The sequence below is a fragment of the Fructilactobacillus hinvesii genome (assembly GCF_024029435.1).
In the GTDB taxonomy this organism is placed as follows: Bacteria; Bacillota; Bacilli; order Lactobacillales; family Lactobacillaceae; genus Fructilactobacillus; species Fructilactobacillus hinvesii.
Window position 1 is genome coordinate 287,145 of sequence record NZ_CP097118.1, and the last position, 56,791, is coordinate 343,935.

Annotated in this window: 58 protein-coding genes, 1 pseudogene and 2 riboswitches (2 of these 61 only partly in view); of the genes and pseudogenes, 35 read left to right on the top strand and 24 right to left on the bottom strand. The window is 43.7% G+C overall.

The window, feature by feature from the left end:
- The 8 genes from citG to cls all read left to right on the top strand — a co-directional run.
- Positions 1 to 172, top strand: the 3' portion of a protein-coding gene (gene citG, locus M3M39_RS01355; RefSeq protein ID WP_252797445.1) for a triphosphoribosyl-dephospho-CoA synthase CitG. It extends 716 nt beyond the left edge of the window; 172 of the gene's 888 nt are visible here — the last part of the coding sequence; the start codon falls outside the window, past its left edge; the stop codon is at positions 170 to 172.
- A gap of 165 nt (positions 173 to 337) precedes the next feature.
- On the top strand, positions 338 to 1,579 hold the full coding sequence (locus M3M39_RS01360; protein WP_252797927.1) for an aminotransferase class V-fold PLP-dependent enzyme: 1,242 nt from the start codon (positions 338 to 340) through the stop codon (positions 1,577 to 1,579).
- Entirely contained in the window at positions 1,557 to 2,000 is a 444-nt protein-coding gene (gene sufU, locus M3M39_RS01365; protein ID WP_252797446.1) for a Fe-S cluster assembly sulfur transfer protein SufU, read from the top strand. The genes M3M39_RS01360 and sufU overlap by 23 nt, the downstream gene beginning before the upstream one ends.
- A gap of 10 nt (positions 2,001 to 2,010) precedes the next feature.
- Positions 2,011 to 2,898 carry an alpha/beta hydrolase gene (locus M3M39_RS01370; protein WP_252797447.1) on the top strand — a complete coding sequence of 296 codons (888 nt, stop codon included), beginning with the start codon at positions 2,011 to 2,013 and terminating at the stop codon, positions 2,896 to 2,898.
- A gap of 42 nt (positions 2,899 to 2,940) precedes the next feature.
- Positions 2,941 to 3,588 (top strand): signal peptidase I, encoded by a 648-nt coding sequence (lepB, locus tag M3M39_RS01375; RefSeq protein WP_252797448.1) that lies wholly within the window; start codon positions 2,941 to 2,943, stop codon positions 3,586 to 3,588.
- A 102-nt stretch (positions 3,589 to 3,690) separates the two neighbouring features.
- A complete protein-coding gene (locus M3M39_RS01380) occupies positions 3,691 to 5,013 on the top strand; it encodes a C1 family peptidase (RefSeq protein ID WP_252797449.1) in 1,323 nt (440 codons plus the stop codon).
- 137 nt (positions 5,014 to 5,150) lie between these two features.
- A complete protein-coding gene (locus M3M39_RS01385; RefSeq protein WP_252797450.1) occupies positions 5,151 to 5,483 on the top strand; it encodes a glycerophosphodiester phosphodiesterase family protein in 333 nt (110 codons plus the stop codon).
- Positions 5,484 to 5,721: 238 nt separating this feature from the next.
- Positions 5,722 to 7,191, top strand: a complete 1,470-nt coding sequence (cls, locus tag M3M39_RS01390) for a cardiolipin synthase (RefSeq protein WP_252797451.1) — start codon at positions 5,722 to 5,724, stop codon at positions 7,189 to 7,191.
- A gap of 148 nt (positions 7,192 to 7,339) precedes the next feature.
- Here the strand turns inward: cls and M3M39_RS01395 are convergent.
- Positions 7,340 to 7,900 (bottom strand): annotated as a pseudogene (locus M3M39_RS01395) (DNA-3-methyladenine glycosylase I).
- A gap of 140 nt (positions 7,901 to 8,040) precedes the next feature.
- Between M3M39_RS01395 and M3M39_RS01400 the strand changes: the two are divergent.
- From M3M39_RS01400 to M3M39_RS01425, 6 genes are all read left to right on the top strand, one after another.
- Positions 8,041 to 8,772, top strand: a complete 732-nt coding sequence (locus M3M39_RS01400) for an amino acid ABC transporter ATP-binding protein (protein WP_252797929.1) — start codon at positions 8,041 to 8,043, stop codon at positions 8,770 to 8,772.
- 17 nt (positions 8,773 to 8,789) lie between these two features.
- Entirely contained in the window at positions 8,790 to 9,653 is an 864-nt protein-coding gene (locus tag M3M39_RS01405) for a transporter substrate-binding domain-containing protein (RefSeq protein ID WP_252797452.1), read from the top strand.
- Entirely contained in the window at positions 9,650 to 10,297 is a 648-nt protein-coding gene (locus M3M39_RS01410; RefSeq protein WP_252797453.1) for an amino acid ABC transporter permease, read from the top strand. The genes M3M39_RS01405 and M3M39_RS01410 overlap by 4 nt, the downstream gene beginning before the upstream one ends.
- Positions 10,297 to 10,947, top strand: a complete 651-nt coding sequence (locus M3M39_RS01415) for an amino acid ABC transporter permease (protein ID WP_252797454.1) — start codon at positions 10,297 to 10,299, stop codon at positions 10,945 to 10,947. The genes M3M39_RS01410 and M3M39_RS01415 overlap by 1 nt, the downstream gene beginning before the upstream one ends.
- Before the next feature lie 148 nt (positions 10,948 to 11,095).
- Entirely contained in the window at positions 11,096 to 11,491 is a 396-nt protein-coding gene (locus M3M39_RS01420; protein WP_252797455.1) for a YbgA family protein, read from the top strand.
- Positions 11,475 to 11,834 carry a TIGR02328 family protein gene (locus tag M3M39_RS01425; protein ID WP_252797931.1) on the top strand — a complete coding sequence of 120 codons (360 nt, stop codon included), beginning with the start codon at positions 11,475 to 11,477 and terminating at the stop codon, positions 11,832 to 11,834. Before M3M39_RS01420 ends, M3M39_RS01425 begins: the two co-directional genes overlap by 17 nt.
- A gap of 41 nt (positions 11,835 to 11,875) precedes the next feature.
- Here the strand turns inward: M3M39_RS01425 and M3M39_RS01430 are convergent, their stop codons facing one another.
- Positions 11,876 to 13,063: a D-alanyl-D-alanine carboxypeptidase family protein gene (locus M3M39_RS01430; protein WP_252797456.1), complete on the bottom strand. Its 1,188-nt coding sequence runs from the start codon at positions 13,061 to 13,063 to the stop codon at positions 11,876 to 11,878.
- A 134-nt stretch (positions 13,064 to 13,197) separates the two neighbouring features.
- Entirely contained in the window at positions 13,198 to 14,508 is a 1,311-nt protein-coding gene (locus M3M39_RS01435; protein WP_252797457.1) for an NCS2 family permease, read from the bottom strand.
- Positions 14,509 to 14,693: 185 nt separating this feature from the next.
- On the opposite strand from M3M39_RS01435, the gene M3M39_RS01440 reads away from it, so the two are divergent.
- Genes M3M39_RS01440 through addA form a run of 3 tightly spaced genes read left to right on the top strand, consistent with a single transcriptional unit; the run spans position 14,694 to position 22,529 of the window.
- Entirely contained in the window at positions 14,694 to 15,260 is a 567-nt protein-coding gene (locus M3M39_RS01440) for an SDR family oxidoreductase (protein WP_252797458.1), read from the top strand.
- Positions 15,257 to 18,811, top strand: a complete 3,555-nt coding sequence (locus tag M3M39_RS01445) for a PD-(D/E)XK nuclease family protein (protein ID WP_252797459.1) — start codon at positions 15,257 to 15,259, stop codon at positions 18,809 to 18,811. Before M3M39_RS01440 ends, M3M39_RS01445 begins: the two co-directional genes overlap by 4 nt.
- Positions 18,804 to 22,529: a helicase-exonuclease AddAB subunit AddA gene (addA, locus tag M3M39_RS01450; RefSeq protein ID WP_252797460.1), complete on the top strand. Its 3,726-nt coding sequence runs from the start codon at positions 18,804 to 18,806 to the stop codon at positions 22,527 to 22,529. Before M3M39_RS01445 ends, addA begins: the two co-directional genes overlap by 8 nt.
- Before the next feature lie 52 nt (positions 22,530 to 22,581).
- Here the strand turns inward: addA and M3M39_RS01455 are convergent, their stop codons facing one another.
- Positions 22,582 to 23,964, bottom strand: a complete 1,383-nt coding sequence (locus M3M39_RS01455) for a sugar porter family MFS transporter (protein ID WP_252797461.1) — start codon at positions 23,962 to 23,964, stop codon at positions 22,582 to 22,584.
- A gap of 92 nt (positions 23,965 to 24,056) precedes the next feature.
- On the opposite strand from M3M39_RS01455, the gene M3M39_RS01460 reads away from it, so the two are divergent.
- A complete protein-coding gene (locus tag M3M39_RS01460; protein WP_252797462.1) occupies positions 24,057 to 25,472 on the top strand; it encodes an MFS transporter in 1,416 nt (471 codons plus the stop codon).
- 63 nt (positions 25,473 to 25,535) lie between these two features.
- Here the strand turns inward: M3M39_RS01460 and M3M39_RS01465 are convergent, their stop codons facing one another.
- A complete protein-coding gene (locus tag M3M39_RS01465) occupies positions 25,536 to 25,805 on the bottom strand; it encodes a hypothetical protein (RefSeq protein WP_252797463.1) in 270 nt (89 codons plus the stop codon).
- 395 nt (positions 25,806 to 26,200) lie between these two features.
- Here M3M39_RS01465 and M3M39_RS01470 point away from each other — a divergent pair, with 395 nt between their 5' ends.
- The gene (locus M3M39_RS01470) at positions 26,201 to 27,571 is read left to right on the top strand and encodes a purine-cytosine permease family protein (RefSeq protein WP_252797464.1); all 1,371 of its coding nucleotides are present in this window, start codon (positions 26,201 to 26,203) and stop codon (positions 27,569 to 27,571) included.
- 25 nt (positions 27,572 to 27,596) lie between these two features.
- Positions 27,597 to 27,685: riboswitch (TPP riboswitch) on the top strand.
- A 73-nt stretch (positions 27,686 to 27,758) separates the two neighbouring features.
- Entirely contained in the window at positions 27,759 to 28,355 is a 597-nt protein-coding gene (locus tag M3M39_RS01475) for an ECF transporter S component (protein WP_252797465.1), read from the top strand.
- A gap of 88 nt (positions 28,356 to 28,443) precedes the next feature.
- Here M3M39_RS01475 and M3M39_RS01480 read toward each other — a convergent pair whose 3' ends face one another.
- The 3 genes from M3M39_RS01480 to M3M39_RS01490 all read right to left on the bottom strand — a co-directional run bounded on the left by M3M39_RS01480 (position 28,444) and on the right by M3M39_RS01490 (position 29,860).
- Positions 28,444 to 29,031, bottom strand: a complete 588-nt coding sequence (locus M3M39_RS01480; protein ID WP_252797466.1) for a hypothetical protein — start codon at positions 29,029 to 29,031, stop codon at positions 28,444 to 28,446.
- A gap of 120 nt (positions 29,032 to 29,151) precedes the next feature.
- Entirely contained in the window at positions 29,152 to 29,562 is a 411-nt protein-coding gene (locus M3M39_RS01485; RefSeq protein ID WP_252797467.1) for an ImmA/IrrE family metallo-endopeptidase, read from the bottom strand.
- The gene (locus M3M39_RS01490) at positions 29,543 to 29,860 is read right to left on the bottom strand and encodes a helix-turn-helix domain-containing protein (RefSeq protein WP_252797468.1); all 318 of its coding nucleotides are present in this window, start codon (positions 29,858 to 29,860) and stop codon (positions 29,543 to 29,545) included. The genes M3M39_RS01485 and M3M39_RS01490 overlap by 20 nt, the downstream gene beginning before the upstream one ends.
- Before the next feature lie 332 nt (positions 29,861 to 30,192).
- On the opposite strand from M3M39_RS01490, the gene M3M39_RS01495 reads away from it, so the two are divergent.
- The 4 genes from M3M39_RS01495 (at position 30,193) to M3M39_RS01510 (ending at position 34,412) form a co-directional block, all read left to right on the top strand.
- The gene (locus tag M3M39_RS01495) at positions 30,193 to 31,545 is read left to right on the top strand and encodes a peptidoglycan amidohydrolase family protein (protein WP_252797469.1); all 1,353 of its coding nucleotides are present in this window, start codon (positions 30,193 to 30,195) and stop codon (positions 31,543 to 31,545) included.
- 674 nt (positions 31,546 to 32,219) lie between these two features.
- Complete coding sequence (locus M3M39_RS01500; RefSeq protein ID WP_252797470.1) at positions 32,220 to 32,768, top strand: GNAT family N-acetyltransferase; 549 nt, start codon at positions 32,220 to 32,222, stop codon at positions 32,766 to 32,768.
- A 104-nt stretch (positions 32,769 to 32,872) separates the two neighbouring features.
- A complete protein-coding gene (locus tag M3M39_RS01505; protein ID WP_252797471.1) occupies positions 32,873 to 33,040 on the top strand; it encodes a hypothetical protein in 168 nt (55 codons plus the stop codon).
- A gap of 271 nt (positions 33,041 to 33,311) precedes the next feature.
- A complete protein-coding gene (locus M3M39_RS01510) occupies positions 33,312 to 34,412 on the top strand; it encodes a DUF6271 family protein (RefSeq protein ID WP_252797472.1) in 1,101 nt (366 codons plus the stop codon).
- Between the two features lie 898 nt (positions 34,413 to 35,310).
- On the opposite strand, the gene M3M39_RS01515 is transcribed toward M3M39_RS01510, so the two are convergent.
- The 3 genes from M3M39_RS01515 to M3M39_RS01525 form a co-directional block, all read right to left on the bottom strand.
- Positions 35,311 to 35,898, bottom strand: a complete 588-nt coding sequence (locus M3M39_RS01515) for a hypothetical protein (protein ID WP_252797473.1) — start codon at positions 35,896 to 35,898, stop codon at positions 35,311 to 35,313.
- A 173-nt stretch (positions 35,899 to 36,071) separates the two neighbouring features.
- Positions 36,072 to 36,590: an SA1002 family membrane protein gene (locus tag M3M39_RS01520; RefSeq protein WP_252797474.1), complete on the bottom strand. Its 519-nt coding sequence runs from the start codon at positions 36,588 to 36,590 to the stop codon at positions 36,072 to 36,074.
- A gap of 373 nt (positions 36,591 to 36,963) precedes the next feature.
- A complete protein-coding gene (locus tag M3M39_RS01525) occupies positions 36,964 to 37,455 on the bottom strand; it encodes a MarR family winged helix-turn-helix transcriptional regulator (RefSeq protein WP_252797475.1) in 492 nt (163 codons plus the stop codon).
- Between the two features lie 162 nt (positions 37,456 to 37,617).
- Between M3M39_RS01525 and M3M39_RS01530 the strand changes: the two genes are divergently transcribed.
- Positions 37,618 to 38,553, top strand: coding sequence for an ATP-binding cassette domain-containing protein (locus M3M39_RS01530; protein ID WP_252797476.1), 936 nt, complete (start codon positions 37,618 to 37,620; stop codon positions 38,551 to 38,553).
- Positions 38,554 to 38,573: 20 nt separating this feature from the next.
- Positions 38,574 to 39,350, top strand: coding sequence for an ABC transporter permease (locus M3M39_RS01535; RefSeq protein WP_252797933.1), 777 nt, complete (start codon positions 38,574 to 38,576; stop codon positions 39,348 to 39,350).
- Here M3M39_RS01535 and M3M39_RS01540 read toward each other — a convergent pair.
- The gene (locus tag M3M39_RS01540; RefSeq protein WP_274705493.1) at positions 39,235 to 39,627 is read right to left on the bottom strand and encodes a transposase; all 393 of its coding nucleotides are present in this window, start codon (positions 39,625 to 39,627) and stop codon (positions 39,235 to 39,237) included. The genes M3M39_RS01535 and M3M39_RS01540 overlap by 116 nt on opposite strands.
- Before the next feature lie 767 nt (positions 39,628 to 40,394).
- Here M3M39_RS01540 and M3M39_RS01545 point away from each other — a divergent pair.
- On the top strand, positions 40,395 to 41,339 hold the full coding sequence (locus M3M39_RS01545) for an alpha/beta hydrolase (protein WP_252797478.1): 945 nt from the start codon (positions 40,395 to 40,397) through the stop codon (positions 41,337 to 41,339).
- A 210-nt stretch (positions 41,340 to 41,549) separates the two neighbouring features.
- On the opposite strand, the gene M3M39_RS01550 is transcribed toward M3M39_RS01545, so the two are convergent.
- Entirely contained in the window at positions 41,550 to 41,747 is a 198-nt protein-coding gene (locus M3M39_RS01550; RefSeq protein WP_252797479.1) for a hypothetical protein, read from the bottom strand.
- A gap of 253 nt (positions 41,748 to 42,000) precedes the next feature.
- Positions 42,001 to 42,216 (bottom strand): hypothetical protein, encoded by a 216-nt coding sequence (locus tag M3M39_RS01555; RefSeq protein WP_252797480.1) that lies wholly within the window; start codon positions 42,214 to 42,216, stop codon positions 42,001 to 42,003.
- Between the two features lie 185 nt (positions 42,217 to 42,401).
- Between M3M39_RS01555 and M3M39_RS01560 the strand changes: the two genes are divergently transcribed.
- Entirely contained in the window at positions 42,402 to 42,722 is a 321-nt protein-coding gene (locus M3M39_RS01560) for a helix-turn-helix domain-containing protein (protein WP_252797481.1), read from the top strand.
- 62 nt (positions 42,723 to 42,784) lie between these two features.
- Here the strand turns inward: M3M39_RS01560 and M3M39_RS01565 are convergent, their stop codons facing one another.
- Complete coding sequence (locus M3M39_RS01565; protein ID WP_252797482.1) at positions 42,785 to 43,813, bottom strand: zinc-binding alcohol dehydrogenase family protein; 1,029 nt, start codon at positions 43,811 to 43,813, stop codon at positions 42,785 to 42,787.
- 153 nt (positions 43,814 to 43,966) lie between these two features.
- Between M3M39_RS01565 and M3M39_RS01570 the strand changes: the two genes are divergently transcribed.
- The gene (locus M3M39_RS01570) at positions 43,967 to 44,416 is read left to right on the top strand and encodes a GNAT family N-acetyltransferase (protein ID WP_252797483.1); all 450 of its coding nucleotides are present in this window, start codon (positions 43,967 to 43,969) and stop codon (positions 44,414 to 44,416) included.
- A gap of 73 nt (positions 44,417 to 44,489) precedes the next feature.
- The gene (locus tag M3M39_RS01575; RefSeq protein ID WP_252797484.1) at positions 44,490 to 45,194 is read left to right on the top strand and encodes a hypothetical protein; all 705 of its coding nucleotides are present in this window, start codon (positions 44,490 to 44,492) and stop codon (positions 45,192 to 45,194) included.
- A 70-nt stretch (positions 45,195 to 45,264) separates the two neighbouring features.
- Here the strand turns inward: M3M39_RS01575 and M3M39_RS01580 are convergent, their stop codons facing one another.
- Together M3M39_RS01580 and menB are read right to left on the bottom strand one after the other, a co-directional pair.
- Positions 45,265 to 46,704, bottom strand: coding sequence for an o-succinylbenzoate--CoA ligase (locus tag M3M39_RS01580; RefSeq protein ID WP_252797485.1), 1,440 nt, complete (start codon positions 46,702 to 46,704; stop codon positions 45,265 to 45,267).
- A gap of 14 nt (positions 46,705 to 46,718) precedes the next feature.
- On the bottom strand, positions 46,719 to 47,540 hold the full coding sequence (gene menB / locus M3M39_RS01585) for a 1,4-dihydroxy-2-naphthoyl-CoA synthase (protein ID WP_252797486.1): 822 nt from the start codon (positions 47,538 to 47,540) through the stop codon (positions 46,719 to 46,721).
- Between the two features lie 61 nt (positions 47,541 to 47,601).
- Here menB and M3M39_RS01590 point away from each other — a divergent pair, with 61 nt between their 5' ends.
- Positions 47,602 to 47,973 carry a PaaI family thioesterase gene (locus M3M39_RS01590; RefSeq protein ID WP_252797487.1) on the top strand — a complete coding sequence of 124 codons (372 nt, stop codon included), beginning with the start codon at positions 47,602 to 47,604 and terminating at the stop codon, positions 47,971 to 47,973.
- 60 nt (positions 47,974 to 48,033) lie between these two features.
- On the opposite strand, the gene M3M39_RS01595 is transcribed toward M3M39_RS01590, so the two are convergent.
- Genes M3M39_RS01595 through M3M39_RS01605 form a run of 3 tightly spaced genes read right to left on the bottom strand, consistent with a single transcriptional unit; the run spans position 48,034 to position 50,546 of the window.
- Positions 48,034 to 48,471 carry a hypothetical protein gene (locus M3M39_RS01595; protein ID WP_252797488.1) on the bottom strand — a complete coding sequence of 146 codons (438 nt, stop codon included), beginning with the start codon at positions 48,469 to 48,471 and terminating at the stop codon, positions 48,034 to 48,036.
- Positions 48,472 to 48,486: 15 nt separating this feature from the next.
- Positions 48,487 to 49,143 carry an energy-coupling factor transporter transmembrane component T family protein gene (locus M3M39_RS01600; RefSeq protein ID WP_252797489.1) on the bottom strand — a complete coding sequence of 219 codons (657 nt, stop codon included), beginning with the start codon at positions 49,141 to 49,143 and terminating at the stop codon, positions 48,487 to 48,489.
- Entirely contained in the window at positions 49,143 to 50,546 is a 1,404-nt protein-coding gene (locus tag M3M39_RS01605; RefSeq protein WP_252797490.1) for an ABC transporter ATP-binding protein, read from the bottom strand. Before M3M39_RS01605 ends, M3M39_RS01600 begins: the two co-directional genes overlap by 1 nt.
- Before the next feature lie 56 nt (positions 50,547 to 50,602).
- Positions 50,603 to 50,696: riboswitch (TPP riboswitch) on the bottom strand.
- Positions 50,697 to 50,866: 170 nt separating this feature from the next.
- Here M3M39_RS01605 and M3M39_RS01610 point away from each other — a divergent pair.
- Positions 50,867 to 51,412, top strand: a complete 546-nt coding sequence (locus M3M39_RS01610) for a biotin transporter BioY (protein WP_252797491.1) — start codon at positions 50,867 to 50,869, stop codon at positions 51,410 to 51,412.
- Between the two features lie 41 nt (positions 51,413 to 51,453).
- Here M3M39_RS01610 and recA read toward each other — a convergent pair whose 3' ends face one another.
- Positions 51,454 to 52,572, bottom strand: a complete 1,119-nt coding sequence (gene recA, locus M3M39_RS01615) for a recombinase RecA (RefSeq protein ID WP_252797492.1) — start codon at positions 52,570 to 52,572, stop codon at positions 51,454 to 51,456.
- Positions 52,573 to 52,811: 239 nt separating this feature from the next.
- Here recA and M3M39_RS01620 point away from each other — a divergent pair, with 239 nt between their 5' ends.
- Genes M3M39_RS01620 through M3M39_RS01630 form a run of 3 tightly spaced genes read left to right on the top strand, consistent with a single transcriptional unit; the run spans position 52,812 to position 55,281 of the window.
- Positions 52,812 to 54,257: an APC family permease gene (locus M3M39_RS01620; protein WP_252797493.1), complete on the top strand. Its 1,446-nt coding sequence runs from the start codon at positions 52,812 to 52,814 to the stop codon at positions 54,255 to 54,257.
- 3 nt (positions 54,258 to 54,260) lie between these two features.
- Complete coding sequence (locus M3M39_RS01625; protein ID WP_252797494.1) at positions 54,261 to 54,968, top strand: AzlC family ABC transporter permease; 708 nt, start codon at positions 54,261 to 54,263, stop codon at positions 54,966 to 54,968.
- Complete coding sequence (locus tag M3M39_RS01630) at positions 54,955 to 55,281, top strand: AzlD domain-containing protein (protein WP_252797495.1); 327 nt, start codon at positions 54,955 to 54,957, stop codon at positions 55,279 to 55,281. The genes M3M39_RS01625 and M3M39_RS01630 overlap by 14 nt, the downstream gene beginning before the upstream one ends.
- A gap of 64 nt (positions 55,282 to 55,345) precedes the next feature.
- Here M3M39_RS01630 and M3M39_RS01635 read toward each other — a convergent pair whose 3' ends face one another.
- From M3M39_RS01635 to M3M39_RS01645, 3 genes are all read right to left on the bottom strand, one after another.
- Positions 55,346 to 55,525 (bottom strand): hypothetical protein, encoded by a 180-nt coding sequence (locus M3M39_RS01635; protein ID WP_252797496.1) that lies wholly within the window; start codon positions 55,523 to 55,525, stop codon positions 55,346 to 55,348.
- Positions 55,526 to 55,537: 12 nt separating this feature from the next.
- Positions 55,538 to 56,062 carry a GNAT family N-acetyltransferase gene (locus M3M39_RS01640; RefSeq protein WP_252797497.1) on the bottom strand — a complete coding sequence of 175 codons (525 nt, stop codon included), beginning with the start codon at positions 56,060 to 56,062 and terminating at the stop codon, positions 55,538 to 55,540.
- Between the two features lie 78 nt (positions 56,063 to 56,140).
- Positions 56,141 to 56,791, bottom strand: the 3' portion of a protein-coding gene (locus tag M3M39_RS01645; RefSeq protein WP_252797498.1) for a thiolase family protein. Its footprint extends 531 nt past the window's final position; 651 of the gene's 1,182 nt are visible here — the last part of the coding sequence; its start codon lies off the right edge, out of view — the gene reads right to left on this strand; the stop codon is at positions 56,141 to 56,143.

The window sequence follows — 56,791 nt, forward strand, 5'->3', positions numbered from 1 at the left end:
GCAGGCGCAGGCCCAGCAATTGTTACATGTGAAACAAACCACTGGCCAGTTGGACTTTTCCGCGTTAGAGCAAATGACAGATCAATTTGCACAGCGCCGGTTGAGCCTGGGCGGTTCGGCTGACTTGTTAATTTTAACGATTTTTGTGGCGCGCTTAGCCCACCGATTTTAGCGGACTTCCCGGAAGAAACAACGTACCGGGAGCAGCAAAGCCTGCTGGAGATTAAGTAATCCCCAGTGGGCTTTTATTTGTTCTTTATTTTAAACTAGGAAATGAGTTAAAATAAGCATCATTATAACTGCAGTAGTGCTGTTTGATGGCACAAAAGGAGCCGTGATGCTAGTGAAGGACTATAAACAAGATTTTCCGTTTCTAATTCATGCCCGCCAGACCGATGGGCGGGTTTATCTTGATAATGCCGCCACTACTCAGAAACCACGGGTAGTTTTAGATGAACTATTAAAATTTTATGAAACAAGTAACGCAAACGTTCACCGGGGCGTGGGGAGCATTTCATGCCAGGCCACAGAATGGTACGAAGCAGCGCGTAAGCAAGTAGCTGATTTTATCAATGCCCCTGCTGCTAGTAACATTGTTTTTACCCGGTCCGCTACGGAAAGTTTAAATTGGATTGCATTTGGCTATGCTGTACCTGAGTTACAGACCGGCGACGAAATTTTGATTAGCATTGCCGAACACCATAGTAATCTAGTTCCTTGGCAACAGGTGGCCCAGCGTACGGGGGCAACCCTAATCTATGTAGATGTAACTCCGAATGGTCAATTTGATCTGGAGGATTTTAGGGCCAAAATCTCTCCTAAAACTAAAATTGTTTCCGTTCAACAAGTTTCAAATGTGCTTGGGAACGTTAATCCGATTAAAAAGATTGGGGCACTGACACATCGGTTTCATGCAACTTTGATCGTGGATGGAGCGCAATCAGTTCCGCATCTTCCGGTTGATGTGCAGGATTTAGATGCTGATTTCTTAGTTTTTTCGGGACATAAAGTGTATGGTCCCACTGGAATAGGGGTTTTGTACGGCAAACCGGATCAGCTCGCCCGAATGCAACCGACCCAATTTGGGGGCGAAATGATTGATTACGTGCATAGAGAAGGAGCGGCGTTTCAACCAGCTCCTTTAAAATTTGAAGCTGGAACGCCCAACGTTGCCGGCGCGATTGGCTTAAAAGCAGCATTAATCTACTTACAAAAACAAGGGCTAGATCAATTACTAGCTAGAGAACAGGCCTTAATGAACCGCGCCCTTACTGGCTTAAACCGGATTACAGGAGTTGAAATTTATGGTTCAGCACACCCAGAGGAACACTTGGGGGTAATTGCGTTTAATCTCCATGGAATTCATCCGCATGATGCTGCCACCGGATTTGATTTAGAAGGCATTGAGTTGCGCGCTGGTCATCATTGTGCCGAGCCACTAATGGATGATTTAGGAGTCGCAGCAACCCTAAGAATGAGTTTGGCGTTTTATAATGATAATGCGGACATTGACCGTTTTTTAACGGCCGTTCAACACGTGAAGGAGTTTTTTGCAAATGGGACTAGCGAAGCTGAATAGTTTGTATCGACAAGTAGTGTTAGATTACGGACAACATCCACATCACTTTGGGGAGCTTGAGACAGCTAACTACCAAGCAACGTTACGCAATCCTAGTTGTGGTGATGAAATTAAGGTAGCGATGGAGATTACCGACCACCAAATTAAGGCAATCCGCTTTAGCGGGAAGGGTTGTACCATTTCCATGGCTTCTACTAGTATGCTGACGGATCTGCTGCAGGGGCAGGATGTTTCTGTAGCAACCAACGTTATTTCAGCTTTCAAACGGCAATTGACGGTAGAAAAGCCTGATCCAGCCGAACAAGCACAACTTGGTGATGCTTGGTTATTGCGGAGTGTGCGCGAATTTCCAACTCGGGTTCGTTGCGCAACGTTAGGTTGGCACGTGGCAGAAAGCATTTTACAAACAGCGCAAGATTAGGAGGATTTTAATGGTTAAATTTATCGAACGCGAGACGCATTTTGTTCCCGCGCAAACGGATGGAATTAAACAGGAACGAGACCTTCCGTACGCTGATGGAGATCGGAATCGACTGGATTTATACTGGCCGGATCAAAGTAGCCAGAAAGCACCCGTCATCATTGATATTCACGGTGGAGGTATGTACTTTGGGGCGAAGAGTTCGCAAAAACTAGCGGGAGCGCTCGAGCTACGCAAGCGGGGCTATGCGATTGTGAGCCCTAACTACTCGTTAAGCTACATGGCCCCGTTTCCCCAACCAGTGTACGAAATTAAAGCCGTAATTCGGTGGGTGAAGGCGCATGCGGCTGAGTATCATTTAGATCCAGAGAACGTCTTTTTAATGGGAGAATCCTCGGGGGCGCAACTAGCAATGCTCGCCGCTGCTTCTAGTGGGGCTGGTAAATTGCAAAGCTCGGTAGGCGGTAATTTTCACGTGAGTGACCGGGTCAACGGCGTAATTGCCTCCTATGGACCGTATAATCTAGCTTTGATGCAGGCTCAGTTTGCGATTTTAAAGCAGAAGCCCAAGTTTACAGAAACGGGGGCTGCTGACTCCTTTGAAGGCGTGATGCTAGGCTTTCACCGGCCGGCTGACGTTCCGGAGTTAAATGCCTTAGCCAATCCAGCCACTTTTCTTAATCGACAAATGGTACCGGTTTTAATGTACGCAGGGACGGGTGACCGGGTGGTTCCGTACGTGCAAACCATTAACTTAGCTGCGCAAATTACCACGGTTATTGGGACGGAAAACGTGGAAGTCCATATCCTAGACGGAGTTCCTCATGGTCCGGCTGGTTTCTTAAATGACAAAGTGACCCAGCAAAAGGAGAACTTTTTAAAACGAAATCGCCATTAAATGCTAAAATAGAAGTAGTGCGATTAAATAAGGAGTGGAGTAATGAAGACAATTAAAGGAATTTTAAGTTGGGTAATTCCCATTGTACTGGGATTACTGATTGCCCTGGTGATTAAGCAAACCTTCTTTACCGTGGCGAAGGTCAGTGGTCCATCTATGGACCCAAACCTGCACGATCGGCAAACCATTATGGTGTGGCGACAGGCTAAACCTAAACGTGGGAGTGTGATTGTATTTAATGCCACGGGAGTGGACCCGACGGCAGCCGCTAACGACGGCGCCATTAAACGGGTTCTCGGTTCAGCTGGAACTGACTACGTGAAGCGGGTGATTGCCGTTCCTGGTGACACGGTTGCTTTTAAAAACAACAAGCTGTACGTGAATGACCAGGAGGTTAAGCAATCCTACATCAGTAAGGAACAACAAAGTCAAGGAACTGAGTACGCTAATCAAACTGGCAACTGGGACTTGCATTCCCTTTCCACTCAGGGAACAAACTGGGTGAAGGATAAGGGTGCGATGAAGGTGCCAGCGGGGAAGTATTTCGTCCTCGGGGATAACCGGAAGGTATCAAACGATAGTCGCTACTGGGGTTTTGTTCCTAAGGATAAAATCATTGGGGTTGTGCAGACCTTACCATTTGGGAGCACCCCTACTGAACGAAACAACATTAATCACCAAGCTAAATAACTTCAGAAACAACCTACTAAATGTGGGTTGTTTTTTGTTTAGGATTGCTTTTTACCGGTGAAATTCGTACAATGGCTACTAAACGAAAGGAAGCGAAGTTCCATGGATTTTGCAGCACCACTGACAGATAAAAAATTACGAGAATTACAGGCCCAGTTTGAAGCCTGGCCGAATCACCAAGTAGTGATGAACGCAATTAATAGTAACGGGATTAACCAGACGGCGAAGAATGCAACGGTTTTACGACAGTTAAATCGGACGTTTTCGGATGAAGTGCAGACCGGCAAGGTTTCTAATCAGAAGCAAAGTGGCCGTTGTTGGCTCTTTTCCATTTTAAACACGCTGCGGCACCGTTTTGCAGCTCAATACAACGTGAAGGACTTCGAATTATCCCAAAGTTATCTTTTCTTTTGGGATAAGATTGAACGAGCTAACATGTTTTATGCCCGGATGATTGCCTTAGCAGATCGGCCTTTATCTGATCGCGAGGTCTCTTTTTACCTTGATTCTCCAGATGACGATGGGGGTCAGTGGGCAATGGCCGCTGCCTTAGTTGCAAAGTACGGGGTTGTTCCACGTGAAACATTCCCTGAAAATGCCGTAACGGAAAGTACGGGAGAATTTGCGGATCTCTTGAATCGGAAACTGCGTAAGGACGGTTTAGCCTTACGGAAGTTGATTCACGATGGTGCTAGTGATGACGAAATTATGGGCGCTAAGGACCGCTTTTTAACTGAAGTGTACCAAATTACCGCCAGCGCAATTGGAGTACCCCCAGAACGGTTTGACCTTGAATATCGAGATGACGACAATCACTATCACTTAGATCAGGGCTTAACGCCCCAAGCATTCTATCAAAAGTACATTGGCGTTGATTTAAACGACTACGTGGTGCTCAGCAATGCGCCTGACAAGGATTACTACCAAATCTACACCTTACCCAGCCAGGATAACGTGATTAACGGGCTTCCAATTCAATTCTTGAACCTTCCGATGGAGGAACTGAAGCAGGCGGCCATTCACCAGCTCCAGGATCAAGAAACGGTCTGGTTTGGAAACGACGTCTTAAAACAGGCTGATCGAAAAGCTGGCTTACTCGACAGTGATTTGTACCTACAGGACAAACTCTTGGACGTAGATACGCGGATGAGTAAGCAGGAACGGTTCGAGACTCATGAAGCAGAAGTGAGCCACGCTATGACGCTAACCGGAGTGGATCTGATTAACGGCGCCCCCCAGAAGTGGAAAGTTGAAAACAGCTGGGGTGACAAAGTGGGCAAGGATGGCTACTTTGTTATGGGCGATAACTGGATGAATGACTACGTTTATGAAGTGGTCGTCGAACGAAAGTACCTGACGGAAAAGCAACAGGCAGCGCTGAAAGCAGCGCCAATTGTGTTGCCACCATGGGATTCGTTGGCATAATCAAAATTAATTTAAAAGAACCGGACTTAGGGGATGTTTACTAAGTTCGGTTTTTGGTTTGGACGTTTATCCAACCTTTACATTCACTTGTCAAAATCAATTGGGGAAGGTGAACTTAGAAACGGAAAGGATTTAAAATGGGAAAAATTATTTATGCCCACCGATTTCAAGTCGTCCGGATTCCTACCGTTGAACAATTGGTTCAAACCCTTAACCAGCACCAGTTGAATGTGAATTTTGAATTAAAAGGGACTACGGATCCGCACGCGCAGGAATTGGTTAGTAAACTAGTGACAAAGTTACAAGCGCAAATTAAGCAGATTGATACGAAGCTCCAAGTTATTATTTCTAGTTTTAATCCGTGTTTATTAATTATGATGCAGCGACTAGCTCCGCAGTTAACGTACGCGCTGTTATTGGATCAACATAGTTATTTGCCGAATTGGGAACTTACCGTACAATTTTTATAATCGAATTGGTCGTTTGTATCTTCGGAATGATTTGCATTGGCTTGTAACAGCTTTTGGCGCGTCGGCAAGTAGTCGCCCAGTAATTAAACCAGTTTCAAGAGATCACAGTAGTGGTCTCTTTTTTGTTTGCAATGGACGGGTCTAAATGTAAAATTAATTGCTTGCAATTAAAAAATGGGTCCCATCCGCCCTCTAAATCGGGTATGATAGAGGCAAGCTAAGAAGGAGGAAAGTTTGCATGACATTAATCTTAGAAATTTTAGGGATCATTGTATTAATAAACACGATTGCTGCCATTATTACGGTGTTTCGCCAACCCCGTAACATTGCGGCTACTTGGGCCTGGTTCTTGGTCCTCGTCTTTATTCCCGTGATTGGATTCTTCATCTACGCCTTTTTTGGTCGTCGGTTGCCCAAAAATCGGATGTTGCGGTTATCTGGTAGTACCAAAAAACAGGTGAGCAGTTTAATTCACAAACAAAAATGGCAGTTGGGCAAGTTTACTGCCACAGAAAATACTAATTATCAAATTTTGAACCGTGCCACTGGAATCATCGAGATGTTTATGAATACTGCCACTGCGCCGTTACTCGGTAATAACAAGGTCGATGTTTATACTAACGGAAACGATTTTACGGAGCAGTTATTTACTGATATTAAAAACGCGCACAGTTCGATTCACATCGAGTTTTACACCTTTTATGCCGATAAGATTGGGACGAAAACCCTGGATTTGTTGACGGAAAAGGCTAAGGCAGGGGTCGACGTTCGGGTGATTTACGATGCCTGGGGTTCAATGGGAACCAATGAAAAATTCTTCCGGCCGTTAATTGATGCTGGTGGCAAAGCCTTACCATTCCTGCATAACCGCTTTAATTTAATCGATATGCGGGTTAACTTCCGGGATCACCACAAGGTGGTAACGATTGACGGTGAGTACGGTTACATCGGTGGAATGAACATCGGGGACCAGTACATGGGTTGGAAAAAGAAGTTCGGGAATTGGTATGACTGTATGATGCGGGTTCACGGTTTAGGAGTCCAGGGACTCCAATCCCGGTTCATCTTGGATTGGAATGCCACGGCTCCAAACGATAAGATTGATCCAAACGAAACGGAAGCCATCAAAAAGTACTATCCAAAGATTCATACGGACGGAAATGCTGTCATGCAAATTGTCGCTAGTGACCCAATCTCTTCGATGGAACAAATTAAGATGGGGTACATTAAATTGATTGGAATGGCCCACCATTCGATTAAAATCATGACCCCTTATTTAATTCCGGATGAATCAGTCTTAGATGCTTTGAAAATTGCGGTAAAATCGGGGGTTAAAGTCGAAATTATGACACCATCGATGCCGGATCACGCCTTTGTGTACCGGGCTACCCAATACTACACGGAACAACTAACTAAGCTCGGGATTAAGGTTTATGCCTATAACAACGGATTCTTACACTCCAAGACAATGGTGATTGATGACGAATTAGTTTCCATCGGCTCGGCGAACCTGGATTACCGGAGTTTTGAACTGAACTTTGAATGCAATGCGTTTGTCTATGACAAGGACCTGGCCAACCGGATGGAAGCCATCTACCAGTCGGCAATTGCAGAAAGTACCCTGCAAACGCAACAGATTTTTGCGCAAGAATCACGGTGGTTAAATTTCAAGCAGTACTTTAGTCGGCTCCTATCACCACTGCTCTAAGCAGGAAAGGAGATGAGCACCGTGCAAACACATCGGGCAAAACGACGTTGGCACTGGTTCGCTGGATTAGTGGCGGGACTGCTTGTCTTATGTCACCGGCGGTCGTGCCAATAAAAAACCTGCTCCAGTTTAAGAGCAGGTAAAAAGGTTATTTAAACGGACACTGATTTTCGTGGTCATTAATCATGCCCGCTGCCTGAAAGAACGAGTAACAAACGACCGGACCGGTAAACTGAAAACCGCGCTGCTTGAGTTCGTGACTAACGTGGTCGGTTAAAGGAATGGTTTTTGGGACGGCACTAGGAGTTGGAACGTCGTGAATAATGGGTTCGTGATGAACGAAATCCCAGAGCAAGTCGCTGAAATTCGTTCCGGCCTCTTCTAGCTTAACAATTGCCTGGGCGTTCTTAATTACAGCGGTCAGCTTGCGCTGGTTTCTAATGATGGCAGCGTTTTGTAAGAGCTTCGGCAGCTCCGGCTCCATTGTTGCCACCTGGTGGTAATCAAAGTGGTGAAAAGCGTCCGCAAACGCCGTTCGTTTTTTGAGCACCGTGGCCCAACTGAGACCAGCCTGCATGAGTTCCAAGGACAATAACTAAAAGAGTTGTTGTGAATTGAATTCTGGTTTTCCCCACTCTTGATCATGGTAGGTTACGAGTTGTTGGTTAGTTGATTGGGCCCAGTGGCAACGAGAAGAAGGATTTGACATAGATAACTCCTGTACAAAAAATTGAATTTAAATGTCACATTAAGTGACATGAAGTATAGGTGAATGACGGATAAAAGCCTATTTTAAAAGTAGTCAGCTCCCTGGCTAATGGAAACAAGGAGGATGAACAAGTGAAATCAATGATTAAATTTACGGACGTGCAAAAATACTACGGTTCTTTTCACGCCTTACATGACATTAACTTAGAAATCAAGGACGGAGAAACCGTGGTTTTAATTGGACCATCTGGTTCTGGGAAATCAACCTTGTTGCGGACCATTAATGGCTTAGAAACGGTGGAATCCGGTCAATTAATCGTGGACGGACAAGATGTGGCTAGTAGCGCTACAAACCTGAACAAGCTGCGGACGAACGTGGGAATGGTGTTTCAACACTTTAACCTCTACAATAACAAAACGATCTTAGAAAACATTACGTTAGCACCAAAGATCGTGTTAAAACGGAGCGATCAAGAAAATCGGGAAGTAGCAGAAAGACTGTTGGAACGAGTCGGGTTAGCAGATCAAATTAACAAGTACCCATCCCAATTATCCGGAGGGCAACAACAACGGATTGCAATTGCGCGCTCACTAGCCATGAATCCGTTAGCAATTCTGTTTGATGAACCAACCTCAGCCTTAGACCCTGAAATGGTCGGGAGTGTGCTGGACGTTATGAAAGAAATTGCGGCTAACAAGCAGTATACCACCCTCGTGGTAACCCACGAAATGGACTTTGCCCGGGCCGTTGCCGATCGGGTAATTTTCATGGCCGACGGGCGAATTTTAGAGGATGCGCCAACCGACAAGTTCTTCGACCATCCGGAAACGGAACGGGCGCGGAAGTTCTTGTCACAAGTGGAACATCACTAGGAAATGAGGTGCAGTGAATGAGTAAATTACACGAACGACGAGTGGGCCTCGTAGCGGCCATTGTCCTCGTGGTGATTTTAGTCTTGGCCATTGTCCTCGGCTTAAATCACCAAAGGAGTCAGGCTCGTGAAAACGATAGTTTACAAACCGTGAAAACGACGCACGTAATGCGGTGGGGAGTTAAGTCAGATACCCGTTTATTTGGATTAATTAGTCCTAAAACGGGTCAGAGTGAAGGTTTTGACGTAGATATTGCCCGCGCGATTACGGCACAAATTGCCAAGCAAACAGGGACCAAGATCAAACCGGAATTTACGCCGGTGACCACGTCCTCAAAGATTCAGCTGTTAAAGAATAATCAGGTGGACGCCGTAGCAGCTTCCATGACGATCACGCCGGAACGAGCTAAAGTGGTTGATTTTTCTAAGCCATACTTCCCTGCGGGGCAATCTTTGCTTGTGAAAAAGGGCTCACCGATTACGAACATTAAAGATTTGAATCGTCCAGATGCAACCATCATCGGGGTGATGGGCACCACTGCTTTACAAACCACCAAGCAGTTTGCACCCAAAGCCAAGGTAATTGCGATGCCTGATAACTCCCAGGCTTTCAGTGCCCTGCAATCAGGGCAAGGGGATGCCATGACGACTGATAACGCCATCTTGTATGGGTTCTCTTCTCAGAGTCCCAGCGTGCAAGTAGTCGGGGGAACCTTTACTAACCAACCATATGGATTGGCAGTTGATAAGGGACAAACCCGGTTACAACACGAAGTCGACCAAGCGTTGGTTACCATTCGCGAAAACGGAACGTACGAACGCTTGATCAAAAAGTGGTTTGGTAACATTCCCGGCTTAGATTGGAGGGAACTACTGAAATGATAATTAAAATCTTTACTGATAACTGGCAAACGATTTTAACCGGATTCGGCTACACGATTGGAGCTTCAATCCTCGGGTTAATCGGTTCGCTGGTCTTAGGCACGGTGTTTGCGCTGATGGAAATGACGCCCCAACCGGTGGTTCGTGGTATCGGAAAAGCGTTGGTGGAATTCTTTCGGAACATCCCCCTGCTAGTAATTACGTTGTTTTTCTACGTAGTGGTTTCACATGTCTTTAAAATCAACGGATTTTGGGCGGGAACGATTGCCCTGGCACTCTATACGTCGGCCTTTATTGCTGAATGTATCCGGGGTGGAGTAAACTCCGTGGATCCTGGTCAGATGGAAGGAGCCCGGGCGATGGGATTAAACTACACCCAAGCCATGATGCACGTGGTACTTCCACAGGGATTCAAACTTGCGTTACCTTCCTTAGGAAACCAGTTCATTAACTTGATTAAAAACTCCTCCATTCTTTCTTTTGTGGCGGGGTTAGATTTAATGTACCAAGCTAACGTGATTTCTGGAACCAACCTCGATCCATTTAACACGTACATCGTAATTGGAATTTTCTATCTCCTTCTGACCGGACCACTGTCCGTTGTGATGACGAAACTCGAAAATAAGTTAGGGGGGAGTAACTAATGATTTTATCTGCTTTTAGTGCTACCAACCTCCACTACCTGTTGGGTGGACTAGGAATCACAATTGGGGTTTCCATGATTTCGATCATCATCAGTTTTATTTTTGGAACCTTATTCGGAGTGGTTCTGTACGAAGAAGTACCGTACTTCTCGCGGACGTTACAGTTGATTGTTAACACGATTCGGAACCTGCCGTTACTGTTGCTGATCTTCTTTACCTACTTTGCTTTACCAAAGCTGGGGGTAGAATTAAACGCCTTTACGGCCACGGTTGTGGCGATGTCCGTCTTTGAATCCACGATGATCTCTCAAATCATTCGGGGGGGACTTCTTTCGGTCGGAAAGGGGCAATCAGAAGGAGCGCTCTCTACGGGAATGAATAAGTGGGAGGCATTGTGGTACATTTTGCTACCACAGGGATTGAAAAATTCGATTCCTCCGTTGATTTCGCAGTTTATCTCGCTGGTGAAGGATACGTCACTAGCCACGGCCATTGTGTTAACGGAAATGACGTTTCGGAGTCAGGTTATTTATGGACAGAATCCAAACTACATGATTCCGATGTTTGCACTGATTACAGCTTTGTACTTCATTGTGAACTACAGTCTATCGTTACTATCCAAATGGTTTGAACGCCGCCTATCATTATAAAAACTAGCTTTTAGTTAGAAATTTTGTTATGATGGTAGTGAGGATTAACAAGCTTATCTTAACTTCTAAGTTGGTATCTTACTAAAATATTGAAAACCGGGCATCCCCTCATGGGGTTCCCGGTTTTGTTTTTAGATGGGAGGGTGCAATGGAACAGTGGCAAGCAGAGTGGGCGTACCAAAAATACTGGGTGATGGCCCGGTCACAACATTTGTACAATGCCTGGCGGCGGTTGGCGCGCAATAATCAGTGGGATGAGGATAAAGCGGTGATTGCCCACGAGCTGTTACTGACCGCAGGGGAACTGACTCCGACCGTAAAGACGCTCAGAAACACGTATCAGCACGTCTGGGGCTATTTCAAGCGGATGGCAACCCCAACAGAAAAGGCCGAGTTTCAGGCAGCTCTCGCGGAAGTGACACCAGCTCATGATTCCGTGGGTCCATTGTTACTGCGGCTCGCCTACCAGTACCAAGTTGATTACTTGTTGCAGAGTCGCTTACTGCAAGAATGGGAGGATGATGACCATGCGCCTGTGGCATGAAGCTTTGATTCAGAAACTACCAAGACAACAGTTACTGGGCCAACACCGTGAGTGTGCCGCATTACGGGGTAACGGCTGGGGACGTAAGCACGCGACCGTGAACTACGTCTTTAATCACTCACCGTACAAATTATTTCAGTTTCACATGTTGGTGATGGACGAGATGGAACGACGCGGGTATCATCCAGATTCCCACTGGCGTCAGCCCGAATACCGGGGCAAAACCTGTCCAGCGTATCAGGAATTAACGCCCTGTGAATTAACCCATCCGATTTACCCAGAGCACGATGCGACTTATTTACGGCTGTGTGAGCGCTTGCTGGCGGAACGAACGGGGAAATAAAAAATGCAGGCAGAAAATAATTTTTCTGCCTGCATTTTTAGCTAGTTCAGTTTGTCATTCCAATAAACGGTTGGTTTCTTAATTGTTTCAACGTGTGCCTGGGGCTCATCAATGGTGTACAGTTGTTGCACCCGTTGGTTCTTTTTAAAGGATATCGGTTGCTTTCGCTGGAGCACTTCTGTTAACGCATTTACGCTTTCTTGAAAGCGGGGGAAGCGACTGATGTAGCTACCGGCCCCGTCCACGACGACAATGAATTCATGACCGTCGGGCGTTTGCATGAGAGCCGAGATTCCCCCTCCATATTTGGGACTGGACCCGGTTTTGAAGTTCTTAAAACTAAGGTTCAGTGGGTTATTTAAGTGGGGTTTCACTCCCTTTTGAAACCGCGATAACTCTGTTTCGAGGGCTTTGGAGTCATGGGGCATGGGTTGGTAGACAAAATCAAGCTCGTGATAATCTTCGTGGAGCTCCGGACCCATTTGGAGGTTTCGGTAGGCAATTTTGGCAATTTGCGTCACACTGGCCATGTTTTCGGCATCTGGATGTTGTTGTTTTACTTCATAGTCACCGGCGTTTTTGTTCAACTGGCCGGCCGCGTTAAGCCACTTCGAGCCGTTGAGATTCAATTCTTGGGCCCACTTGGTCAGGGCCTGTTGTTGGGTCAGGTTCTTTGGTTTCATAAAGTCTGCGAGGGCAAAAGCCGCATCGTTAGCAGACAATGTGTACATGGCGTTAAAAAGGGTCCGAACCGGTAATTTTTCCCCTTCGTGCACGTCTAGATGGGCATAAACGTTGGAATCTTTATGGGACCAATCGGACTGTTTGGTAATGGGGACCTCAGTATTCCAGGTAATCCGTTTGGTTTTGATGGCTTTTAAAACGGCGTAGGCCGTGAGCATTTTACTTTCAGATGCGATTCCAACTTGTTGGTGAGCGTTTTTGGTTCCAAGGACTTGGCCCGTTTGGGCATCAATCACCATCGCCTGTTGGGCCTTGGTGTTCGTTAAGTGCAGGGGTTTGGCTAGTTTTACGGTATCCGTGTGTTTTTTGCTGGAAACGGTTTTCACTGGGTGGGTAGCCTGGCTTTCATGGTGAAAATGAACGATCATTCCTACGGCTCCGCTCCCAATGATGATTAGCAATAAGCCGATGATAATCCAGCTTCTAGTTCCCCCCAAGGGAGCACGACGCTGCTTTGCCCGATGCGGTTGAGATTGGTTGTCCATGGTAAGATTCACGCTTTCCAAAAAGATTTAGCCCAACGGAGGCCATTACCTCTATTATAGCAATTTGAAAGTGAGTTTTCGACCAACACAAAAGCCATTCCAAACGAAGTCGAAATGGCTAGTTAATTGCGATGCTAGTTTTTTAAAATAATAAAGAAAATCAGGAAGACAATCGCTAAGGCGTACATCATCCAACCCACTTCCTTGCCTCGTTTAGCGGCAATCATGGTAATTGGGTAGGCAATGAAACCTAAGGCAATTCCGTCCGAAATACTGTAGGTTAACGGCATGCCGACCGCAATTAGAAAGGCCGGAGCAGCGAGCTCAAACTTACTCCAATCGACTTGAGCCAGAGATTTAGCCATCAGGACCCCAACGATAATTAACGCTGGAGCAGTAATTTGACTGGTAATCACAGCTAGCAATGGGGAGAAGAACATCGCAAAGATGAACAGGATTCCCGTTACAATGGCGGTAAATCCAGACCGACCCCCCACGGCGATTCCGGCAGAGGATTCCACGTAAACACTCATTGGAGAAGTTCCCAGTAAGGATCCAACTAACATGGTGGTTGAATCGGCGGCTAGGGCTCTACCAACCCGCGGCATCTGGTTGTTGCGCATGTAACCGGCTTGTTCTGCTAATCCAATCAAGGTTCCCGCCGTATCAAAGAAGGTAACCAGCAGGAAGGTCAGCACCACGACGAAGAGTTGGGGGGTATTGATCTTATCAATGTTAAACAGACTGACTAAGAAAGTTGATTTGATGCTAGGTACCCCGGCGACTAAGGCCGTTGGTAACTTGATTAATCCGGTAAGCATTCCGATGGCGGAAGAAATTACCATCCCGACGAAGATGGCGCCCGGCACGTTCGCGCTCATTAAGAAGAGGGTGATGATTAACCCGGCGACCGTCAGCAGGGTCAATGGATCCGTGAGGGACCCCAGGCTCACCAACGTACTCTTGTTGGCAACCACGATTCCACCGTCGTGAAATCCAATGAAGGCGATGAAAAGCCCGATTCCGCCTCCAATCGCTGCCTTTAGATCGACAGGAATCGCATTAATAATTTTTTCCCGTAGCTTTAAAGCGGTTAAAATAATGAAGAGAATGGAGGCAATGAAGACCCCACTCATGGCCGTTTGCCACGGTACCTTCATCCCGATACAAACGGAGTACGCGAAGAAGGCATTCACTCCGAGTCCGGCCGATAAGGCGAACGGATAGTTAGCGATAACTCCCATTAACACACACCCAAAGGCGGTGGCGAGAGCAGTCGCGGTGAAAACGGCCCCCTTGTTCATCCCGGCGGCGCCAAGCACTTGCGGGTTCACAAAGAGGATGTAGACCATTGAAACAAAGGTGGTCACTCCAGCCAGGGTTTCCGTCCGGAAATTAGTTCCTAGCTCCTGGAAGTGAAAAAACGACGCGATTTTATTTCCCATAAAAATCTCCCTTACGTCTAATGTTCGTGATTTAATTATAATAGTACTTTCTAATCATACAACGGCGGTCTAAATAATTCAAACCCGAACTTTAAACTTTCTTAAAAATTAGCTCCAAGGAAGTTCTTGCTAATCAGTGAAGCGGGAGATGCTAAAATAGAAGGAACTAAGAACGAGGTGAAACAATGACAAAAGCAATTTTAGTGGTGGGGGCGGGACCCCTGACCACGCAAGTAGAACAACAATTTAACCAAGCACAGCTAAACGTGATTACTAAACAAACGCAGCTAACGGACCCAACCCTTCCCGCAGCTGTTCCCGACCAATTAGCGGCTGTGGTCATTACGGCTGGACCTCAGGATGTGGATCTTGTGGTCGATGCAATTGTAACGGCCTTGCAGCAGCAACGGGTTAGCGTGGAACGTTGGATTCTGGTTTCTGCAGCCGGAATTGACGATGAAGTCGAAGGCCAGCTGGAGTACCCGGGCGTTTCTGACGTGGCAGAATACCTTCGCGAACAACGCTATGCGATTAAAATCATTGATGAAACTGAGCTTTCCTACACAATTATTCGACCGGGAACGTTGGTAGCGCAGCAGCAGGGAGTTGCCCAGTTTTTTAACGAGGGCCAACCGGTTCCAGCTGGGGTTGTTTCATATGAAACAATTGCAAATGTAATTGCAGCCGCCGTGGCTGGTAAGTATCAAAACCAGTCGATTGCGGTGATTGAAACAGAAAGGGAGTCAGTATGAGTTTACAGTTTATTCTGGGGCCAGCCAGTGCTGATCACCAGGGGCAGATTCTGCAGGCGATGCAGCAATCAGCCGCCCGTCATCCTGAAGAACAATACTTTCAAGTTGTGCCAAATAACGTCAAGTTTGAAGCGGAACTCGGAACCCTAAAGCGTTTGAACCTGGAACAACGAGCCACCTACGCTCAAAATCAAATTCAAACCTTTTCCTTTTCCCGGTTAATTTGGTACTTTTTACGGGACCAACCAGCCTATCAGGTGCCGCAGTTGTCTCCGGTAGCAATCAACATGATTATTTTCCAAATTATTACTGAGCACGAAGCTGATCTAACCATCTACCGGGGAGAAGGCAAACAGGCTGGCTTCATTCAGCAGGTGGCAGAACAACTAATGGAGCTGCAGCAGGGCAACCTGAGTCCAGATGATTTGCACCAGTTGCAAAACAACACAACCGGAGAACTCCGCAATAAACTGCACGACTTAGAGCTCATTTACCGGGCCTTTTTGCAGGAAACGGATGGCAAGTATCTGTATCAAGCGGCCACTCTAGAACTACTAAATGAATACCTCTTACGAATGCCAGCCCAGCAATTAGAGCAGTTGCACTTTTACTTTACCGGCTTTAGCGAGTTAACGGCGCAGGAACTGCAGTTGGTCCACACTTTGATTAGAAGGGCCCACGTGGTAGTGGATTTAACGCTGGATCAACCCGCCCGAGAGGAGGCGCCCAGTCCAGAAGCGTTCTTTGCGCAACCCGGACGTTTATATTACCGGTTGTACCAGTATGCCCAGGCTCACAGCCGGATTCTGCCCGACCAGTATGCGCCAGCGCGGTCTTTGCAACCGGGACTAAACCAATTAGAAGAGTACTGGATTAGCAGTAGTGAGTTGGAACGGAAACTTCCAGAAGCACCTGCCACGAATCCTAACGTGCATGTCTTACAAGCGGCGACGTCCTTTGACGAGTTGATGAACATATCGACCAAGATTCGCCAACTAGTTGCCACCGGGAAGTATCGGTACGGTGATTTCTTGGTGGTGGCCAGAAACCTGAGTGATTACGAAAACATCATTGATCCGATCTTTTCGATGCAACAAATTCCTTACTTTACGGATATCCAAAAGCAGATGGAAAATCACCCGTTGGTAGTGCTATTACAGGCTCTTTTTGCAATCTATCAGCCAAACCGAGCCCGCAACTACCGTTACGAAGACGTGATGAAGCTTTTGAAAACGGAGTTGCTGATTCCTAAACAGGATGAAAAACACTTTGAAAGTTTGGACGATTTTCGCTGGCAATTGGCCCTGTGTGAAAACCTGGTCCTTAAAAACGGCTACTACGGGAAAAAATGGACGCAACAAGCGGACTGGAAGTATACGACCGTCGTGGATGAAACCACGGGGGTCGTCGTAGACAAGAACCAGGCCTTTTCACAAGCAATCAATCAGATTCGCCACTTTGTAAAAGATAACCTCCCACCGTTTTACCGGCGGCTGACTAAAGCGCAGACCGGTCGGGAAGCCGCTCAAATTCTGTATCAATTTTTGGTGAACCATGGGGTGCCAGACCGGTTACAAGCGTGGCAGCAGCAGGCTACTGAAGCTGGAAACCTGCAGGAAGCCGGCCAATCGGAACAGGTGTGGAATGAATTTTGCCACATTCTAGATGACTACGTGAACGTCTTGGGTGACCAGGAATTTGTTCAAGACGATTTCTTAGCGCTCTTACAAGCCGGGTTTGTGGGGGCCACCTACTCCCAGATCCCGTCGACCTTGGATCAGGTGACGATTTCAGAAATGGGGCGGTATCACCTTCGAGATAAGCGTATTACGATTGTGGTGGGTGCTGATGACCACAACTTACCGGTGCGGGTTGAACGCCAAAGTCTACTGAGCGATGGGGATCGGGATCAACTAGGGGAGCAGTTGGCTACGGATCAATTTTTGGCAACCACTAGCGAAACCCAGATGGTGGCAGAACCCTACGAAGACTATCTGACCTTTATGACGCCCCAGGATCAGTTGTATTTTTCATATCACGTTGGCAATGGGACCGATGATCAGTTACTAAAGCAGTCCCCCTACGTGCAGCGGATTCAGTCATTCTTTGGTCTGACTACAGAAGCATTTCACGCCCAGCCGGATTCCACTGACCTTGATGTGCAGCCGTACCTTGGTTCCCCCCGGGCAACTTTGAAGTATTTAATTCCAGCAGCGCTCGCTAGTAAGAAACAGCGGCAGCCGTTGAATCCCAGTTGGGGCACCATTAAAAAGACGTTAGAACAAACAGCTGATTCCACTTTGCGGCGCCTGACGCGTAATCTGATGAGTAGTTTGGACTATCGCAATGAACCCGCCCCATTAAAACCAGAGATTGTCACTAGCCTGTATGGTCAACGGATTCTGACCTCAATTTCGAAACTCGAGGAGTTTTATTCCAATCCGTACGAATACTTCTTGGAATATGGGTTACGACTGAAAGAACGGGATGAATTCGAGATTAATTCGGCTGAGACGGGGACCTTTTATCATGATGCCCTCGACCAACTGATGAAGGTGGTTAACCAGCAAAAACTAGAATTAGGGGAGCTGGATGATCAGCAAATCAAAGAGTTGGTCACGGAGGTGACAACCAAATTGATTGAGGCTGATCAGACGCAACGCTACGAGATTCTGCAGAGTTCGGAGCGGATGAACTACCTAAAGGGGCAGTTGATTCAGACGGTTAATGAGATGGCGCAGACCATGCGTAATCAAGCGCGACACGTGCACATGCGGCCCCGGCAAACCGAGGTGTCCTTTGGTCCCGGCCAGCACTACCAAGAGTTGCAATTTGATTTAGGTAACGATCAGCAGGTCGGTGTGCAGGGCCGGATTGATCGAATTGACGGCATGGATATTGATGGAACGGACTATCTAAACATCGTGGACTATAAATCGAGTGACCATGAGATTAATTTTGCTCAGGTCTACGATGGAACCGCCATGCAGATGATGACTTACATGGATGCGGTGCTAAAGAACCTGAAGGCCATTAGTGAGACCGAGCAAGCCCAGTTACTGGGGGCTTTGTACCTACGGATTTTTGATCCGGTGTTGAAATCGAAAGATTTGAAAAACTGGCAGGATGCGCAAGAAATTCAACGTCGCCTGCTAAAAGAACATAAGTACAATGGTATTTTAGTGGCTGATCAAGACGTCTTAAATGCCTTAGGAGATCACGAGGTGGGGGACGTCTATCCGTTTAAATTTAAGAATGATGGTGATTTCTACAAAGATAGTAAAGTCATTTCTAAGGCCGATTTGGAGCGGGTAATTCACCATACAGAACGGTTGATTCAAACGGCAGGAAAGAGAATTTTTGCTGGGGATACGCGGTTATGGCCGGCCCGGTTCCAAGCCAGATCCAACGTTACGAATTCGGCGTACCAAGCCGTGATGCAGTTTGATCCGTTACTAACGGAGAATAACTATCGTGAGGTGGAAAATCTCAGCATGGATGCAGTACTGGAAAAACTACGAGCAGAACAGAAAGGAGACCAGCATGAGTGAAACCCAGTGGACCCCAGGCCAATTAGCCGCGATTCAGAATGATTCCGCTGGAAACATTCTGGTATCAGCTTCAGCTGGATCTGGGAAGACCAGCGTGTTAACCCAGCGGGTGATGCGGAAAATCAAGGCCGGCGTTGACGTGGATCAGTTACTGATTGTGACCTTTACGAATGCTGCGGCCCAGGAAATGCGGGAACGAATTCACGGGGCCTTGCAAATGGAACTGAATCACACGCAGGATCAAGCGGCGAAACAACATCTAGTTCGTCAACTGCGCAAGCTGACCACGGCGCACATTGAAACCATGGATGCCTTTTGTTTGTGGCTAGTAAAGCGATATTACTACGTCATTAACTTGGATCCTGACTTTCGGATTTTAACGAACAGGAGTGAGCGCACCCTACTACAAACGGATGTTTGGAGTGATGTCCGCGAAGAATTGTACGGAAACGACCGGGATCACCGGTTTGCCCAGTTAACGCGGAACTTCTCCAACGATCGCAGTGACGACGGTTTGACCGATTTGGTGTTGCGCCTGTACGAAATAGCGAACGTCAATCAGGATCCAGACCAGTGGATTGACCGGCTAGGGGATTTTTACCAGAGCGATGGATCCCTGACTGATAGTCATCTGTACCGAGACTATTTACTGCCGGATTTACAAAATCAATTCGCCCAAATCTTAGCTACGTACCGGCAGGTTCGTGAATTAGCGCAACGAGCTGGACTTGTGAAGGTTGAGACGTTTGTGACGGCGGAGCAGGAACAAATCTCGACAATCAGTGAGCAACTGGATTCCTGTAGTTGGGATCAGCTCCGGACGCTTTTTACCCAGCAAAAATTCAAGCGGTTCCCGAACGTTAGCAAAAAAGACCTTGATGAGGAGCAACTAGCGGTAAAAGAGCAATGTAAAAATTTGCGAAATGAGGCTAAAAAGCAATTGGAAGCCATGGGCAAAAATTATTTTTGGACCGACGAAGCGAGTCTACAGACGCTCAATGACGATGCATCTCTACTCGTAAAGAAGTTGATTGCGGTCGTAAAGCAATTTGCGACGCAGTATGCCACGGTGAAACGCCAACGGCATGCCTATGATTTTACGGACATCGAGCACTTCGCGTTTCAAATCTTAACCGATCAGTCCGAAGCGGGGGTTTCCCTGCGGACGCAGCTCCAGCAGCAGTTTAACGAAATCATGGTTGATGAATACCAGGACAATAATCACCTGCAGGATGCCATTTTAGGCACAATTAAGAATCCCGAGCACCCGAACCTTTTCATGGTGGGGGACGTGAAGCAGTCAATTTATCGCTTCCGATTGGCCGATCCGCAGATGTTTATGGATAAATACCATACTTACCCGGATAAAGCTAATCCGAACCAGTTGATCACGTTGCCCGATAACTTCCGGTCGGTAGCCAACGTGGATTATTTTACGAACCTCATCTTTGAACAGATCATGGACCGTTCCTTTGGGGAAGTTGACTACACCGGTGATGCCCAGCTGCAATTTGGGGCGCGGGATTATCCGGATGATTTAGACACCACAACGGAATTAATGTTGTTGGCTGATGACCAGGGCGATCACAAACAACAAGACCAATTAACCAACGACCAACTCCAGATTGAGCTGATTGCGAACAAGATTGAGACGATGATGAACGCTGGCTTTCAGATTTACGATCGCAAGTTGGGCCAAAAACGTCCCTTGCAGTATGGCGACATTGCGTTGCTGTCCTCGACCAAGCGGAATAACTTTGAGATTGCCAGCATCTTTGCCGAACATCAAATTCCGTTGAACAGTGATGGAGCCGAAAGCTACTTTAAGACGGCAGAAATTCAAATGATGCTGTCGTTACTGCAAATCATTGATAATCCCGCGCAAGACATTCCGCTGGCCGCAGTGTTACGATCACCGTTAGTGGGATTGGACGAAAATGAATTAGCCTACATCCGGATTACGAAAAAAACGGGGAACTATTACCAAGCCGTCTTGGACTTTCGCAAAGATTACCAGGAACAAACCCAGACGGAGTTTGGCAATCGAGTGTTGAGCAAGGTTGACCAGTTTTTGGAACAACTAAAGAACCTGCGTGATTACGCTACTAAGCATAGTTTGGCGGAATTAATTTGGGAAATTTACAACCAAACCGGATTCTTAGACTACGTGGGTGGAATGCCAGCTGGAAAGAAACGGCAGGCCAATCTGCACGCGCTCTACCAACGTGCTGAAGAGTATGAACGCAACGGATTTCAGGGTTTGTTTGCTTTTGTCCAATTCATCAAACGATTGCAAAAGGATGATAACGACCTTGCGGAAGCTAGTGTCGACGTGGATCCAAACTCCGTGACCGTCAAAACGATTCACGGGAGTAAGGGGCTCGAATATCCGGTGGTCTTTGTGATTGATGTCCACCACCAATCCAATCAAAGTGAGTTTAAAGATCCGTTTGTGGTTGATGATCAGATGGGACTGGGAATTAAGTATTACTATCCCGACCGCCACGAGCAGGTGAACACGTTGCAGTACTTGGCGATTACCAATTCGTTAAAACAAAAGGCGCAAGCCGAAGAAATGCGGAAACTTTACGTGGCTTTAACCCGGGCCAAGCAGAAGTTAATTATCACCGGGATTGTCAAGGGAACGACTAAGCAGACGGCTGAAGCAAGTACGTTTCAAAGCTGGTCGCAGGCGGGGCAAAGCCCGAATTTGGTGATTAACCAGGCCACCCGGAGTAGTGCTAAGAACTTCTTGACTTGGATCGGGATGTCCTTGGTACGCCATCCGCAGTTTCAAGCGTTACTGGATGACGACCTTACCCTATCGGAGCTCCAGTCTGATCCAAGTAAATTTACGGTGGAATTTGTCCAGCCCACGGAGTTACAAGCAACCACGAAAACGACAGAGTCCACCACTGCCACAGAATTTACCGGGCAAGCCACTGATCCAGCGGAAATTAAACGGTTGCTGGAATTTCAGTATCCGTTTGCAGATGCCGCGCAAACGACGGCGTACCAATCGGTATCAGAAATTAAACGCCAGTTTGACGATCCAGATAACATTCAATTAGGGAGCGTCGCTGATACTGGCCGTCAGATTTTGCAACGCACGCGGTATCAGAGTGAGCAGTTTGCCCAACCGCAGTTCATGCAAACGGTGGCTAAGCCCACGCCCCAAGAGGTGGGAACTGCTACCCACTTGGTCCTGCAGAAACTCGATGTAACCAAACCCGTTACAGAGGAGCGGGTCGAAGCGTTAATTAAGAAGCTAGTGGCGGGCCAGCTCTTAACTGTAGCGGTGGCAGAGCAGATTAACCGAAAAGCCGTCGTAGCGTTCTATCAGACGGACGTTGGACAACGGATTCTGCAATTCCCCGATCGGTTGCAGCGGGAGGTTCCCTTCTCGCTGATTATTAAGGCGCAACGGCTCTTTTCGGAATTTCACAATGATCCGAACCAACAGATTCTGGTCCACGGAATTATCGATGGGTATCTTGATGATCCCGAACAGGGACCCATCCTGTTTGATTACAAAACGAGCTTTGTGAATCCGGCTCATCCAGATGACTCCATTGAGCAAATTAAGGAACAGTACACCGGTCAGGTGAACCTCTATGCCCTAGCCCTGCAGGATATTTTGCACGAACCGGTCAAGCAGAAGTACCTGTACCTGCTTGCCAACCAGCAGTTGGTTGCAATTCCAACTAACGAAAAATAGACTAAAAAAGAAGGCTAACTCCAAATGGAGCTGACCTTCTTTGTTATTTAAATTAGGCTTTTTTCTGTTTGGCGTTGTAACGACTCACGAGTTCGCTTTCAATTTCTTCCAAGGATTTGTTGCGCGTTTCTGGAACAAAGTAGTAAACGAAGCCCCAAGAAAGAAAGGCAAAGACGGCGAAGATCGCAAATGGTCCCCCGACGTTGTTGTGAAAGAGCGCCAAAATGGTTAAGAAGAACTGGGACACGATGAAGTTCGCGATCCAGTTGGCGGCCGAACCGATGGCCGTTCCGATTCCTCGAACTGAAAGCGGGAAGATTTCCCCAATCAATAACCAGGCAATTGGGCCCCAGGAAATGGCGAACCCAAAGATGTACACGGCAATTAAGATGATGGTGGGAATGGCAGCCGCACTAATGCTGAGCGTGAAGTTAAGAATGGCTAACAAGCTCAAGGAAACGCCCATCACAATTGAACCAAACATTAAAATGGTTTTCCGGTTGACCTTGTCCATGATGAGGTAGGCCAAAATGGTCACGACAAAGTTCACAATCCCGATGCCGACGGAAATCCAGATGGCTCCAGAGGCCGGGAAGTTAAATCCCTTCATGAAAACCTGAGGAAGGAAATAAATGACGGCGTTAATCCCGACTAGTTGTTGAAAGAGCATGATCCCAATGGCGACAATCAAAGAAGGACGCGCAATGGTAAAGAGTTCTTTTAATCCGCCTTTTTCTTGGTGAGAAACGGATTGGATTTCTGCAATTTCTGCGTCTGGATCGTCTTTGGTGCCAGCGCGTAACTGGTCTAAAACGGCCCGGGCTTCAGTGACCTTTCCTTTTTCAACCAGGTACCGGGGTGATTCGGGCAGCAAAATGCCACCGATAAAGAGTAATAGGGCGGGAATCAATGCTGATCCGAGCATCCATCGCCAGTCTCTAATCCCCAACAAGTTGTGGCCGAGAAAGGCCAGGTTAGAAACGTAGGCCAATAAAATCCCAAGGGTCACCATTAATTGAAACATGGTTCCTAATGAGCCCCGGTGCCCCTTGTCGGCTAATTCAGCTAAGTAAGCAGGAGTGAGGGCAGAGGCCCCTCCCACCGCTAAGCCCAGGATAATCCGAGCGATAACCATAGGGACAAACCCAGTGGCTACGGCAGATAAGCCGGATCCCACTAAAAAGAGGATAGAAGCGAGGATTAATAATTTCTTGCGCCCAAACCGGTCAGATAAGGATCCAATTGATAACGCTCCAATGGCGGATCCAATCAGCACGGAGGAAGTAATAAAGCCCGTTTGTTCCGTGTTAAGGTGGAAGTTGGCTTCGATTAGCGGAGAAGCTCCGGAGATAATTCCGGTATCAAATCCAAAGAGGAGGCCTCCGAGGGCTCCGAAGATAAAAATAAAAGCAATGCTTAAACGTGGTTTTTTCACGATGATCCCTTCTTTCAGGTGATTAATTTGAAACTATGTATTTTTTACGAACTTAATTGTAACCGCTTACAAAGAACTTGGCAATGCTTTTTGTGAAAAAACTTCACTATATTGTGAAAGCTGAACAAAAACTGGATTTGAATCCCGGAATTGATGCCGGTACAATGAAGATTAATATCATTGAGAAAGGAAGTGGCAGCGTGCCAAAAGTACAACCATTACCACGGTTAAAGTTGCGACAGTTGTTTTGGCTGAGTTTCGGCTTATTGGGAGCCCAGATGTCATTAGGACTGGAAAACTCACAACTGGGGCGGCTCTTTCAAACGTTTGGAGCTAGTCCGCAAATGTTGGCCTTCTTATTCCTGATTCCACCGATTACGGGGATGATTACCCAACCGGTGCTCGGTCAATTTTCCGATGCCACCTGGCTCCCCAAGCTAGGGCGGCGCATTCCCTACCTAATTGGCGGAACCATTATTGCTGATTTAACCCTAGTGTTACTGCCCAATGCTGGTGATTGGGGCTTGCCGATCCCAATTGTGTTAGGGTTAGGCGCGGGATTAGTTCTGTTGTACATTATTGCTGCCAATGCCTGCGTGGCTCCGTTTAAAATCCTGATTGGAGACATGGTAAACAGCAAGCAAAAGGGGCAGGTCACGTCACTGCAAAGCATCATGGTGAACGTTGGGAGTATCCTGGCGGCGATTACCCCATGGTTACTCTCGGAATTGGGAGTGCGGAACGTAGCTCAGCCGGGGGCAGCTCCGTTAACGATGAAATTGGTCTTCTATCTAGCCGCTGTCATTTTAACCATTTGTACGATTCTGACGGTTCTCAATGTGCGCGAATATACGCCGGAAGAATTAGTCCGTTATCAAGGACCGCCGGCAAAGACCAAACCAAGCTACTGGCAGCTAATTAAAGGAGCGCCTTCAATTTTCTGGACGATTGCGTTGGTTCAGGGACTGTGTTTTGTGGCCTTTGCCCTGCTGTGGACGTATGGAGCGGGAACGATTGCTGCGAACGTTTATCACACGACTGATCCAGCCAGTGCGGCTTATCAACAAGGAGGTAATCTCTTTGGGGTTCTGTCTGGGGTTTACGCTCTGGCAGCTTCGGTGTTAGCAATTGGATTAGGACGCGTGCCACGGCGCTACCAGGTGCATGCGCTAGGCATTTCTTTGGCGATTGGCGCCATCGGGTTTGTGGGAATTGGACTTTTGCATTCCGTTTGGGGGATGGTCATAGCCTTCATCTTAATTGGAGTGGGCTGGGCTGGCATCATTATCTATCCCTTGGCATTTGTGATGGATGCTGTACCAGCGCAAAATGCCGGGGTCTACCAGGGATTGTTTAACGCGCAGGTGTGTGTTCCCCAAATTGTGGCTTCGCTATTGAGCGTGGTGATCCTCCCGATGATTGGGAATTCCCTACCAACGTTAATGTTAATCGGAAGTCTGTTCTGGATTGCTGGAACGCTTGCTGTGGGCTTAGTGAAGTTAAAGTGAATGATGCTTAACCAAATAAAAATCCGCTAACCAAACGAGGCTAGCGGATTTTTTTAATCTGTTTTATTGGTGCTCGTGAACCGTTTTGGGTTCTTTAAAGAAGCACACATATTCGAAGTAGGCTAATAAGAGGCCTGAAACTAAGGCGCCCCAAATGCCGGCCATGTAGTACAGACCAAGCACGGCGGTGATTCCCACGGCACTAACCGTTAGAATCAAAGACCAACGTTGGGTGGCGGATAATTCTTGGGTGTGACCCATGAAACTAATTCCTAAGACACCGGCACTCACAAAGCCCACGATTCCAATCAGAGCATGTAATAAGATAACCATTGCGATTCTCCTTTCTGCAATTTCCTACTCTTATTTTACCATGATTCCGCTTACACATGGGAACTTGTGAAAGATTTTTATGAATTCGAGGAGTTAAAGTGCGGTATTCTACGACCTTGGTACCAGCGTTAATCTCAGTCACGTATTCTTGATGAATTGAGATTAACAACGTCGGTAAGAGGGGATTATAGCGGGAACGAATGGTAGTGGGCATGGACGGAACTCCTCCTGTAGCTTGAAATTTAATTCTGATTATAAACTAAGGCTGAGTTAATTCACAATCTGGCTGGAATTACTGGTAGAGCTATCGTTTCCGGGTTATCTCTGCTATACTAAGAAAGACGATTATTGATATAAAACAGACACAAAATGTTAATATTTTGGAGGAAACTATATTGAATAATAGCAAATACGCGTTTCGAGTTATTCCGGAAAACGAACGGAATATGAATTACTGGGATATGTTTGCGACCTGGTTTGGGGCGAACGCGAACAATGGAACCTGGTTTCTTGGTGGGGTCGTGGCCGCCTGTGGCTTGATTGGTGGGACAATGGCAACGTTGATTGCCGGGGTACTAGCCTACATCTTCTTGAGCCTGTTAGGGTACGTTGGTTACCAAACGGGAGCCACAACCACAGTGCTGTCCCGGGGTTCGTTCGGGATTCGTGGCAGTATCATTCCGTCGCTAATTAACATTACCTTGTTTTTAGGATGGACGGCCGTAAACACCTTCATTGCCGCCACGTCATTAGCCTTCATTTTCCATAGCCTCTTCAAATGGCCGTTGTTTGGCCAGCCTGGTGGGAATCTCGGCATGATTGTCGGGATCGGAATCATGAGCATTCTGCACATTTTAAGCATTGTTTCCGGGCAACGGTCCGTGCAGTTGGTGGAACGAATCGGGGTCATTCTTGTAATCATCTTTGTGATTTTGGAAACGATTGTGGTGTTTAAGAACGTTTCCTTGACCGACCTGCTGCATTACCGGATTCCAGCGGCCCAAAAGATGCCATTGGGATTAGGGATTGATACAATTGCCGCAGCTAGTCTAGGTTGGGTGACCGGTGCCGCCGACTTTACCCGGTTCACGCGGAAGAAACGCGTAGCCATTAGCGCACCATTCTGGGGTGCTTTGCTTGGCCTGTTGAGTTTCACGCTGATTGGGATTTGTACCACGATTAGTGTGGCCCTAACGTCTGGTAGTTACGATCCGAATAACTCCGACCCAAGTATCATTGCTAACAAGTTAGGACTCGGATTCATCGCCATGATCGTGATTGTCTTGACCAGCATGACGGCCAATGCGGTTAATATTCAGGCCGGAGCCTCGGCCTTGAACAACGTCTTTCACAAGGTCAGCTTTAACAAGTCGTTAGTGATTATTACAATTGCTTCGATGCTCTTAACCTTCGTACCGTTACTAAATGGAAGTTTTCTGGCCTCTTTCACGTCATTCTTGGACTACACGGGGATGTTACTGGGACCAATTATCGCCATCATGTGCGTTGATTACTTCCTGTTAAACCGCAAAAACTATACGTCACAAACGTTGGCTAATCCACAAGGACAGCTTTGGTACCAAGGTGGGTACAATGTGATTGCGATTGTGACGCTGGTCTTAGGGGTAATCCTGTACCTGGTCTTGAAGAACATGCCGGTCATTAAAGAAACGGTCGGAGCAACGTTCATTTCGATGATTTTCTCCGCTGTGGTTTACTACGGTTTGTCTCGAGTTTGGGGATTAGAAAAAAGTTCTAATCATTAAGTGAAAATATGGTATAATTAGTCCAAATAAAAAGTTGGGGTGCCACGAGCTGAGATTAAACCCATTGAACCTGATGTAGTTAGGACTATCGCAGGGAACGATTATCGCGTTTGAAAAGCCGATTGTTACTAGTGCAATCATGAATTCGTTTTTCAAAGCACTTAGCCGTGGTTGAGTGCTTTTTATTATGGTGAAATTACAAACGGAGGATGAAATCATGAAGCATTGGTTAGCAGATTGGCATTTGAAAAACATTATCTTAGTAACGTTGATTGGAATCATCACAGGACTGATTTTCTGGATTATGGATCCCATTTACACGGCGGTAACAGCGGTGTTGACACCACTCGGATTAGCTCCATTTGCAGGTTCGATTCTATTGGGATTTTGGACGATGGCTGGACCACTGGCGTTGTTGGTCGTTCGGATTCCAGGATCTGGACTGCTAGCTGAACTATTAGGTTCCGTGGTAGAAATGCTGCTTGGTGGAATCTGGGGTGCGTCTACTTTGATCTCTGGACTAATCCAAGGAGTGAGTTCTGAACTCGGTTTTGCGGTCACCGGTTACAAAAATTACGGCTGGTTGAGCGTGACGTTGACCTCGATTACTACCACAGTGATTACGTTTGGGTATCAGCTAGTTAGACACGATTATGCCGGCTTTAGCGTTGGCTTAATTGCGGCATTGTTTGTAGTTGCATTAGTATCCGTTTTCCTCTTCAGTGGGGTGCTATCGTTATTGATTGCGCGGATGCTGGAACGAGCTCATTTGCTGGAAAAATAAATCGATTTATGAATGATAATAGTTTTATTTAAATTATATTAAAAGGGATTTATTCATATTGAATAAACCCCTTTTAATAACTCATTAATTATGATCTTAAACTATAAGTACCATCTTGCATAACATCGTAAATACCAATTGTTCCGCTACCGCCTTGGGCATGAATGGATTTAGAAATCACTTGAATTTCATACATGTTGTTATCTGTTGATAATAATTCATAAATATAATCAGGATTATTCCCTAACCCGTTTCTTAGGATATTAATAGCAGCTTCGGGAGTAGTGACAGTGTTACCAATTCCGTTTTGTTCATTTTTTAATGACCGGGGGTCTTGGCTAGATGTGGTATTACTTGAGTTATTATTTGCGTCATTGTTACCGTTTTTTTGTTCATTTTTGGAGTTATCGTTATTACTATTATTTTTAGAATCATCAGAAGTAGAATTGGTAGTTTGATTTTGATCATTTTGATCTTTAGATTGATTAGAATTATTCTTAGTGTCCTTGTTTGATTTCTGTTCGTTTTTCTTTTCTTTAGTTTTCTTTTGCTTAGCTTGCTTGTGCTCAGTTTTGGTCTGAGAATCAACTGATTTACTTTTAGTGTTATTACAGGCAGATAAACTAATTAATAGGGTTAGTGCGATAGGAATTATGACTATACCTTTTTTTTTCATGATTTTCTCCTTTTGATTAGTGATTAATATAGTTTTAACATAGTTTGTTAATTTTATAGAATGTTAAACAATAAAATTTTAATATAACTAGAATATTATATAATTTATTACATAAAAGGATCACTGGAATTTATTTTTCATTTCTGTAATACAAATATCTCGTAAAGAACTGGGAATTGCAAATAGCTGCATAAACTCGTCCACGTTAATTTGATCCAGTTCTTTATCTTCTACATAAAATGGGATTAATAAGTCAATGGCTCCAATGTTAGCTTTTTGCTCATAATGCGGTTTAAGTACCGTTGAAAAGTTTAACTGAGCGTCATTCGTATCGCATTGAACTACATGACTAATTTCATGGGCAATAATGAGGGGTAATTGCCGCTGATTAGGCTCATTTGCATTAATCACAATCGATCGTGTGGGAATGTCAGCGAATGACTTTGTTTCTGGCATCAACTTATCGGTGTAAACCACCCCAATATCATGATTTAACGCGTAGTTAAACAGGCTATTTATGATTTCTTGCATCTCTGAGCCTCCTTAAAATTTCCAGAACTGTTTGTTTATCTTCTTCTGGAACTGGTTTTCCTCCAAACATCATAATGGTTTCTAAATCGTCTAAATCAGCGGTAGGTCGTTCTCCGTTCCCCAAGAGATAATCAGTGGAAACGTTAAAGTAATTGGCTACTTTCTTTAATTTTTGAGAATTAGCGTTATCAACCCACTTCTGTAAGGTTCCATTAGGAAAACCAAGTTGATGTTCTAATTCGCGAATGGAAATATTTTTGTTTTTGGCTAATTCCTTAATCCGTTGATAGATCGACATTTACAGCACTTTCCCTTCAGTTGTATAGAATATTTTTCTATTTATTGGTTGACATTTAGAAAATGAGTATATATAGTGTTCCTTGTAATCTAATTGATTACGGAGAACAAATAACTCCAACAGACGTGTTGGCTTTTTATTTGTCACCATTGTAGACTATTCATCTACAATAAGCAACGTAATTATAGATTATATAGCTTAATTAGTACTAATTAATTAAATCAAAAGGAGTGATTACATGAACTTATTAAAATTTATTAATTTGATTTTAAAAATTATAAAGCACACACAAAAAAGTAAAAAAGGTAAATTAAAACAGCGGAGGAAAAATAATGAAAACAGGGATTAAAGGAATTAATTTAATTAAAGAAATTGAAGGATTAAGATTACATGCATACTATGACTTAGGTGGTGTACTTACAATTGGATATGGTCATACAAACAATACTGCTTCTGCGGGAACATATCCTGTTTATCCAGGAGAAACTATTACTGAGGATCAAGCAATACTGATTCTAAAAGCGGATTTAGTTACCTATGAAAGTGCTGTTAATAATGCGGTTACTAGAAAAATTACTCAAAATCAATTTGATGCATTAGTATCATTTACTTATAACCTAGGTGCCGGAACACTATATAGTAGTGATTTATTAAAGTATGTAAATGAAGGAAATTTTAATGCTGCTGCTAATGAATTTCAATATTATTGTCATGGAAATGGGAAGGTTATTCCTGGTTTAGTACGGAGACGATCCGCTGAAAAAGCTTTATTTTTAGATAATTCATCAGATAATTATTCTTCACAAACTATTTATAAAAATAAGGCTATTGATAAAATGATTAATTGGATGAAAGAGCGATTAGGAAAAGTTACCTATAGTATGACTTATAGAAATGGTCCTAACTCTTATGACTGTTCTAGTGCGGTTTATCATGCTTTAGTCGCAGGAGGTTTCCTACCTGTGGGATCTAATGGCAATACTGATTCTGAATTCGGAGCCTTAGAAAGAAATGGGTGGTCTATCGTTTCTAAAAGCCAAGATGGAAGGGTTCATCCCCTAAGAGGAGATATTTTTATCTGGGGAGTCCGTGGTGCCTCTACAGGAGCATTTGGACATACAGGAATTTTCTATGATGATAATGACAACATTATTCACTGCAACTATGGCTATAATGGTATTACCATTAATAACTATGATAATATTTGGAACTATAACGATAATCCTGAAGCCACCATTTATCGTTATACGGGAAATAATAATATCCCACAACATAGTAATGATGTAACTCCTGCATCTGGAACTTACACATTCAAGCAAACAACTAATATTCGGACTTCCCCCAGTCTTAGTTCGACGATTGTTGGTCAATATACAGCTGGTGAAAGCGTTATATATAACGGTAAATTAAATGTTAATGGATATACGTGGTTAAGATATATTTCATATAGTGGAAGAACTTTATATGTTGCCTCATTGAATGGTAATATTAGTTCCTCCAATTCTGGGACTTATGTTTTTAATCAAACGACAAACATTCGGACGGCGCCTAATACTAGTTCTGAGATTGTAGGTCAATTTCAAGCTGGAGATACAGTTAATTATAATAATATTATTCACTCCGGTGGATATAGCTGGTTACAATATGTTTCTTATAGTGGTAAAACTTTATATGCTGTTAAATAACGATTAAAAGCATGTTGACAGTAAAATAAATAAAAACATCTTCGATAGGTATTATTAATTTAATTCACTAAATCGAAGGTGTTTTTATTTTAGCAACTAATATAACACTATAAAGCTAAACTATTGCTCGTCATTATTTTAAAGGAGATATAATTAATAGTTAATTTTTTAGTGTTGGTGATTAAGTAATTTATTCAGTACTATTCCACATAAAAATTATTAAGTAGCTCACACATATAGCGAAATACAAAGATAAATATTTAGCTAAAATTATCTGTGACGTGCAAAACTTTGTAGCATTGTTGTGAAAATGTTTGGATGTAACCAAGTTGATTGCGTTACAAAAGTTTCAGATTAATGTTTAAATCTAGAGCACCACCTGATTAGGTAGGCCATTATTTTTTAGATTCATTTATACAATATTTTATAAATTATGAATATTAATTACATTACAATTGGCTTTTGCATCAGAAAAATGATTGAGAACGTTTATTATAAAACTTAGATAAACTAAAAGAAAAAATTAAATTAATCTTTTAAGAAGTAATCACAGTCTCGCATAATATTGTCCAAGCATGCTGCTTCAACTTTGGTTACAAATTAGTGGTCACGGTCGCTTTATTTTGTTTTTTGATTTATGGTTGTTTCAATCATGAAATCAGGGAGGGATTAAAGTGCCAGGAACCCAAAAATTAACTTCTGAGCGTTTAATTTTAAGACCACTACAAGCAAATGATGTATCTATGATGTTTCATAATTGGGCGAGTGATCCACGGGTCACTAAATACCTAACGTGGCCAGCGCACGAATCCATTGAAATTACGAAAAAGAGTTTGAAAATTAAGAAATCGTTGTATCAGCAGCCGGATTACTATGATTGGGGCATTGTCTTAAAAGAAAATGATGAATTAATTGGAACCATTTCCGTCGTAAATCAAGATCCAAATATTAAGTTGATGGAGCTTGGTTTTTGCATTGGGTATGATTGGTGGGGGAACGGCTATACTCCTGAAGCTTTAAAGTTAGTGATTGACTATTTATTTCATCATAGTGATGTTAATCGAATTGAGATTGTTCATGATTGTAGAAACGTGAACTCTGGCAAGGTCATTAAGAAATGTGGATTGACTTACGAAGGAACCTTACGACAACGAGGAATGAATAGCTCGGGTATCTGTGATGAAGCGATGTATTCGTTGTTGCGTGAGGATTATTTTAAATGATAATCATACTTACTAATTGTTGTTGTGTTTAATTATAACAATTGTTAATCTGATTTAATAAAGTATGTTCTTAATTGAGAAAAATTAATTTTAGTTATTTAATTATGCTACTTTTAGCAGTCGGGTTTGGTAATTTTATTTTTGCTATTTCAAAAAATATACTAGTTAACTATAGTATTTGGACTCCAAGAATTTTAGGAGCATTAGCCGCTGGACTTTTTTCAGTCATTTTTGTTTATGCCTCTAAATATGTAAGTAAGCGTCAAAATTAAAATATAATAGGTTTTTTACTAAAGGAGTAAGTCTAATTAGTGACTACTCCTTTTTATTATGTCTTTACTTTATTTAATCTCCCTTAAAATTAATAAAAATGATAAAATATGTAAAACTTAAATACTGAAGAGGAGAAACCCGATGGCTGCAGAAAAACATCTTTATATAATCCCCACCAATCGTGAAGCTGGTGCTAGCGTCACGAGCCTGATTGATTAAATTAAAATTACATTTGCGCAGGGTAAATTAAGTCCAGATCAACTGGTTTTGGTGGTCCTTGATTCCGGGAATGAACACGATTTCTCCATTAATCATCAGCACTTAATTGCAGCTGTTGCTGATGCTTCGATTAATCCCTATCACGTCAAGGCGGATTATTTTGACCAGCTGTTACAAAAGACAGTAAATCCAGCTGCTGTTGATCTAATCGTGGGTGAAGAATTTTCCTACGGTAAGATGGTAAATAAGATTTCAATCATTGCTAATCTACTAGGAACACGGTATGTCCACCGGAGAGATTCGGATGTTTACTTGCAAAGGGATCATTCCGTAACGCCATTGTTAGCTGAATTAGCAGGTTTTGCGCTGGATGATAAGGTAAAACTGGTCGGGAGTAGTTACGTGGGCGCCTGGGGAATTGATTATTCAGATGTAGAAGATGACCAGGAAACTCTGCGAAAATTATTTTCATTATCGAAACCCAATTATACAACCGCTCAACTAGACGACTATATTAAAAATAAATATGTAGCTGGTTCGAAAGAATTTTTTAACGGAAGATTAACTTTTTCCGAAAGTAAGGCAAATTACATTGATGCCGGGAACTTTGCCCTCAAAGACATCTTTTTAAGTGTCCCGGTTTCTCCTGCCACCGTAACTTCAGGGACGGACTACTTATATCACAATGCCTTGGGAAAATCTGATTGGAAAATGTTGTATCATAACGATCGCGTGGTTCATAAGTACAATGAAGACCGATATGAGCGGATTAATCACATTTTATACGGTGATTCAAAATTACTGTCGCGGTTGATGACAACCGTTACCAAACGTGCTCTGCAGGGCAAGGCCTTATCTGATGATTTTAAAGAGATGGCGACCCAATTAGCTGATGATTATGAAGAGGCATTGGAAACTGACGATTTGCAAAATGATTTAGAGAATACGTTTGCTAAATTTGTTGCGGTCTACGCGTCGATTCCACATGAAAATTATCAGGAAGTGGCACACCATGTTGCCCAGCACAAAGATGAATATCTACAGAAAACAATTGCGGACGTGCATAATTTTGTTAAGCTATTACGTAAATGGCCAGATGTGATGGCTGCAACTAAGAAGATTTCTCTACAATCATTCCAGCTTAAAAATTAGTTATGATGCTATGTTTTTATGATTACTTTAAACAGAAAAAAGGATTAGAACTTTAGTAACTGATCTTTTGGTGGTCAAATAACCGATAATAAGTTATTATATAAACTGAGATTAGATATAAAGATACGTTTTAGTATTTTTATAAATAATTCTCTAAACTAAAAAGAAGTAGGAGTGCAATCCTACTTCTCTCTAGTGTTGGCTAATGCTTGCAACTATCAAGTAACTTAGCAGCACCAGATTCAGCTTAATTTTTCAAGCCAAACCGTTTGTTGCCTGCCATAGCAAAACGGTTTTTTGTTATTTCATAAGTTTAGTAACGAAATCAATGATTTCAATTACTAAGAAAGCCACAATAAGCCATTTCTCAACTGTTTCACCTAAATGGGCGAAGCCCAAAGCTAAGATAAAACAGATTAGGTCGATAACTCTTCGAGTAACACCTAATTCGTTGAGAGAATGTAAAAATTTAGGCATTCATTCATCCCGTCTCAATTTAGTATCATCCTTGAAAGCGGGCTATAACAAAAATGTTTTTGCATAAGCAACACCTCCTTCAGATGTAAAAGAATCGGGTGCTGTTTATGCAACTTAATGAAAAGCCAAACACAATTAATCGTAACATTTTATTTTAAATTGAATTAATACAATAAATCATTTTAAATTGATATTTACAAATTTGATAAGAGGATTTTTGGTTAATAGATTTTAATTAGCTAATTTCTTTGATAATTATTAACTAAGTACAGTTTTGGTAAGTTGTGCTTACGTTGTCGGATGTGATGGCTGCAACTAAGAAGATTTCGCTACAATCATTTGAGATTGATGCTTCTAATAATTAAAAAGGACTCTTTTCGTAATGAAGAGAGTCCTTTTGTTATTTTCAGAAATTAAATGGTTACTTTAAAGAATAACTACCGTCTGGCATAACGTTATAAAGACCGATTGTTCCGCTACCACCTTGAGAACGAAGTAATTTGGATGACATCTTGATTTCGTATACGCCGTTATCAGTCGACATGACATCGTACATATAATCAGGATTATTGCCAAAGGCATTTTTGAGGACATTAACGGCTGCTTCTGATGTGTTAATGACGGTTCCAGTTCCGTTTTGTTGCTGTGAATCTTGAGATGGATTTTGATTGGAATCATTGTTAGTGTCACTATCCTGATTAGTAGCAGAGTTATTACCATTGGCTTGGTTACTTGTAGTGGCATTGTTGGTATCATCATTTTGAGTTGTAGTGGCAGCATCAGTGGTTTGATTTTGATTATTCTGGTTCGTAACGTTCGCAGAATTGTCCTGATTGTCTTTAGTTGACGTCTGGTTTTTTTTCTTTTCGTTACTTTTCTTTTTATTGGTTTGTTGGTGTTCAGTCTTTGTTTGGGAGTTAGTTGCTTTACTTTGAGTATTTTCACAGGCGGTTAAACTGATTAACAATGTTAGTGCCAGCGGAATTACGACTAGGCCTTTTTTCTTCATTCGAGTCTCCTTTGGATTTAATGCTAAAAGCATCTTACCATAGTTTAGCAACTAAAGAAGAGAGTGATGCGTGGCAAACAGAGTTCATCAAATGGTGTTTATTATATTTTTCAGTAACGAAGATAACATTTTTATCTTTGTTATTATGATGGATAGTGATTTTTACTGATTAACTAGTGACCGCGATCCGTTAGATAAATCTTGATCATCGCAATTGAAATCCAGCTTACCAGTAGAAGAGGGAGCACTAAAAGGTTCAGGGTATTAATGTTTAAATTTTCAGCCGAGATCCCAGCCTTGGCGAATACATTTAAATTAGACTTTGAACCGGTCAAAAATTGATAAAGGGTCAATGCGATGGTGGTCCACTGAATGTAGTACTCCACCTGCATGACAATCAAACTGTTTGAATTCTTGAATAACTTTAAGAATTTAATGAAATAAAAATTGATAATGCCACCGATAAACGTGGCAGCCAGACAAAAGGTCAGAATCCGAATGTCATAGTGAAGTAGTTTTACCATGAGAAAATAAACCCCACTGACGGAAAGCAATAATGCGATACTGGATGTAATTTCCATCAAAAAAAAGTAAAAACCAGATTTTAAAAATAAAAATTTATCTTGTGACCGACCGGCGATAAATCCAATCGCTAGTAATAATCCGATTAAAATAATGAGGCTAATTATCATGTTGTTCTCCCTGCCTTTAGTTTCTATCTTAATAATAGAGGACCTCTCAAATGAAAGAAATAGGTTGGATGATATTATCCGAATTAGTTGTTTTTAAAGAGGATTCAAATTAAAAATAACAATCGTCAGCTTAATTATTACTACCACTGTCTTTTTCCATTTCTTGTTCAGCATCTAATTCTTTCTGTCGATTGTATAGTTTTTGCAAAAAGAAGAGCATAATCAGGCAGTAAAGGATAGCTGCAAAACATAATCCAAACATGAAAAAATAGATGACATTAGAAAAATGGGCATTTCTAAATTGACTATGGTAATAAAAAATAATTGCTAGACAGAACTAACTCATTAGAGTTGGACGTTTGTTCAGAGATAACTATTTTATTTTCTTATCTAAATTATTCAGTCGTAGTTTAGTCCCAATGTTCTTAATCCCACTAACACGTAAATTATTTTTAATGCTAAGATTCAGTTTATCGATAATTTTTAACAATTGCGCTTGTTCAGACTCACTTAAATCGTCGAGATAAGGGGGGATGTAAAATCGGCTTTTTTCGGCTTCCTTTCGGCCCTTGTCAGTTAATTTAACTAGCTGAATCCTTCCATCCTGGGGAGATTTTTTCTTGGTAATATAGCCCTTTTTTAGTAGTTTAGCCACAAATTCAGCAACTGATTGTACGCTAATTCCAAGCCGATCAGCCAGGTCTTTTTGGGAAATATTTTCTTCTTCACTTAGTGCCACTAAAATTTTATTTTGGCCCTTAAAGGCCGGTAAATGGCGTTCAGATTGTTCGTTATCTAAATCCTGGAGAACCGTAAATTCAAATAATTTGGCTGCTAGTTGTTGTTTTTTGATTAGTTTATCCAAGTTAATCTCTCCTCCTAGTTGTGCTTTGTTAATTATAGCAGTGATGCTATTCCAACAAAATCATCAGGGGCCTAGATTAATTAGTTGACTTTTTCATCAGGACCCCTTATCATTTTTATTTGTCAGGGGCCCAGACGAAAAAACATAAAGAAGGATTATCTAATGGAAAATGAAAATGCAGTAACAGTTGAGAAACTAACCAAGTCCTTTAAAGGTCACAAAGTCGTAGATCAAATTTCTTTTAATATTCATCGGGGAGAAATCTTTGCCTTATTAGGTCCCAATGGAGCTGGGAAAACTACCACCATAAAAATGTTAACGACCATTTTAAAGCCAACGAAGGGTTCGATTAAAATATTTGGATATGATGTAGAAACTAATGCTATGAAAGTTAGATCGTTGTTTGGATTAACTAGCCAGTCAACGTCTTTAGACGAAGATCTTTCGGCTTATGAAAATTTAATGATTTTTAGCCGGTTAAACGGACTTTCTCGGAGTGCAGCTAAGGTTAGAACGAATGAGTTACTTAACGAGTTTGACCTAGTTGATTCTGCAAAGAAAACGCTGAACAATTTTTCTGGAGGAATGAGAAGAAGATTAGACTTGGCAATCAGTTTAATTGACCGTCCGCAGTTAATTTTTTTAGACGAACCGACTACAGGATTAGACCCTCGTACCAGGGCACAAATGTGGGCAACCATTCGCACTTTAGTTAATGCCGGCTCGACCATTCTCTTAACCACTCAATACCTAGAGGAAGCAGATCAATTGGCTAATCAGGTGGCACTCATCGATCACGGGAAATTGGTGGCGTTAGGAACACCGGACAAGCTCAAAGAGCAAGTCGGGGGACTAAAATTGGTGCTAACGTTTAAAAAGCAGACGCAAGCAGCGGAAGCCAAGCAGTTGCTTGAGTCCACGGTTAGTGTGGGTAAATCATCAACCAAGCAAACCATTACGATTGCGTTAGAAAACGTAGCTGACGTTACTAAAATTTTAAATCGATTAGCAGCCAAGCAACTGGAAGTTACCAAAATTGACGTTCAATATCCGTCATTAGATGATGTCTTTTTTGCGTTGACATTTGGAAAAAACTAGGAGGGACTCCAATGAATTTAATGCAAAAGCAGGAAACTAAACTTGTTTCGAATGTTATTACGATGACTTACAGAAATCTATTGAAAACTTTTCACAATCCCGATTCTTTGTTAGACGTTGTTGTTCAACCAGTATTATTTATGGTGCTGTTTGGGTATCTATTTGGGGGAGCAATTGCAGGGAATGTTCACGACTACCTGCCAATCATTGTTCCAGGAATTTTGATGCAAGCGTTACTTTCCGCAGCATCAGGATCAGGGACCCAAATTAGTGATGACATGAATACGGGGATTTATACGCGTTTCAAATCACTTCCAATTTCCCCACTAGCACCATTAGCAGGGCAATTATTAGCAGATATTTTTCGATTGTTATTAGCGGCCCTTGCTGCGATAGTAACGGGATATTTAATGGGGTGGAGACCCCATTCCGGATTTGGGTGGTTAATTGTAGTGATCATGCTGGATGTTTTCCTTGGGTGGGCACTTAGTTGGATTTTTGCGCTATACGGCTTAATTGCCAAAAGTGCAACCATGGTCGAAAGTATCTCATTGATGACAATGTTGATCTTAATTTTTCTTTCCAATGCCTTTGTTCCTGTTCAAACACTACCACGCTTCATGCAATTTTTAGTCCAAATAAATCCTGTTTCATACGTAATTAGCGCTTCACGGACCATTCTTAATGATGGTTTTTGGCCCTGTGATGCGTGGATCGTTCTAGGAGCAGGAGTGTTGACCGTATTGGTCTTTTCACCACTGACAGCAATTGTTTATAATTACAAAAATAATAAATAACAAGTGGTTGGGGGAAACTAGTTTGTGTGTGTTTATACTTACCCTGAGAGGTTATTTTGGTCATTAGTTTAAACATTTTCGTAGATTTAGACTCGTTAGGAGGAGTCTGCAAATCATTTTCAACAGCTTTTCGCCCACGTAAGTGGATTCGACGCACACCAAAATCAGCTTTCATTCTAACGAAAACTGGTTCTACCTCTAGGTTATTTTTCATATAAATATGCTTTCTTTCATCACTACTTAATTTTTCTTTAGCTAGATTTTTGAAGGATTCAATGGAATCAGGAGTATTGTATCAGTAAGGTTATGAAAAATTCCAAAATCTAAAACAAATTGATTATTCGTGGCAACCCCAGTTCATCAAATGGTGTTTATCATACCTTTCAGCAACGACGATAACATTTTTGTCTTTGTTGTTATAATTATAATTTGTGGTGATTTTGGTTAATGCTTAATTCAAAGAAATATAACTATTATTTTCACGATAATTATTTCTTCTATTACTGATTAACTAGTGTCTGGGGTCCGTTAGATAGATCTTAATCATCGCAATTAAAATCCAGCTTACCAGTGATAGAGGGAGCACTAAAAGGTTTAGGGTATTAATATTTAAATTTTCAGTCTAGATCCCAGCTTTGGCGAATACATTTAAATTAGACTTCGATCTGGTCAAAAATTGGTAAAGGGTCAAAGCAATGGTGGTCCACTGAATGTAGTATTCCACCTGCATGATAATCAAATTGTTTGAATTCTTGAATAATTTTAAGAATTTAATGAAATAAAAATTGATAATGCCACCAATAAATGTGGTAATGAGGTGCTTTTAGTAACGATTAGTTATGGTTCTTCTAACGGTCTTTAAAAGTCCAAGCGAAGGTTAGTAATTATCAGCTCCTAATGAAAGTTTATTAGTTATCTCTGGATCTACTAATGACCAAAAAATTAGATATGTAAAATTATACACATTAGTGTTCTAATTGGGTCACAATTATATTACACATTAGTGTAAAATATTAGTATAAACAAGAAAAGGAGATTGAAATTATGATTACAACAAAAGACGTTAGTTTTAAAGCCCGTGATCTTGGTGGATTAGAAATCCAAGGCCGCTTATTTTTCCCCGAAAATTTTGATGAAAGTCAAAAGCATCCAGCCATTGTCGTAAATCACCCAACGACGAGTGATTTTAACCAAACTTCTGGAAAAATTTACGCTACTAAATTAGCCCAAAGGGGTTGGTTAGCACTCGCTTACGATTCTCCTTACCAAGGCCGCAGCGAAGGAGAACCACATAACTCTGAAATTCCTTACGCTCGAACCATTGGTGTGATGGCTGCGATTGATTTCTTAGACACGCTCTCATATGTAGATCCAGAACGAATTGGAGCTATGGGAATTTGCGGTGGTGGTGGTTACACCTTGAATGCCGCTAAATTTGATAAGCGGATTAAAGCAGTGGCCGGCATTTGTCCTGCTGATGTGGGAACGATTTACCGGGAAACCTTTGGTCAAAATGATCAAGCTTTGATTAAAAGCTTAGAGGACATGGCTAAGCAACGAACTGCTGAAGCTCAAGGTGAACCAATTAAATATATTCCTGCTTTACCAGCTAGCCAAGAAGAACGGGAAAAAGCTGGAATTAATGATATTGACATTAAACAAGCCATTGATTACTACCTTACTCCTCGTGGTCATGATGAATTTGCACCTAATCAGTATGTTTACAGTAGCGTTTCTATGATGATTAATTTTGATCCAGCAATTTTGGCAGAAAAATTAGCTACGCAACCATTAGAAATTATTGTTGGAGACGTTCCGGGAGCCTTTGGTTCTTACCGGTTTGGTTACGAATATTATGATAAGGCTGCTGCTGATGATAAAGAATTAGTTGTCTTGCCAGGTGTAAGTCACTACGACCTTTATGATCAACCAGAAGCAACTGATACGGCTGTAGCAAAGCTAAATGATTTCTTTGGCAACCGGTTATAAGATTCGTTTTATGAATGTAGATGAGGGATTAGTTTAATTTATTCCTCGTTTGCTAAAAGGATGCATTTATTGTTAATCTTCTTATATTTTTTGATGAGATTGTTTCTCATGATGTAACTTTTAAGAAATTTAGTTACTAAGTTGTGGAAATTAACAAAACAGCTGAATAATAAAAATGGGATTAGTCGTTTCAGACTAATCCCATTTTTATTATGATTTTAATGTTTCTTTGAGTGCCCAAATAGATTTAACTGCACAGCATATAAAGAAGATTAATCCAATGATATAAATGACTCTCAATATCATTGGATCGTTTTTGTAACAAATGGCAGATATAGAAAGCCAGATTGCAATCAATGATGCAATCATTTGTACGATTGGCCAGCCGATTTTTTTGATTGTTTGCATAGATTAATTTTCCTCCGTTTCTTTTTATTATTTTTTTAAGCGTTTTATGATTACTAGGCTAGCTTTAATTGCGCAACACACCACGAAGATTAACATAATGATGCAAATTCCTCTTAGAAATAGAGGTGCATTCTGGTTACAAAATCCGACTGCTGCTATCCAGATAGAAATAAGGGACGCAATTAATGAAACAATTGACCAACCAAGGTTATTTTTTATTGGCATAGAAATTCTCCTTTGCTTGCTTGTGTTTTTATGCTTGCTTGATTTTATCTTTCAGAGCTAGTGCAATTTTAATCGTACAAATGGCAAAATAAATTACCGCTAAAGTGACAAGGACTAACATTATTGTGGGGAGCGGTTTGGTAAAAATTCCGTATAATCCGGTTCCCATTAAAAATAAACCACAGATAATCTGGAAAATGTTGCCACCAATACTGGGATATATTTTGACAAATTTAAACTTCATAATTCATCCTCCTTCTTTTCCTTATTCGTAGTTTATCAAGTTAAAATCGGTTAAACTACCTTCATTCCGCGCTTGAGTAGTTTTTAAGACAGATGATTAATGATTAAGACATTGCTTTAATTAGTAATAGTTTGTAACCTTTTATAAAAAGGTTCATCAGCTTTTCTGAGAAAGGGTATTAGTTTATGAAATTATCAGAAAAAATTAAGCAGGCGCGGATGGAAAATAATCTAACCCAGCAGCAACTTTCTGACGAAATCAACATCTCCAGAAAAACTTTATCGGGCTGGGAGAATGACCGAAGTTCTCCCAACGTTGAATTACTTCATGATTTAGCCAAGTGCTTAAATAAAGATGTTTTATATTTTATTGAAGATCAGTCTGAATTTAATGAAGGAGAACTGGCGACTGAAAATTCACTAATTTTAAGAAGATTGGTGAGCATCATTTCTCTTTGTTTGAATGTCTTCTTTGTCTTGGTAATCTTGTACGTCTTCTTTAAATAGTTACTATAAAAGAGAAAAAGTCTATCTCAGTTGTGTGAGGTAGACTTTTTTGTTTGATTTAATTAATTTTCCACAACCACTTTTCCCATCATTTGGTGGCTCTCCACTAACTTAGTGGCCGCCCGTAAGTTTTCGGCGTTGATAGGGCTGAACGTTTTAGTCAACGTGGACTGTAACTGGCCTTGATCTAAAAGCTGGCTGACTTGGTCAAGAATTTCGTGTTGGGTAATCAAGTTCGGGGTTTGATACCACGACTTGGTGTACATCCATTCCCAACCAAAGCGGACCATCTTCCGTTTCAACGGTTGAAAGTTGAGATCTTTGCCACTCCCAGTCGTCGAAACAATGGTTCCAAGCGGAGCGATTAACTGACTAATGTCATCCCAATAGTGATCCAGATTTTGGAGTTCGAGGACGTAGTTAACCGTTTCAAAGCCCAGCTGATGCACTTGTTCCACCAGATTTTGATGGTAATCAACCGTGTAATCGGCGCCGTGCTGCAGCGTCCAATCCTTGGTTTGCGGAGTTCCGGCGGTGGCAATGACTTGCAGTCCGGCTAAGTGGGCTAACTGGGTGGCTACAGACCCGACGCCCCCAGCGCCGTTGATGATTAAAATCGATTGTTGGGCATTGGCTTCGTGATGGTTCCGGTCAATGTTCATTTGCTCAAATAGTGATTCCCAAGCAGTGAGACTCGTGAGGGGCATGGCGGCTGCTTCAGCGGTAGTTAGTTGCTGCGGAGCATGACCGACAATGCGTTCATCAACGGCTTGGTATTCGCTGTTGCTACCAGGCCGATTGTAAGCTCCCGCATAAAAGACGCGGTCACCAACATTGAATAAGCTCACGTTTGATCCCGTTTTAACCACAGTTCCGACCGCATCGTAGCCGATGATTTTTGGTTCATTTAGAGTCGATGATTGCCCTTTACGGGTAAAAATATCAACCGGATTGACCGATACGGCGTCTACTTGGACCAGTAAATCATGGTCATTAAGCGTTGGAATGGCTGTTTGAAATTCAAAGAGACTCTCGGGATTATCGATGGGTAAGTAGTGGGTGTAGCCGATGGCATTCATAAGTTCTGTCATGATGGTTCTCCTTTGTTGGTTGATTTTACCCCTAGTATAAACTCTGCTTCCTTCAAATTTCTGGAATTTAGTTTATTAGGTCTGGGCTTTGGGGCTATCAAAATGGTAAACTAATTTCAATTTCAGTCGAAAACTAACAGAAAGGGATTTCCAATGTTTCAAGTTCAGCACCTCCAAGACATGAATCCAGTGACCGTCTACCAAATTTTGCGGGCTCGCTCCCAAGTCTTTGTTGAGGAACAAAAAATTGATTATTGTGATCCGGATGACCAGGATTTAACGGCCTTACATTTGTTTGAGCAGTCGGACCAGGGGGAAGTAATTGCCTATGCTCGGGTATTTCGGGATGGAGACCACGTGACCTTTGGCCGAGTACTTACAAGTGCTGCAGTTTGCGGAACTGGGAAAGGGCGCGAATTGTTAACCGCCATTCTCAAACTATGCCAAACTCGATTTCCTGGGTTACCAATTGTGATTAACGCGCAAATGCAGGCAGTTGGTTACTACGAAAAACAGGGATTCGTAATTGAAGGCGAGCCGTTTTTAGAAGTTGAGTTTCCGCACGTGCGGATGAGGTATCGGCATCGATTAGTAGATTGCTAATTCGTCTTTAATGTCTTTTTGTTATTATTTAGTTAATTAATCATAAGGAAATTAATATTTAGAGGTTTTTAATATGACGATATTAAATTCGAACAGTAGTAGTCCATGTCTTTTTATAAGATTTGATAAAAAGGGAGCTCATTTCAATGACTTTATCAATAGAAAATTATATTTTTCGTCATTAAATGCTTTTCATAAAAGTGGATTGTTAAATGGACAAGGTGATGAATTAGAAGGTGTTTTTCCTGGGAATGCTAATGAAGGATTAAATCGCGTAGATACATTTGTTCCCGCTAATTTAAATAAATTTAAAATATTATCGTTAACTGGATGTTATCCTAAAGACGTTATTGAAGTAAGTAGTGGTTATCCTGATAAAACAGCCATTGAACCCTCTGAGGAATTTAAAAATAACTTAATTAATAGTGATATGAATAAAGATCGTGAAGGATCTTGTATTTTATTTAGAGACATTTACGTTTTTGTTGATAAATTTAATAAAAAATATAAATGTCAAGGATTATATTTATCTTTAAATAAAGTGAGATATTCAACTAATGTTATTCGACAGATTGCTAATAGAAAATTAAATTCTTCCACCATAGTAGATACAAAAGAAATTATATATTTATTATCATTAAAGCGTGATGAATATAGGTATCAACAAGAATGGAGATTTATACTATCTGGAGATGGAGTTCCGGTAAAAGAACAGCCAATTGATGTAAGCGATTTAATTAAACCTGAGCATTGGTTTCGTCCTTTTTATAAAAGGTAATTGGTTCTTAAAACATAAAATAAACCCTTTGAGCTATAGAGATATAACTTAAAGGGTTTATTTATTTTAATTATTCATGCTTTTTCAACCACTTTACCAATTCCACTCGTTGTAACTTTCCGTTCGCAGTCTTAGGCAGGTGGTCAACCAAGTGAAGTTCTTTGGGGAACTTGTACTTAGCCAGTTTGCCGGTGAGAAATTCCTGGACTTCTGCCAGATTCCAAACCTGGTCCGTCACTAAAAAAGCGACTGGGATGGAGCCCCAAGTGGCATCGGTTTTACCCACGACGGAACTTTCTTGCACACCAGGTAGTTGATTCAACACCTGCTCAACTTCGTGGGGATAAATGTTTTCGCCTCCGGAAATAATGAGTTCGGTGAGTCGACTTTTGACGTACAAAAAGCCTTCATCGTCGACGTAGCCGAGATCACCGGTCCGAAACCAACCAGATGCCGTTGTTTTCTCCGCCAGTCGTTGCGGTTGGTTCAAGTAACCCGGGGTCAGATTATCGCCTTTGAGCAGGATTTCACCGATTTCGCCAGGGCGACTCACATTCGCAATCTTAAGACTAACCGGAAAGAGCGGTTTGCCCACCGAGCCTAGCTTTCGTTGGGCATCAGCTGGATTGAGCGCTACGACCTGCGAGGCCGTTTCCGTCATCCCGTAGGATTGAATCACCGGGATGTGTTTTTGCTCACATTGATCCAGCGTGGCCTGATCAATTGCGCCACCCCCTAAGAGCATGTAGCCAAAGTTATCAGAGTAAGGTTCGTGTTTTGCAGCCAATAACTTTTTGAGCATGTAAGGCACCACCGAAATGATGGTTCCTTGACCGTGCACCAAATCCTGCGTGATGGCCTGGGGATCAAAGTGTTCGTATAACCGCACTGGCATGCCGTACAACAGGCTCCGCATTACAATCGAAAGACCACTGATATGGTACAACGGGACGGCACAAATCCAGCAATCGGATTTTGTGACTGGCAAGTTTAATTCAGCCCCCATCGCACTCGTCCAGTGGTTGCGGTAACTTTGACAAACTCCCTTGGGGCGTCCGGTCGTTCCTGACGTGTACATAATGCTAGCTAACGCATCCAGATCGGTTGGTTGGGCCGTCCAGTCAGCTTGCGGCTGCCATTCCAGCTGATCGAGAGCCAGGAGTTTCACAGCGGCCGCAGCCTGTAATTGTGGCAGAAATTCCTGGGTGGTTAAAACGGTCTGCACCTGGGCATCTTTGATTTGATACTGTAGTTCGGGAATCGTTAGATGCTTATTGAGACACACAATTGGTTCACCGAGTTGCTGCAGCGCCAGGATCCCCATGTATAACGCAGGGGTGTTGTTACCTAGGATGGCAACGCGCCCTGGTTTTACTAACCGCGGTTGTAAGCGGGCACAGAGACCATTAACTTGTCGTTGCAGTTCTTGAAAGCTCCAGTGCTGGTCGTGAAAAGAGAGCGCCAGCCGTTTGGGCGTTAGTTGGGTTCGTTTTTGTAACCAATTATCCATTGTGAACCTGGTTTCTAAGGAAATTTCGGGAATTGGTCAAAGTTTGGTTTTCGTTTTTCCAAAAAGGCGTCGCGCCCTTCCTTAGCTTCATCACTGGTGTAGTAGAGAAGGGTGGAATCACCAGCTAGTTGTTGAATTCCGGCTAAACCATCAGTGGCAGCGTTCATAGAAGCTTTGATTAACCGGAGTGCCATTGGTGAACGTTGTAAGAGCACGTCACACCAGTCGAGGGTTTCTTGTTCCACGTCGGCTAACGGCACAACTTTGTTAATCCAGCCCATTTGAAAGGCTTCGTCGGCAGTATAGGTCTTGCACGTGAACCAAACTTCCTTGGCCCGTTTGATCCCAATTGTGTCGGCCAGTAATCCCGAGCCATAACCACCGTCAAAACTACCAACTTTTGGCCCAGATTGGGCAAACTTGGCGTTGTCAGCAGCAATTGTTAGGTCGCAGACGAGTTGGAGGACGTTTCCTCCGCCGACGGACCAACCCCGCACCATGGCAATCACGGGCTTCGGAATCACCCGGATCAGGTGTTGTAGGTCGAGGACGTTTAAGCGGGGAATGTGGTCACTACCGACGTAACCGCCGTTGCCCCGGACACCCTGATCGCCACCGGAACAAAAGGCCAGGTCACCTTGACCGGTTAAAATAATCACGCCGATGGTTTCGTCGTCGCGGCATTGGGCGAAGGCATCAATCATTTCATTGACGGTTTGCGGGGTAAAAGCATTCCGTTTTTCGGGTCGGTTAATGGTAATTTTAGCAACCTTATCACAGCGTTCAAACAGGATATCTTGGTATTGATTTGGAATTGTTTCCCAGGTAGTTGTCATAAGAACCTCCAATGGTAATAATGGAATAAACTGTAGCAAACTAACGGAAGTGGTGAAGAACGTGAATTTACTTGAACTATTGAACATTCAAACCGAGCTCGTAACGCCCGAGCGGGTGGTGTTGACCTTAAATGTGACCGAACGGGAGCAACAACCTTACGGCTTGATGCATGGCGGGATGAGCTGTGTGTTAGCGGAAACAGCTGCCAGTATCGGAGCTAATCAACAATTAAGGTCTGACGAAGCTGCCGTGGGCGTTAACATTGAAACCCATCACTTAGCCTCGGTTCGTACGGGACTGGTCACCGCGACAGCGACTCCCGTACAACGGGGTCATCGTCTTCAAGTTTGGCAGGTGAACATCAAGCACGCCGACCAGTTGGTTAGCACCAGCACCGTTACGCTCACCAAGCATCCGTTAGTAGGCCATTAGTCTTATTTTAGCAAACTCTTGGGGCTGGCTCCCCCGTTGTAACTAAAATTTAATTCAGCGTTAGGAGTCCCATTGGGCTAACGCTCCCGATAGTGCTGCACTGAGCGCTAGGGCCAGTGGATCTGAAGTGGGAAGATATTGCTTAATGAGTGGTTGCTGGTTGAGCTTAATTTCAAAGTAGTTAGAAGTCCCAATTGTTCCATTTACACTAGCGATCTGCAGGAGTTGGGGTTGCCAGAGCTCAGCTGGGGAAATGTGGTTGAGGACGGCGGGGAAACTCGGGGCTGCTTTAGTCAGTTCAATTACCATGAGGGCCGGTTGCCAGACAGTCGGATTACGGAGTAAGGCAGTGAACCAGTTTTTAGTGATCTCATCGGCTGGCAGTTGACTATACTGACCTTGATAGGCGCGGGCAAGTTTGATCAGGTCCCTGTCAGTGATTTGTTGTTGTTGAAAATAAGCCTGGATTAGCTTAGCAGCCGTTTCATTATCATTCATTTTGCTGCTCCTTTCCTAGGCCGGGGCGAGAAAGAGCACCAGTTGGACGAGCACGAGGGCACCAAGTAAAACCAGCCAGTCTCTTTTTGTGATTCGGATGGGATTGGCAAAGGTCCGGGGTTGATCCTCCACAAAGCCCTGTGATTCCATGGCGCGGGCGAGGTGATTAGACCAGCCAAGGGCGACAACTAGCGCCTTGAAGTAAATCGTGGGTCCCCACGGATGCAAAACTTGCCCCCGCATGTTACCGCTGGCCCGGATCACTTTTAGTTCCTGTTGAAACCGAGGGACGAGGTTGATGGCCGCAAGCACCCCGTAGACAAATTTGGACGGCACGTGGGCATTTTGTTCCAGGGCTTGTGCTAAGCGGAGCATGGGTGTTGTTAGTGAAAAGCTTAGCCCAAGATACACGTAGGCGTAGAGTCTGGTGAAGAGGACGCTACCCATGTACAAACCGTTGGTGCCGTAGTACACCTGGGAAAAGAAGATTCCAAGGGCGGGTAACAAAGCAATTAAACTGAACGTGCCCACCGTTTTGAGCTGGCGTCCTTGTTTCCAGATGAGGTAGCCAAGGCAGACGATGATTAACGCCAGATTAATGGTTAAATTGGGGATTAGTGAAATTTCAAAGGCGATTAAAACGATTAATAGTAATTTTAGGGCGGGATTCATTAGTGAGCCTCCTGATAGGTAAACGTGTGATCGGCAAGGTGGAGGTGATATTCATAGAAGCCGGGCGTAGCAAAGCGCTGGTGGCTAATGACTAACAATAGGTGATCAGGACCTTGGTACTGTTGTTTTAGTAGTTTCTGCACGGTGACCACCGAATCCTGATCCAATCCAGCAAAGGGCTCGTCTAGGAGTAAAATTTTTGGGTTGCGAATTAACATCACCAGGATTTGGAGTTTCTTTTGCTGTCCGCCACTTAAGGTGTAAACACTTTGTTGCTCGTGGCCCGTCAGCTGTAATTGTGCTAATGCGTGCTGAATTGATTCTTTGTTCCACGTGGAACACTGGCTAGTTTGAAGGGATAATTCTAATTCTTCGGCGACGGTGACCCGTAACAATTGATCAGGGGCTGATTGAAAAACCAGTCCCAACTGGTCGTAGTAACGTTTGTTTTTGATTTTTTGAATGTTGTGGTGGTTCAGGTCAATGGTCCCGGCGTACTTTTGGAGCTTGCTGAGACTCTTTAAAAGAGTGGATTTCCCGCTCCCACTGGGACCAGTTAGTAACGTGCAGCCCGCTGGAATTCGAAGGGATGGTACCGACAGCAATGTAGTGGCTTCATAACTAATTTGATAGTCCTGGAGTTGAAACAGGCCACTATCAGTCGAAGGAAGCGTAAAACGTTGCGCTGGTTGCTGCCGGTTTGCAAATAATTCAGCCTGGGCAGCTGGAGATAGGAGTTGGAGCTCGTGAGTTCCGGGTTCTACGGTGACAACGTGGTCTACCAGATCCTGATAACCGGTTAAATCATGATCGGAAACAATGATGGTTTTGCCCCGTTCGTTTTGCAGTTGCTGGAGTTTGCGCAGGATGTCTCGTTTAGATTGCGGATCAATGCTTGCAAACGGTTCGTCCAGCAGAAAAATGGCCGGATCAAGCGCAACCATGGTGGCTAAAATGGCCTTTTGTTTTTCCCCCCCAGAAAGGGAGAGCACCTGCCGGTCGGCGAGATGGCCGATTTGACAAAAATCTAAGGCAGCGTGAATGCGATCGGGGATGAGCTCTGGATCAGTTTGCTGATTTTCCAAAGCAAATTGGAGCTCGCCAGCGACCGTTTGCATCACAAACTGTTGGTTGGGATCTTGGAGCATCAAGCTCACTAGTTTAGAACGGTCCTCAGCCGGTAATTGGTCGAGAGGTTGTTGGTTGAGGGTAATTGTCCCTTGATATTCCTGGGTGCTTAACCCAGCCATCAATTCCAATAGGGTTGATTTACCACATCCAGATGGGCCACTTAACAGCCAAAATTGACCGGTGGGAATTTCTAACTGAACGTCGTGAAACAAAGGTTCTGGTTGATTCGGGTATTTAAAACTAAAATGTTGCAGTGTGACTGCTGCTTCCATAGCTTCCTCCAATAAAAAACCGCCCTCCAAGATGGGGGACGGTTGAATTTTTTTGCGACAACTGTGTGTCAGGTTACCTCCGCTAGCATTACCTAGATCAGGTTCAACGGGTATTATCTCAGCCGTAAATTGGCACCCCAGCTATTCGATTACGTTTAGTATACCAGATTTAACTTTCGGTGGGAGGATTATAAAAGTGACATTTAGAGGAAACTGTTCGGCGCAAAAGGGCAGTAGCACGGCAATGTTATCAATCAGGTGGGCAATTTGCTCCAGGTTTGGCACAATTAAACCAACTATGTGTAAAGGATGGAACATTTATGAGAATAAAAGAACTGACTTACTGCGCGTTAATGATTGCCATCATTGCGTGTCTCGGATTAATTCCGTTGATTACGATTCCCTTTTTACCGGTGCCCATTTCGTTTCAAACGGCCGGGATCATGCTGGCGGGATCTTGTTTGGGACGCAAACTCGGTTTTTGGAGCGTGACTCTCTTCTTGCTGTTAGTTGCCGTAGGACTCCCACTGTTAGCTGGTTTTCGGGGTGGGTTCGGCGTTTTCTTTGGTCCCACCGCTGGGTATTTAATCAGTTGGCCCTTTTGTGCTTATGCAATCGGATGGCTAGTTGATCACTTGGCTAGACGCCCCCGTTTTTGGGTCTTTTTAATTGCCAACTTAGTGGGAGGAATGGTCTTGATGAACCTCGTTGGGGCAGCGTATCTTGTTTGTCAAAGTGGATTGTCTTTCGTCCAAGTTTTAATTAGTAGTGTCGCCTTTTTACCAGTGGATGCGGTGAAGGCCATCGTCGTTTCCCTAATTGCGGCTCAGCTGCAGCGACATCATTTACTTCCCCATTTTCATTAAAAAAAGAGACACTTTTTCGAAAAGTGTCTCTTTTAAGTTGGTTAAACGTCTAAATCAGTTTCACTCGGTTTAGCAGTGTCGTCCGTAGTTGGGGTTGTGTTTTTTTCATTTTCCGCTTGTGCATCTGTTGCGGCTTGGGGTTCTTCTTTTTCAATTCCGTAAGCCACCCGAACCTTGTGGGTTAATTCATCCACTAGTTCTGGTTTTTCTTTTAGATTTGCAACGGTCTTATTTAATCCTTGGCCTAAGCGTTCTTCACCATAGGAATACCAGGATCCAGACTTGTTAATGATGTCTTTTTCTACGGCCAGGTTTACCATGTCAGCGACTGGTTCAATTCCGTGACCAAAACTCATCAACGTGTCAACCGTCTTAAAGGGCGGAGCAACCTTGTTTTTGGCCACTTTAATCTTAGTCTCTTTTCCGACGATTTCTTGACCATCTTTGGACTGCTTACTTCCGCTGACCCGTAGCCGAATGCTGGAGTAGAACTTCAAAGCCCGACCACCAGGAGTGGTTTCGGGATTACCAAACATTACTCCCACTTTTTCTCGCAGTTGGTTAATGAAAATCACTACGGTTTTGGTTTTGTTAATGTTGGCCGTCAGTTTCCGGAGGGCTTGAGACATTAGACGCGCTTGTAGTCCCACGTGGGAATCGCCAATATCACCTTCGATTTCAGACTTTGGAACAAGCGCCGCCACGGAATCAACTACGATTAGGTCAATTGCACCGGAACCAATTAGGGCATCCGCAATTTGCAGTCCTTCTTCACCAGTTCCCGGTTGGGAAAGAAGCAAGTCATCGATGTTAACGCCCAGTGCCTTTGCGTACTCGGGATCCATCGCATTTTCGGCATCAATATAAGCCGCGGTCCCGCCGTTTTTCTGTAATTCGGCGACGGCCTGGAGGGCAATCGTCGTTTTCCCAGACGATTCTGCTCCAAAGATTTCAACCACCCGGCCGCGGGGGAAACCACCAATTCCAAGGGCAATGTCTAAGGATAAAATCCCCGTGGAAATGGCTTCAACGTTGGAGCTTGGTGATTCACCCATCCGCATGATGGCACCAGTTCCGAATTCTTTTTTAATTTGCTTTAAAGCTTTGTCAAGTTCGGCTTGACGAGCATCTTGTGCGCTCTTTTTTGAATTTGTGGCCATTCAAAGCACCCTTTCTGTTCAATGTGAACATATGTTTGGTTCCTCAATAATAATTATTCTACGCTATTAAGTACGAAATTCCAACCCAAAACGGTTCTTTAATGAAGCCGATTTGGTGAAAATGATTTCGCGTGGGCTTCGTTAATTATAACTTATTTTGAGAAAGGTGTATCTTTGCAAAAAATTAACCATTATAATGAATCAATAATTAAACTAGTTTGCTAAAGGAGGTTTTTAGGATGAATAAAATTTGGGAACGATTGACCCGAAAAGCTTCGGCACAGGGATTAATTGATCAAGATTCCCGCTTAGAACCCCATATGACCACGAAGGATTTGCTGGGGCTGGGCTTGGGAATGGTGGTTGGAACCGCCATTTTTACCTTGCCTGGAATTGTAGCGGCAGAACACACGGGACCAGCGGTGGCCCTTGCCTTTTTGGTGGGGGGAATCGGTGCGGGACTAGCGGCGTTAGCTTATGCTGAAATGGCTGCTACTTTACCAGTTGCCGGGTCGGCCTTTTCGTGGATTAGTGTGTTGTTTGGAGAAGGTTTTGGTTGGATTGCCGGTTGGTTGATGCTGTCTGAATACTTTTTGGCAATTACCTTTGTGGCATCCGGCTGGTCAGCTTACGTCCAGGGATTTTTAGGGGAGTTTGGTTTCCATCTCCCAGCGTATCTAGCGTCTGGATACAACCCGAAAACGGGAGGCTTTTTTGACGTATTTGCGGCGCTTTCCATCATCTTAGTAAGTTTATTATTGAGTCGGAAAATGGCGGGAGTTAATAAGCTTGAAAACCTGTTGGTGATCTTAAAGGTTGCCGTGGTGGTAATGTTCATCGTGGTGGGATTAACGGCCATTCACCCCGCTAACTACCACCCGTTTATCCCGGCGCACCGTCCGGGGACCGCTTTTGGTGGTTTTACTGGAATTCTGGCTGGAGCAGCCCAGGTCTTTGTGGCATACGGGGGCTTTGATGTGATTGCTTCTAATACCGCCGAAACAAAGGATCCAGGCAAGAACATGCCTCGAGGAATTTTAGGGACGTTGATCATTGGAAGTTTACTGTTTGTGGGGGTTTCCCTGGTTCTGGTGGGAATGTTTAAGTACAGCACTTACGCTGGAAATGCCGAACCATCAGCCTGGGCCTTGCGCCACACTGGCCATCTGCTGACGGCAAACATGCTGTCGTTGGTAGCAATTGTTGGGATTTTTGCCTCGCTAATTGGGACTCAACTAGCTAGTTCCCGGTTAGTGTATGCCTTTGGTCGGGATGGACTATTACCCCGCAAATTAGGTCGGGTTAACAAGAAGCACAATCCTGCCAACGCGCTGCTCGTGGTTACGGTGGCTGCCGTAGTAGTCGGAGCAATGCTACCGTTTACGTTCCTAGCCAACTTGGTTTCAGCCGGAACGTTGATTTCTTTCATGTTCGTGTCTCTAGGAATTTATGCTCTGCGACCGCGTGAGGGGAAGGATCTGCCGGTTCCAAAGTTTCGGATGCCATTGTACCCGGTCCTACCAGCACTTTCAGCTCTGATTTCGTTCGTAATCTTTTGGGAATTAAGTAACGATGCTAAAATCTTGACCCTCTGCTGGTTTGTGATCGGGGTATTAATTTACATCTTCTACGGAGCCCGTCATTCTAAAACGGCAGACGGCCAATCCGAGCAAGGAGGGGTATAGTCTGTGAAGAATGATTTAAGCGCCGGTGCCGGGTTTAAAGATACCATTCCCACCCTCTCTGGTTACATTGGGGTGGGGCTTGCATTTGGGATCGTGGCTAAAGCCGCTGGACTGAACGTCTTGATCATTGTGCTCATGTCAGCCATTACCTATTCTGGGGCAGCACAATTTGTGATTGTGAGCATGCTGGTCTCTGGAAGTTCCTTTTCTGCCATCGTGTTATCGGTGTTTTTGTTGTCGGCCCGAATGTTGCTGATGGGAATGACGGTGGCGCCGGTCATGAAGAAGGAGTCGTTACTGCGCAACGTCATCATTGGTTCGTTACTAACGGATGAAACCTTTGCATTAAGCATGAACAAATTGAATTACACCAAGCGCCAGTTATCCTTTGATTGGTTGAATACTGCAAACGTAGTTGCCTATTTAACCTGGATTATTTCCTCAGGAATTGGTGGCTCCCTAGGGAGTTTAATTCCGAATCCCAACCGCTTTGGTTTGGATTTTGCCTTCTTGGCCATGTTCATCGGTTTACTGTATTTACAGGTAGCGGCTGATCGAACGATTGACCGGCGGCTACAGGTGATTATGATCCTGCTGACCCTTGCCTTAACCTACGTTGGCTTGATTTTTATTCCCAGCAACTTGTTGTTAATTATCGTAACGCTGGTGGGTTGCGGACTGGGGGTGGTGTTAAAAAATGCCTTCTTTTGAATTTGTGCTCCTAGTTATTGTGGGCTGTGGATTAGTAACCTGGTTGAATCGGGTGCTTCCATTTCTGCTTTTAAAACGATTTGAATTGCCAATGGCTGCGGTGGAATTTTTAAGCTTTGTTCCGGTGGTAATCATGGCAGCCCTCTGGTTTACCGGATTGTTTCACCAACACCTGGGCCAGTTGCCAAGTTTAGACTGGCCGAACCTGATTTCGTCCGTGCCGACGGTAATTGCTGCAGTGGTCAGTAAAAATCTGTTGGTAATTGTGGCGGTCGGGGTGATTTCGCTGGCCTTAATTCGGCTGGTGATGTAGCCACCTTTTTGTAAACTAACTAAAAAAGCTTCGAAAACTAAATTTAGTTTTCGAAGCTTTTCGTTTAGAGGACTAATGTGAACCACAGCAGCAGTAACGCAAGCAAAATAATGATGAGAATGATTAAGCGGACCGGTTGCGTGCGCGGTTGATGGGTTAAGACCCAAATTAAAGCCGCGGCAGTCACCAGAAGGGCCGTGCTAACCATAATAATCAGTTTCCACATTACTGCTGAGGTTCCCATTGTGATTTTCTCCTAGTGTAATTCGATTTGGTAAGCGAAGCGGTCGTCTTCTTCAATCTTAGTTCGGATAATTCCCCGTTTAGTAAAACCGCTAGCTAAGATGATGTGTTGCATCCCTTCGTTTTTCGGATGAGTGTCGATTCTGACGTCTTTAAACCCAAGTAGGCTTGAAATGGTGAGGAGCCCACTAATTAATTTGTAAGCAAGGCCTTGACCGCGGTAGTTGTTAGAAACCGCAACCCGGTGAATGGCAGAGTAGTGAGCTTCAGAACCGTGTTCCCATTCTCCTTCTTCCATTTCCAGGTAGTCAGGGTCGATGCCCAGGTGTAGCGTTGCGGAACCGGCAACCTTGCCATCTACTTCTAAGACGTAGGCGATTCCGTTATCAACGTCGCGTTTAATGTCGTCTCGAGACGGGTATGACCCTTGCCATTGGTCAATCCCTTGCTCCTTGAGGAATCCTCTTCCAGCGTTAATGATTTCGCTGATGTCATCTAAGTCCTTTTCAGTTGCTTTACGAATGTAAATACAAGTCATAATCAAACACTCCCTTACTATTTTAAGTCAACGATTTTCCATTATAAAGAATTGTGGTGCTGATGACAACTAAGATTGTTACTGCGGTAAATGGAGACTGTAGGCCATTGCCATTCCCCCACCGATACAAAGAGTGGCAAGCCCTCGTTGGTTGCCCGTGCGGTGCAGATTGTGGATTAGGGTAGTCAAAATCCGGGCGCCGGAATCTCCCAATGGATGACCCAGGGCAATTGCTCCTCCAGAGATGTTCAGTTTGGCGGGATCAATGTGGAGATCTCTTGCTACGGCTACACTTTGCGAAGCAAAGGCCTCGTTTAATTCGACTAGATCAAAGTCATCAATGGTTTCGTTTGTTTTGCCAAGAAGTTTGGTGACGGCGTGGTAGGGAGCATAGCCCATGATTTGGGGATCGCAGCCCGCTTCGGCATAGTCATCTAGGATGGCTTCGGGAGTTAAGCCCAGTTCGGTTGCTTTTTCTACCGACATTAGTACGAGGGCAGAGGCGCCATCGTTGAGGCTAGCGGCATTCCCGGCGGTTACCGTTCCGTCTTGAGCAAAGGCGGGGCGTAACTTTCCCAGTTTCTCCAAGCTTGTATCAGTTCGAATTGTTTCGTCAGTGGTGATGGTGACGGTATGTTTCTTGTTCTTGATGGTAATGGGGACCACTTCGTCGGCAAATGCTTGCTGTTCAGTGGCCCGTGCAGCTTGTTGGTGTGATCGTAATGCAAA

What these genes read in the sequence shown, in the direction of transcription:
- M3M39_RS01515 (WP_252797473.1), bottom strand. Translation starts at nt 35,898, where the DNA reads ATGAAGAAAAAAGGCCTAGTCGTAATTCCGCTGGCACTAACATTGTTA.
- M3M39_RS01555 (WP_252797480.1), bottom strand. Translation starts at nt 42,216, where the DNA reads ATGAAGTTTAAATTTGTCAAAATATATCCCAGTATTGGTGGCAACATT.
- M3M39_RS01600 (WP_252797489.1), bottom strand. Translation starts at nt 49,143, where the DNA reads ATGAATCCCGCCCTAAAATTACTATTAATCGTTTTAATCGCCTTTGAA.
- M3M39_RS01490 (WP_252797468.1), bottom strand. Translation starts at nt 29,860, where the DNA reads ATGTCGATCTATCAACGGATTAAGGAATTAGCCAAAAACAAAAATATT.
- M3M39_RS01560 (WP_252797481.1), top strand. Translation starts at nt 42,402, where the DNA reads ATGAAATTATCAGAAAAAATTAAGCAGGCGCGGATGGAAAATAATCTA.
- M3M39_RS01360 (WP_252797927.1), top strand. Translation starts at nt 338, where the DNA reads ATGCTAGTGAAGGACTATAAACAAGATTTTCCGTTTCTAATTCATGCC.
- M3M39_RS01635 (WP_252797496.1), bottom strand. Translation starts at nt 55,525, where the DNA reads ATGGGAACCTCAGCAGTAATGTGGAAACTGATTATTATGGTTAGCACG.
- M3M39_RS01545 (WP_252797478.1), top strand. Translation starts at nt 40,395, where the DNA reads ATGATTACAACAAAAGACGTTAGTTTTAAAGCCCGTGATCTTGGTGGA.
- M3M39_RS01620 (WP_252797493.1), top strand. Translation starts at nt 52,812, where the DNA reads ATGAATAAAATTTGGGAACGATTGACCCGAAAAGCTTCGGCACAGGGA.
- M3M39_RS01565 (WP_252797482.1), bottom strand. Translation starts at nt 43,813, where the DNA reads ATGACAGAACTTATGAATGCCATCGGCTACACCCACTACTTACCCATC.
- M3M39_RS01410 (WP_252797453.1), top strand. Translation starts at nt 9,650, where the DNA reads ATGATAATTAAAATCTTTACTGATAACTGGCAAACGATTTTAACCGGA.
- sufU (WP_252797446.1), top strand. Translation starts at nt 1,557, where the DNA reads ATGGGACTAGCGAAGCTGAATAGTTTGTATCGACAAGTAGTGTTAGAT.
- M3M39_RS01580 (WP_252797485.1), bottom strand. Translation starts at nt 46,704, where the DNA reads ATGGATAATTGGTTACAAAAACGAACCCAACTAACGCCCAAACGGCTG.
- M3M39_RS01595 (WP_252797488.1), bottom strand. Translation starts at nt 48,471, where the DNA reads ATGAATGATAATGAAACGGCTGCTAAGCTAATCCAGGCTTATTTTCAA.
- M3M39_RS01640 (WP_252797497.1), bottom strand. Translation starts at nt 56,062, where the DNA reads ATGACTTGTATTTACATTCGTAAAGCAACTGAAAAGGACTTAGATGAC.
- M3M39_RS01630 (WP_252797495.1), top strand. Translation starts at nt 54,955, where the DNA reads ATGCCTTCTTTTGAATTTGTGCTCCTAGTTATTGTGGGCTGTGGATTA.
- M3M39_RS01435 (WP_252797457.1), bottom strand. Translation starts at nt 14,508, where the DNA reads ATGGGAAATAAAATCGCGTCGTTTTTTCACTTCCAGGAGCTAGGAACT.
- lepB (WP_252797448.1), top strand. Translation starts at nt 2,941, where the DNA reads ATGAAGACAATTAAAGGAATTTTAAGTTGGGTAATTCCCATTGTACTG.
- addA (WP_252797460.1), top strand. Translation starts at nt 18,804, where the DNA reads ATGAGTGAAACCCAGTGGACCCCAGGCCAATTAGCCGCGATTCAGAAT.
- M3M39_RS01420 (WP_252797455.1), top strand. Translation starts at nt 11,096, where the DNA reads ATGGAACAGTGGCAAGCAGAGTGGGCGTACCAAAAATACTGGGTGATG.
- M3M39_RS01415 (WP_252797454.1), top strand. Translation starts at nt 10,297, where the DNA reads ATGATTTTATCTGCTTTTAGTGCTACCAACCTCCACTACCTGTTGGGT.
- cls (WP_252797451.1), top strand. Translation starts at nt 5,722, where the DNA reads ATGACATTAATCTTAGAAATTTTAGGGATCATTGTATTAATAAACACG.
- M3M39_RS01575 (WP_252797484.1), top strand. Translation starts at nt 44,490, where the DNA reads ATGACGATATTAAATTCGAACAGTAGTAGTCCATGTCTTTTTATAAGA.
- M3M39_RS01425 (WP_252797931.1), top strand. Translation starts at nt 11,475, where the DNA reads ATGCGCCTGTGGCATGAAGCTTTGATTCAGAAACTACCAAGACAACAG.
- M3M39_RS01550 (WP_252797479.1), bottom strand. Translation starts at nt 41,747, where the DNA reads ATGCAAACAATCAAAAAAATCGGCTGGCCAATCGTACAAATGATTGCA.
- M3M39_RS01570 (WP_252797483.1), top strand. Translation starts at nt 43,967, where the DNA reads ATGTTTCAAGTTCAGCACCTCCAAGACATGAATCCAGTGACCGTCTAC.
- recA (WP_252797492.1), bottom strand. Translation starts at nt 52,572, where the DNA reads ATGGCCACAAATTCAAAAAAGAGCGCACAAGATGCTCGTCAAGCCGAA.
- M3M39_RS01370 (WP_252797447.1), top strand. Translation starts at nt 2,011, where the DNA reads ATGGTTAAATTTATCGAACGCGAGACGCATTTTGTTCCCGCGCAAACG.
- M3M39_RS01610 (WP_252797491.1), top strand. Translation starts at nt 50,867, where the DNA reads ATGAGAATAAAAGAACTGACTTACTGCGCGTTAATGATTGCCATCATT.
- M3M39_RS01465 (WP_252797463.1), bottom strand. Translation starts at nt 25,805, where the DNA reads ATGGTTATCTTATTACATGCTCTGATTGGAATCGTGGGCTTTGTGAGT.
- M3M39_RS01380 (WP_252797449.1), top strand. Translation starts at nt 3,691, where the DNA reads ATGGATTTTGCAGCACCACTGACAGATAAAAAATTACGAGAATTACAG.
- M3M39_RS01475 (WP_252797465.1), top strand. Translation starts at nt 27,759, where the DNA reads ATGGTGAAATTACAAACGGAGGATGAAATCATGAAGCATTGGTTAGCA.
- M3M39_RS01430 (WP_252797456.1), bottom strand. Translation starts at nt 13,063, where the DNA reads ATGGACAACCAATCTCAACCGCATCGGGCAAAGCAGCGTCGTGCTCCC.
- M3M39_RS01480 (WP_252797466.1), bottom strand. Translation starts at nt 29,031, where the DNA reads ATGAAAAAAAAAGGTATAGTCATAATTCCTATCGCACTAACCCTATTA.
- M3M39_RS01505 (WP_252797471.1), top strand. Translation starts at nt 32,873, where the DNA reads ATGCTACTTTTAGCAGTCGGGTTTGGTAATTTTATTTTTGCTATTTCA.
- M3M39_RS01605 (WP_252797490.1), bottom strand. Translation starts at nt 50,546, where the DNA reads ATGGAAGCAGCAGTCACACTGCAACATTTTAGTTTTAAATACCCGAAT.
- M3M39_RS01400 (WP_252797929.1), top strand. Translation starts at nt 8,041, where the DNA reads ATGATTAAATTTACGGACGTGCAAAAATACTACGGTTCTTTTCACGCC.
- menB (WP_252797486.1), bottom strand. Translation starts at nt 47,540, where the DNA reads ATGACAACTACCTGGGAAACAATTCCAAATCAATACCAAGATATCCTG.
- M3M39_RS01405 (WP_252797452.1), top strand. Translation starts at nt 8,790, where the DNA reads ATGAGTAAATTACACGAACGACGAGTGGGCCTCGTAGCGGCCATTGTC.
- M3M39_RS01520 (WP_252797474.1), bottom strand. Translation starts at nt 36,590, where the DNA reads ATGATAATTAGCCTCATTATTTTAATCGGATTATTACTAGCGATTGGA.
- M3M39_RS01440 (WP_252797458.1), top strand. Translation starts at nt 14,694, where the DNA reads ATGACAAAAGCAATTTTAGTGGTGGGGGCGGGACCCCTGACCACGCAA.
- M3M39_RS01530 (WP_252797476.1), top strand. Translation starts at nt 37,618, where the DNA reads ATGGAAAATGAAAATGCAGTAACAGTTGAGAAACTAACCAAGTCCTTT.
- M3M39_RS01495 (WP_252797469.1), top strand. Translation starts at nt 30,193, where the DNA reads ATGAAAACAGGGATTAAAGGAATTAATTTAATTAAAGAAATTGAAGGA.
- M3M39_RS01445 (WP_252797459.1), top strand. Translation starts at nt 15,257, where the DNA reads ATGAGTTTACAGTTTATTCTGGGGCCAGCCAGTGCTGATCACCAGGGG.
- M3M39_RS01385 (WP_252797450.1), top strand. Translation starts at nt 5,151, where the DNA reads ATGGGAAAAATTATTTATGCCCACCGATTTCAAGTCGTCCGGATTCCT.
- M3M39_RS01485 (WP_252797467.1), bottom strand. Translation starts at nt 29,562, where the DNA reads ATGCAAGAAATCATAAATAGCCTGTTTAACTACGCGTTAAATCATGAT.
- M3M39_RS01535 (WP_252797933.1), top strand. Translation starts at nt 38,574, where the DNA reads ATGCAAAAGCAGGAAACTAAACTTGTTTCGAATGTTATTACGATGACT.